The sequence below is a fragment of the Nannocystis pusilla genome (assembly GCF_020073745.1).
Classification (GTDB): domain Bacteria; phylum Myxococcota_A; class Polyangia; order Nannocystales; family Nannocystaceae; genus Nannocystis; species Nannocystis radixulma.
In genome coordinates this window covers 344,089-400,797 of the sequence record NZ_JAIRAU010000043.1, presented here as the reverse complement: position 1 = coordinate 400,797, position 56,709 = coordinate 344,089, and the positions used below count along the sequence as shown (strand labels likewise).

General features: G+C 72.4%; 47 protein-coding genes (1 of these 47 only partly in view). 21 read left to right on the top strand and 26 right to left on the bottom strand.

The window, feature by feature from the left end:
• Nucleotides 1–313 precede the first annotated feature (313 nt).
• The gene (locus K7C98_RS31090) at nt 314–1,033 is read right to left on the bottom strand and encodes a hypothetical protein (protein WP_224195433.1); all 720 of its coding nucleotides are present in this window, start codon (nt 1,031–1,033) and stop codon (nt 314–316) included.
• A gap of 443 nt (nt 1,034–1,476) precedes the next feature.
• Between K7C98_RS31090 and K7C98_RS31085 the strand changes: the two genes are divergently transcribed.
• The 4 genes from K7C98_RS31085 (at nt 1,477) to K7C98_RS31070 (ending at nt 7,077) form a co-directional block, all read left to right on the top strand.
• Nucleotides 1,477–3,093 (top strand): hypothetical protein, encoded by a 1,617-nt coding sequence (locus K7C98_RS31085; RefSeq protein WP_224195432.1) that lies wholly within the window; start codon nt 1,477–1,479, stop codon nt 3,091–3,093.
• Nucleotides 3,094–3,165: 72 nt separating this feature from the next.
• The gene (locus tag K7C98_RS31080; RefSeq protein WP_224195431.1) at nt 3,166–4,215 is read left to right on the top strand and encodes a hypothetical protein; all 1,050 of its coding nucleotides are present in this window, start codon (nt 3,166–3,168) and stop codon (nt 4,213–4,215) included.
• The gene (locus K7C98_RS31075; protein ID WP_224195430.1) at nt 4,212–6,542 is read left to right on the top strand and encodes a TonB-dependent receptor; all 2,331 of its coding nucleotides are present in this window, start codon (nt 4,212–4,214) and stop codon (nt 6,540–6,542) included. The genes K7C98_RS31080 and K7C98_RS31075 overlap by 4 nt, the downstream gene beginning before the upstream one ends.
• A gap of 157 nt (nt 6,543–6,699) precedes the next feature.
• On the top strand, nt 6,700–7,077 hold the full coding sequence (locus K7C98_RS31070; RefSeq protein WP_224195429.1) for a YidH family protein: 378 nt from the start codon (nt 6,700–6,702) through the stop codon (nt 7,075–7,077).
• Nucleotides 7,078–7,088: 11 nt separating this feature from the next.
• Here K7C98_RS31070 and K7C98_RS31065 read toward each other — a convergent pair whose 3' ends face one another.
• Nucleotides 7,089–8,684, bottom strand: coding sequence for a leucine-rich repeat domain-containing protein (locus K7C98_RS31065; RefSeq protein WP_224195428.1), 1,596 nt, complete (start codon nt 8,682–8,684; stop codon nt 7,089–7,091).
• A gap of 471 nt (nt 8,685–9,155) precedes the next feature.
• On the opposite strand from K7C98_RS31065, the gene K7C98_RS31060 reads away from it, so the two are divergent.
• Together K7C98_RS31060 and K7C98_RS31055 are read left to right on the top strand one after the other, a co-directional pair.
• Nucleotides 9,156–9,767: a hypothetical protein gene (locus tag K7C98_RS31060; RefSeq protein WP_224195427.1), complete on the top strand. Its 612-nt coding sequence runs from the start codon at nt 9,156–9,158 to the stop codon at nt 9,765–9,767.
• A 15-nt stretch (nt 9,768–9,782) separates the two neighbouring features.
• Entirely contained in the window at nt 9,783–10,487 is a 705-nt protein-coding gene (locus K7C98_RS31055) for a hypothetical protein (protein ID WP_224195426.1), read from the top strand.
• Between the two features lie 63 nt (nt 10,488–10,550).
• Here K7C98_RS31055 and ftsA read toward each other — a convergent pair whose 3' ends face one another.
• The 4 genes from ftsA to K7C98_RS31035 all read right to left on the bottom strand — a co-directional run bounded on the left by ftsA (nt 10,551) and on the right by K7C98_RS31035 (nt 14,372).
• Nucleotides 10,551–11,816: a cell division protein FtsA gene (gene ftsA / locus K7C98_RS31050; protein ID WP_224195425.1), complete on the bottom strand. Its 1,266-nt coding sequence runs from the start codon at nt 11,814–11,816 to the stop codon at nt 10,551–10,553.
• A gap of 12 nt (nt 11,817–11,828) precedes the next feature.
• Nucleotides 11,829–13,037 carry a cell division protein FtsQ/DivIB gene (locus K7C98_RS31045; RefSeq protein WP_224195424.1) on the bottom strand — a complete coding sequence of 403 codons (1,209 nt, stop codon included), beginning with the start codon at nt 13,035–13,037 and terminating at the stop codon, nt 11,829–11,831.
• Between the two features lie 197 nt (nt 13,038–13,234).
• Complete coding sequence (locus tag K7C98_RS31040; RefSeq protein WP_224195423.1) at nt 13,235–13,573, bottom strand: hypothetical protein; 339 nt, start codon at nt 13,571–13,573, stop codon at nt 13,235–13,237.
• Between the two features lie 43 nt (nt 13,574–13,616).
• The gene (locus K7C98_RS31035) at nt 13,617–14,372 is read right to left on the bottom strand and encodes an SDR family oxidoreductase (protein ID WP_224195422.1); all 756 of its coding nucleotides are present in this window, start codon (nt 14,370–14,372) and stop codon (nt 13,617–13,619) included.
• A gap of 102 nt (nt 14,373–14,474) precedes the next feature.
• Here K7C98_RS31035 and K7C98_RS31030 point away from each other — a divergent pair, with 102 nt between their 5' ends.
• On the top strand, nt 14,475–15,242 hold the full coding sequence (locus tag K7C98_RS31030) for an AraC family transcriptional regulator (RefSeq protein WP_431312844.1): 768 nt from the start codon (nt 14,475–14,477) through the stop codon (nt 15,240–15,242).
• A gap of 17 nt (nt 15,243–15,259) precedes the next feature.
• Here the strand turns inward: K7C98_RS31030 and K7C98_RS31025 are convergent, their stop codons facing one another.
• Nucleotides 15,260–15,742, bottom strand: a complete 483-nt coding sequence (locus K7C98_RS31025; RefSeq protein WP_346660315.1) for a carboxymuconolactone decarboxylase family protein — start codon at nt 15,740–15,742, stop codon at nt 15,260–15,262.
• A 219-nt stretch (nt 15,743–15,961) separates the two neighbouring features.
• Here K7C98_RS31025 and K7C98_RS31020 point away from each other — a divergent pair, with 219 nt between their 5' ends.
• Both K7C98_RS31020 and K7C98_RS31015 read left to right on the top strand, forming a co-directional pair.
• Nucleotides 15,962–16,480, top strand: coding sequence for a hypothetical protein (locus K7C98_RS31020; protein ID WP_224195419.1), 519 nt, complete (start codon nt 15,962–15,964; stop codon nt 16,478–16,480).
• A gap of 216 nt (nt 16,481–16,696) precedes the next feature.
• Nucleotides 16,697–18,157 (top strand): leucine-rich repeat domain-containing protein, encoded by a 1,461-nt coding sequence (locus tag K7C98_RS31015; RefSeq protein ID WP_224195418.1) that lies wholly within the window; start codon nt 16,697–16,699, stop codon nt 18,155–18,157.
• A 30-nt stretch (nt 18,158–18,187) separates the two neighbouring features.
• Here K7C98_RS31015 and K7C98_RS31010 read toward each other — a convergent pair whose 3' ends face one another.
• Together K7C98_RS31010 and K7C98_RS31005 are read right to left on the bottom strand one after the other, a co-directional pair.
• Nucleotides 18,188–19,027 carry a phytanoyl-CoA dioxygenase family protein gene (locus tag K7C98_RS31010; protein WP_224195417.1) on the bottom strand — a complete coding sequence of 280 codons (840 nt, stop codon included), beginning with the start codon at nt 19,025–19,027 and terminating at the stop codon, nt 18,188–18,190.
• A complete protein-coding gene (locus K7C98_RS31005; RefSeq protein WP_224195416.1) occupies nt 19,027–19,950 on the bottom strand; it encodes a LysR family transcriptional regulator in 924 nt (307 codons plus the stop codon). Before K7C98_RS31005 ends, K7C98_RS31010 begins: the two co-directional genes overlap by 1 nt.
• A gap of 83 nt (nt 19,951–20,033) precedes the next feature.
• Between K7C98_RS31005 and K7C98_RS31000 the strand changes: the two genes are divergently transcribed.
• Nucleotides 20,034–20,762, top strand: a complete 729-nt coding sequence (locus K7C98_RS31000) for an SDR family oxidoreductase (protein WP_224195415.1) — start codon at nt 20,034–20,036, stop codon at nt 20,760–20,762.
• A 186-nt stretch (nt 20,763–20,948) separates the two neighbouring features.
• On the opposite strand, the gene ftsZ is transcribed toward K7C98_RS31000, so the two are convergent.
• The 3 genes from ftsZ to K7C98_RS30985 form a co-directional block, all read right to left on the bottom strand.
• Nucleotides 20,949–22,421 carry a cell division protein FtsZ gene (ftsZ, locus tag K7C98_RS30995; protein ID WP_276572723.1) on the bottom strand — a complete coding sequence of 491 codons (1,473 nt, stop codon included), beginning with the start codon at nt 22,419–22,421 and terminating at the stop codon, nt 20,949–20,951.
• A 747-nt stretch (nt 22,422–23,168) separates the two neighbouring features.
• Nucleotides 23,169–24,029, bottom strand: a complete 861-nt coding sequence (locus K7C98_RS30990; RefSeq protein ID WP_224195414.1) for a shikimate dehydrogenase family protein — start codon at nt 24,027–24,029, stop codon at nt 23,169–23,171.
• 223 nt (nt 24,030–24,252) lie between these two features.
• Nucleotides 24,253–25,428 (bottom strand): cytochrome P450, encoded by a 1,176-nt coding sequence (locus K7C98_RS30985; protein WP_224195413.1) that lies wholly within the window; start codon nt 25,426–25,428, stop codon nt 24,253–24,255.
• Nucleotides 25,429–25,476: 48 nt separating this feature from the next.
• Here K7C98_RS30985 and K7C98_RS30980 point away from each other — a divergent pair, with 48 nt between their 5' ends.
• Complete coding sequence (locus K7C98_RS30980) at nt 25,477–26,037, top strand: TetR/AcrR family transcriptional regulator (RefSeq protein WP_224195412.1); 561 nt, start codon at nt 25,477–25,479, stop codon at nt 26,035–26,037.
• A 690-nt stretch (nt 26,038–26,727) separates the two neighbouring features.
• Here K7C98_RS30980 and K7C98_RS30975 read toward each other — a convergent pair.
• The 3 genes from K7C98_RS30975 to K7C98_RS30965 all read right to left on the bottom strand — a co-directional run bounded on the left by K7C98_RS30975 (nt 26,728) and on the right by K7C98_RS30965 (nt 30,129).
• The gene (locus K7C98_RS30975; protein WP_224195411.1) at nt 26,728–28,560 is read right to left on the bottom strand and encodes an FG-GAP-like repeat-containing protein; all 1,833 of its coding nucleotides are present in this window, start codon (nt 28,558–28,560) and stop codon (nt 26,728–26,730) included.
• Nucleotides 28,561–28,675: 115 nt separating this feature from the next.
• Nucleotides 28,676–28,882: an Rdx family protein gene (locus K7C98_RS30970; protein WP_346660318.1), complete on the bottom strand. Its 207-nt coding sequence runs from the start codon at nt 28,880–28,882 to the stop codon at nt 28,676–28,678.
• 80 nt (nt 28,883–28,962) lie between these two features.
• Nucleotides 28,963–30,129 carry a cytochrome-c peroxidase gene (locus tag K7C98_RS30965; RefSeq protein ID WP_224195409.1) on the bottom strand — a complete coding sequence of 389 codons (1,167 nt, stop codon included), beginning with the start codon at nt 30,127–30,129 and terminating at the stop codon, nt 28,963–28,965.
• A gap of 19 nt (nt 30,130–30,148) precedes the next feature.
• On the opposite strand from K7C98_RS30965, the gene K7C98_RS30960 reads away from it, so the two are divergent.
• Nucleotides 30,149–30,619: a TraR/DksA family transcriptional regulator gene (locus K7C98_RS30960; RefSeq protein WP_224195408.1), complete on the top strand. Its 471-nt coding sequence runs from the start codon at nt 30,149–30,151 to the stop codon at nt 30,617–30,619.
• An 82-nt stretch (nt 30,620–30,701) separates the two neighbouring features.
• Here K7C98_RS30960 and K7C98_RS30955 read toward each other — a convergent pair whose 3' ends face one another.
• Entirely contained in the window at nt 30,702–31,772 is a 1,071-nt protein-coding gene (locus tag K7C98_RS30955) for an alkene reductase (RefSeq protein WP_224195407.1), read from the bottom strand.
• A 114-nt stretch (nt 31,773–31,886) separates the two neighbouring features.
• On the opposite strand from K7C98_RS30955, the gene K7C98_RS30950 reads away from it, so the two are divergent.
• Nucleotides 31,887–32,201, top strand: a complete 315-nt coding sequence (locus tag K7C98_RS30950; RefSeq protein ID WP_224195406.1) for a hypothetical protein — start codon at nt 31,887–31,889, stop codon at nt 32,199–32,201.
• Nucleotides 32,202–32,310: 109 nt separating this feature from the next.
• Here the strand turns inward: K7C98_RS30950 and K7C98_RS30945 are convergent, their stop codons facing one another.
• The 5 genes from K7C98_RS30945 to K7C98_RS30925 form a co-directional block, all read right to left on the bottom strand.
• Complete coding sequence (locus K7C98_RS30945; RefSeq protein WP_224195405.1) at nt 32,311–34,104, bottom strand: DUF4215 domain-containing protein; 1,794 nt, start codon at nt 34,102–34,104, stop codon at nt 32,311–32,313.
• A gap of 56 nt (nt 34,105–34,160) precedes the next feature.
• A complete protein-coding gene (locus tag K7C98_RS30940) occupies nt 34,161–36,446 on the bottom strand; it encodes a xanthine dehydrogenase family protein molybdopterin-binding subunit (RefSeq protein WP_224195404.1) in 2,286 nt (761 codons plus the stop codon).
• The gene (locus K7C98_RS30935) at nt 36,443–36,910 is read right to left on the bottom strand and encodes a (2Fe-2S)-binding protein (RefSeq protein WP_224195403.1); all 468 of its coding nucleotides are present in this window, start codon (nt 36,908–36,910) and stop codon (nt 36,443–36,445) included. Before K7C98_RS30935 ends, K7C98_RS30940 begins: the two co-directional genes overlap by 4 nt.
• Nucleotides 36,907–37,548: an Isoquinoline 1-oxidoreductase subunit gene (locus tag K7C98_RS30930; protein WP_224195402.1), complete on the bottom strand. Its 642-nt coding sequence runs from the start codon at nt 37,546–37,548 to the stop codon at nt 36,907–36,909. Before K7C98_RS30930 ends, K7C98_RS30935 begins: the two co-directional genes overlap by 4 nt.
• 101 nt (nt 37,549–37,649) lie before the next feature.
• The gene (locus K7C98_RS30925) at nt 37,650–39,680 is read right to left on the bottom strand and encodes a M61 family metallopeptidase (RefSeq protein WP_224195401.1); all 2,031 of its coding nucleotides are present in this window, start codon (nt 39,678–39,680) and stop codon (nt 37,650–37,652) included.
• 94 nt (nt 39,681–39,774) lie between these two features.
• Between K7C98_RS30925 and K7C98_RS30920 the strand changes: the two genes are divergently transcribed.
• On the top strand, nt 39,775–42,222 hold the full coding sequence (locus K7C98_RS30920) for a hypothetical protein (protein WP_224195400.1): 2,448 nt from the start codon (nt 39,775–39,777) through the stop codon (nt 42,220–42,222).
• Nucleotides 42,223–42,574: 352 nt separating this feature from the next.
• Here K7C98_RS30920 and K7C98_RS30915 read toward each other — a convergent pair whose 3' ends face one another.
• Nucleotides 42,575–44,764 (bottom strand): class I SAM-dependent DNA methyltransferase, encoded by a 2,190-nt coding sequence (locus K7C98_RS30915; RefSeq protein WP_224195399.1) that lies wholly within the window; start codon nt 44,762–44,764, stop codon nt 42,575–42,577.
• A 543-nt stretch (nt 44,765–45,307) separates the two neighbouring features.
• Between K7C98_RS30915 and xseA the strand changes: the two genes are divergently transcribed.
• From xseA to K7C98_RS30880, 7 genes are all read left to right on the top strand, one after another.
• A complete protein-coding gene (gene xseA / locus K7C98_RS30910; RefSeq protein WP_224195398.1) occupies nt 45,308–46,657 on the top strand; it encodes an exodeoxyribonuclease VII large subunit in 1,350 nt (449 codons plus the stop codon).
• A 211-nt stretch (nt 46,658–46,868) separates the two neighbouring features.
• A complete protein-coding gene (locus K7C98_RS30905) occupies nt 46,869–48,485 on the top strand; it encodes a SulP family inorganic anion transporter (RefSeq protein WP_224195397.1) in 1,617 nt (538 codons plus the stop codon).
• A 275-nt stretch (nt 48,486–48,760) separates the two neighbouring features.
• Nucleotides 48,761–49,723, top strand: a complete 963-nt coding sequence (locus K7C98_RS30900; protein WP_224195396.1) for a penicillin-insensitive murein endopeptidase — start codon at nt 48,761–48,763, stop codon at nt 49,721–49,723.
• A 429-nt stretch (nt 49,724–50,152) separates the two neighbouring features.
• On the top strand, nt 50,153–50,932 hold the full coding sequence (locus tag K7C98_RS30895) for an SDR family NAD(P)-dependent oxidoreductase (protein WP_224195395.1): 780 nt from the start codon (nt 50,153–50,155) through the stop codon (nt 50,930–50,932).
• Between the two features lie 106 nt (nt 50,933–51,038).
• A complete protein-coding gene (locus tag K7C98_RS30890; protein ID WP_224195394.1) occupies nt 51,039–51,719 on the top strand; it encodes a hypothetical protein in 681 nt (226 codons plus the stop codon).
• Nucleotides 51,720–51,804: 85 nt separating this feature from the next.
• Nucleotides 51,805–52,587 (top strand): crotonase/enoyl-CoA hydratase family protein, encoded by a 783-nt coding sequence (locus K7C98_RS30885; protein ID WP_224195393.1) that lies wholly within the window; start codon nt 51,805–51,807, stop codon nt 52,585–52,587.
• Between the two features lie 227 nt (nt 52,588–52,814).
• On the top strand, nt 52,815–53,342 hold the full coding sequence (locus K7C98_RS30880; RefSeq protein WP_224195392.1) for a Csp1 family four helix bundle copper storage protein: 528 nt from the start codon (nt 52,815–52,817) through the stop codon (nt 53,340–53,342).
• Nucleotides 53,343–53,418: 76 nt separating this feature from the next.
• On the opposite strand, the gene K7C98_RS30875 is transcribed toward K7C98_RS30880, so the two are convergent.
• From K7C98_RS30875 to K7C98_RS30860, 4 genes are all read right to left on the bottom strand, one after another.
• The gene (locus K7C98_RS30875; protein ID WP_224195391.1) at nt 53,419–53,913 is read right to left on the bottom strand and encodes an endonuclease V; all 495 of its coding nucleotides are present in this window, start codon (nt 53,911–53,913) and stop codon (nt 53,419–53,421) included.
• 97 nt (nt 53,914–54,010) lie between these two features.
• Nucleotides 54,011–54,727, bottom strand: a complete 717-nt coding sequence (locus K7C98_RS30870; protein WP_224195390.1) for a pentapeptide repeat-containing protein — start codon at nt 54,725–54,727, stop codon at nt 54,011–54,013.
• Between the two features lie 167 nt (nt 54,728–54,894).
• The gene (locus tag K7C98_RS30865) at nt 54,895–55,926 is read right to left on the bottom strand and encodes a hypothetical protein (protein WP_224195389.1); all 1,032 of its coding nucleotides are present in this window, start codon (nt 55,924–55,926) and stop codon (nt 54,895–54,897) included.
• Nucleotides 55,927–56,106: 180 nt separating this feature from the next.
• A protein-coding gene (locus tag K7C98_RS30860) for a tetratricopeptide repeat protein (protein WP_224195388.1) crosses the window boundary here: on the bottom strand, nt 56,107–56,709 show its end. 4,221 nt of this gene lie beyond the right edge of the window; only the last 603 of its 4,824 coding nucleotides appear in the window; the start codon falls outside the window, past its right edge; its stop codon occupies nt 56,107–56,109.

Below are 56,709 nucleotides of genomic sequence, written 5' to 3'. Positions count from 1 at the left end.
CAAAGCCCGCCGCCCGCCCACCGCCCGCCCGCGCCCGCAGTGCATCGCGACCGCTCCATTGTGGCGAGCGTCGGTCGCATTCGTCCTGGCGAAATGGTCGGCGCGCAGGCGCGCTTAAACTCGGCATTCTGCAGGTGAACATCCGCACCGAAGGACCGCGCCGCCTCACACTCACGCGATTTTACGGAGCACCGGCGTCGATCCTCCCGCGGTCATTCGCAGCCACCGAGCTCGGCAGGAAGGCGACGGGGCGCATCTGCCGACCGCACATTCAAACATGGGACGAGCGCCGATTCATCGCAGGATCTTCGATTCACCCGACCTCGACGTCCACGCCCGCCGCCAGCAGCACGTCCTCGTCCGGGACCCACGGCTCCCCGGCCGCGTAGACCCCCGTCACCTCCACGTCGAGGCTCGCCGGCTTGCCGATGTCGTCGACCTCGTGGAACGTCAGCGTGCCGGTCGCGCTCTCGGCGTACTCGGGATCGTGGTCCCACCAAAAGTACGGATCGAAGCACATCTCGGGATCGTCGAGCACGAACACGTGCCGGACGCCCCATTCGGCCGGTTGCTCGACGGGCTCGTACTTCGGCGAATCGATGCCGCCGCCGTCGATCAGCGACTCGAGGATGATGCCGCGGCACAGCCCGGCCTCGCCGTCCTCCTGGATCACGCGGATCTGTCGCGGCAGGCTCTCGACCCACCACGCCCGCGTGACCGGCGGCATGGCCGTCCCGGTGCTCCCGGTCGACGTGTCGTCGGCGCCGGTCGTCGTGGTCTCACCGTCGGTCGTGGCCGGCGGCTCGTTCGTCGTCGACTCGACCTCGGAGGTCGGGGCCTCACCGCTCGCCGCCTCACCCGTCGCCGCCGTCGAGCCCGTGCCGGTCGTCGAGCCCGACGTCGAGCTCGCGCCCGCCGTCGAGCCCGTGCTCGCCTCGCCCGTCGAGCCCGTGCCGTCGGTCGCCGTGGAGCTGGCCGGAGCCTCTCCGCACGCGCTCATAACCACCAGCGCAACCACCACGAGTCGACGCATCGTGCGGTGATACCCCGCCGCATCGCGCCTCGCCAGCGGCGCGCCGTCCCCTCGCAGCGCGGCTCGCGGCACCCGATTCACGAACGCGAGCGGAGGATCGCCCGAGACCGGGCTCGTGTCCTGCGCGATGCGCCAGCCCCGCGGCGATGAATGTGATGAGGACCTGCCCCTGGGATCGCCCCCCATGAATGTCGACACCACGACGCCGCCCCGCGCGAATCGCCCGTCGCGCCCGCGCGAGCCTCCGCGTCGCGCACCCCGTCGAGCCGCGCGATCGAGGCGCGATACGGCCCCGTCGCGCGGGCGATCGCGCCCTTCGCCCGGCGCGCACAGTGCCCGCACGTCCGCGCGCCCGGGCGAGCGCGCGCACCCGTGAAACCGCCGCGCGCGCGCCCGCGCCCCCGCGGCGCCGGCAATTTGGCGTACTGTCGACTGCCGCCACCATGTCTGCTCCGAGCGCCGCCACCTCCGCCCCCGACATCCAGCGCGACGAGGACGGCCGGCGGCTGCTCGCGGCCTTGCGCGCGCGCTTCGAGGCCGCCACCGCCGGCGGCGTGCACCTGTTCAGCTCGACGGCCGACGGGCTGTACGAGCGCTTCCTCGCCGGGTTGCCGGACGGGCTGCGGCAGTGGCATCAGTGCGCGGCCTGTCGCCGGTTCGTCGATCGCCACGGCGGCCTCGTGCGCGTCGGCGACGACGGCGAGCTGGCGTCGGTCCTCTGGGATCCCGCAGCGGTGCCCGACGTCTACGTGCCGGCCGTGCGGGCCCTCGCCGAGGCCGTCACGCGCGCCCCGATCGCCGGCCTGTTCCTGTCGGAGCGCGAACTCTGGGGCCGGCCGCGCACCGGCGATTGGTGGCACCTCGCGGTCGAGCCCGCGCCCGCGCTGGTCTATCGGCCCACGCCCGTCCGCAGCGCCGCGCAGGTCGCCGCCGAGCGGCGCGTCGACCACGACGCCCTCCTGCGCGGCCTCGCCGAGTTCCCGCTCGAGCTGGTGCGGCAGGCCCACGCGCTGCTCACCACCGATCAGCTCCACCGCTCCGAGGCGTGCATCAGCGTCGCCGCCTGGTTGCTCGCGCTGCACGAGCGCCTGGCCCTCGCCGACCACTCGCGCCGGCGCGACAACCTCGTGTGGCAGGCCGTCGCCGGCGCGCCGGCCGGGTTCGCCCGCGTGCGCAGCACCATGATCGGCACCCTGCTCGAGGACCTCGCGGCCGGCCTCGCGTTCGACGTCATCAAGGCGCGCTTCGACGCCAAGATGCACCCGCTCGCCTATCAGCGCCCGAGCGCCGCCCCGAGCGCCGGCAACATCGCCCGCGCCGAGGAGATCGTCGCCAAGCTCGGCGCGGCCGGCTCGCTCGCGCGGCGGTTCGCCCGCCTCGCCGACATCGTCCCGCTGTGGTTGCCCGCCGCCGAGAAGCCGCCGCGCGAGGAGCGGGGCGTCTTCTCGCACCTGCGCGAGCGGTCCAAGGCGCCGACGCTGCACGACGTCCCGCCGGTGACGATGACGTGGGACAAGTTCGCCAGGACCATCCTGCCGAACGCCGAGGGCATCGAATTTTTGGTCCCCGACCGCAACGACTCGTACCTCGGGCTCGTCACCGCCACCAACCCGGACGCCCCGCCGATCGTGCAGTGGGACCGCGAGGGCGCGCGCAATCCGGTCACCTGGTACCTCTACGTCAACGGCTCCGCGCCGACGCGCTGGAACCTCAAGCCCAACCACTTCCACCCCGTCACCGCCGTCACCTATCAGCCGTCGATGTGGGGCGACGCCGGCAAGTTCCCGCATCACGGCCAGAAGGTCATCTTCCTGCTCAAGGGCGCGAAGGACCGCGAATACACCGGGGGCGCCGGCTTCTTCCCCTCGTTCCTCAAGAGCGAATACCACGAGATCCGCAGCACCCTCGAGGCCTATGCCAGGAGCGCCGTGATCGACGGCAAGGACGACGCCGAGGCGTGCGGGATCTGCCTGCAAAAGGGCACCACCTGGGACTACACCTTCCGCGTCGCCAGCAAGGGCGGCGTGCGCCTCGTCTACAAGCTCGACCGCTGGGACTGACGCGCGGCGCGAGAATCGCGCTTCGCCGTGCGGCTGGCAGACCGCAAGCGCCTACAGTAGGGTGAGGTCTGCATGCGCTCCCTCGCTCTCGGCGCCGCGATCCTGTGCGGCGCCGCCTGCATCCCGTTCGAGCCCTACTGGTGGATTCAGGACCCCCGGGTGCTCGGCATGCGCATGACGGTCGTCGAGCCCGGCGGTTACTCCACGCTGCTCCACGTCCCGCCGGGCCAGCAGCGGGCCACGCCGTTGCCGCTCGACACCGTCGAGCTCGAGCGGTTCGTCGTCACCCCCGAGGGCGTCGCGGTCGAGCCGCCGATCTGGCTCGCCTGTTCCAGCCCGGGCTGCTTCGACCGCTTCTACGCCGAGGGCTACTACCTCGCCGATTGCCCACAGCCGCTGCCGTTCTCCCTCCCGTGGGCGTGTCGGCTCGGCGAGGGCGAGCGCCTGCGCGTCGGCTTCGCCGGCGCCTTCACCGTCCCGCTGCATACCGGTCGAGACGACGTCCTGACGATCATGGCGATCGGCAGCCGCAGCCCCGACGTCTCGTCGGAGACCTGCCTCGAGCGCTACGCCGGCGCCCCGCACGAGGGCCTCCAGGACTGCCTCATCGCCCGCGACCTGTTCGCGCCCGGCCCGCTGTGGGCCGTCCTGCCGTTCGCCCCCGAGCTCGCCATGCTGCCGCCCGAGTTCCTCGAGCAGGCGCCCGACACCCACCCCGACATCACCGGCTTTCGCGTCACGCGTGAGCGCGGCGCGACGCGCATCGAGGCCCTCGCCATGCCCGGCGACACCGTCGCGATGGCGCCCGGCGAGAAGGTCACCGTGCTGCCGCTGTTCCTCGCCGGCCGCGAGCAGGAGTTCATCGTCCTGATCGATCCGGACGCCGACGGCCCCCTCCCGCCGGAGGCGAAGGAGCAGGCCGAGTTCGTCGAGATCAACGCGCAGATCACCGCGCTCGTCGATCAGTTCGAGAAGCCCGACGAATACCTCAGCCTCTACAACTTCAACGCCGAGATCTCGTGGGTCGTCCCCGACCACCCCGAGCCGGCGACGCTGTACGTCCAGTCCCGCGACACCCGGGCCGGCCGCGGCTTCGCGGTCCTGCACTTCGACCCCTCATGATCGCGGCGGTCCTCCTCGTCGTCCTCGCCGCCGCCGCACCGGCCGCGCAGCCCGCCGCCGCGGCGGGCGAGCGACCGGCGCGTCACGTCGTGCAGGGCACCCTGCGCAGCGCCGGCGAGCGCACCCCGATCGCCGGCGCCAAGGTCTTCGCCGTCGGTCGCCGCGGCCCCGCGTGGACGCGCGAGGCCGTGTCGGGCCCCGACGGCCGCTTCGTGCTCGCCGACCTGCCGGCGCAGGACTTCGTGCTGACGATCGTCGCCGCCGAGCACCAGCGGCTCGAGCAGGTCACCACCGCCCCGTTCTGGCGCCGGCGCAAGCCGCCGACGATCTACCTGCAACCGGCGGGTTCGGGCGGCTACCGCACGATCGTGCAGCAGGAGCGGGTCACGCGGCCGAGCCCCTTCAGCGCCCGGCTCGCGCCGGACGAGATCCAGGGCCTGCCGGGCAGCCAGGGCGACCCGCTGCGCGCGCTGCAGAACTTGCCCGGGGTCGCGCGCGCCCCCGGCGGCCTCGGCCTCCTCGTCCTGCGCGGCGCGACCCCCAATCAGTCGCAGGTGTTCTTCGGCGAGCACCCGCTGCCGCGCGCCTTCCACGTGCCCGGCCTCGCCAGCGTCGTGCAGACGGGTGTCCTTCAGGACATCCAGTACACCCCCGGCAGCTTCTCGAGCCACTACGGCAACGCCGTCGGCGGCGTCGTCAACATGACCCCGCGGGTCGGCCGGCGCGACGGCGTGCACGGCCACGCCAAGCTCGACATCACCTCCGCCGGCGCGCTCGTCGAGGGCCCGATGGGCAAGGGCTCGTTCCTGATGGCGGCCCAGCGCGGCTACCTCGACCTCGTGCTCAAGGCCCTGCCGAGCGACGTGCGCGGCGAGCAATTCATCCGCCCGCGCTACAACGACTATCAGTTGATCTTCGACCACCCGGTCGGCCAGGGCGGCACCCTCACCGCGCGGGTCCTCGGCGCCACCGACGACCTGCGCTACCCCGAGACCACCTACAGCCCCGGCTCCAACTTCACCCTGCGGGCCGGCTTTCACCGCTTCGACCTCGCCTACCGCAAGCGCCACGGCACCTGGGACTTCCTGCTCGCGCCGGCGCTCCGCATCGACCGCACGGTCTACGACAGCAGCCAGATCTACCGCCGGCGCAGCGACGCCGTCGGCCTGCTGCGCGCCGAGATGACCGCGCGCCCGTCGCGTCACTTCCAATTGACGCTCGGCCTCGACACGCAGATCGATCGCTACGCCACGCGCACCCAGCTGCGCCCGCCGCCGCAGCTCGGGGACCAGCCGCCGCAGGACCAGGCCGCGCGCGGGCTCCTCACCACCAGCGGCCTGTACCTGTCGGCGCAGCTCGGCGGCGGCCGCTTCACCCTGTTCCCCGGCGTGCGCGCCAACCTGTTCAGCAGCCCGGACAACGCCGCGTTCGCCATCGACCCGCGCATCCTGGCCCGCGTGGTCGCGCACGACCGGGTGACCCTGCAGTTCGCCGCCGGCATGTACTCGCAGGCCAGCCAGCGCAAGTACGAGCAGACGTCGGGCTTCATCTCCAACTCGCAGTCGATGGGCGGCACGACCTCGATCGCCGGCTTCAGCCCCCTCGTGCTGCCGGGCGCCCTGCGCTACCTCGACGCCCGCCTCGAGTTCGACCCGCGCGGCCGGGTCGGCGCCGCGCGGGCGGTCCAGCTCAGCGCCAGCGTGCACGTCGACATCACCGCGACCCTCGGCCTCGACGGCACGATCTTCTACCGCCGCGTGCGCGACAACCTGCCGTTCCTGGCCGAAGCCCCGGCGCTGTCCGACGTCGGCACCCAGACCTACGGCGCCGAGATGATGCTGCGCCACGACCTCACGCGCCGGCTGTTCGGCTGGGTCGCCTACACCTTCATGCGCTCGATGCTCGGCTACGCCACCCACGGCCCGGTGCGGCCCAACCTCCCGGCCGACTTCGACCAGCGGCACAACCTCGTGCTCCTGCTCGGCTACAAGCTGCCGCGGCGGTGGACCATCGCCGGCCGGTTCCGCGTCGTCACCGGCCTGCCGTACACGCCGCGGATCGGCAGCCAGCTCGAGAACGGCCAGTGGATCCGCCCGCTCGACGGCCCGACCAACAGCGCCCGCCTGCCGGTGTTCCACCAGCTCGACATCCGCATCGATCGCACCTGGGTCTATAAGCGCAGCCTGGTGTCGGCCTACCTCGACGTGCAGAACCTGTACAACCGCCAGAACCCCGAGGGCGTGCTCTACAACTACGACTATTCCGACACGCGCACGGTCGTCGGCGTCCCGATCTTGCCGGTGCTCGGGGTGCGCGTGAATTATTGATACAGCGAATGCCGGCGCAAGCCTGCTCGGCACGCCCCGGCCACGCACGAGCGCGACCGCCGCGACGGGCCCGGCGAGTCCAGCTGTGGGCTCTTTAGAGCAGCCCCGGGCGCCGCCGGACGAGCCTGCTCGCGCTGCGGCGCTAGGCTCCGGGGACATGTCCGAATCGACCGAAACGCCCGGCCTGCTGCAGGCCCGCCTCGCCAACGAGCGCACGCTGCTCGCGTGGCTGCGCACCGCCGTCGCGCTGATGGGCTTCGGCCTGATGGTCGCGCGCCTCGGCCTGTTCCTCGACACCCTGTCGCAGACCACCCACGAGCACCTGCGGGCCGCCGGCCAGTCGCGGTGGACCGGCGCGGCCCTGCTGATCACCGGCAGCGTCGTCGCCGTGATCGGCTACCACCGCGTGAACGCCTACGCCCGGCTCATCGACCCGCAGCGGCGCCCGCCGGGGGACCGCGGGCTCCACGTCACCGCCGGGCTCGTGATCCTGCTCGGCGTCAGCCTGGCGACCTTCGTCGTCGCCATGTACTGAGGCTCCGGCGGTCAGCCGCGCATGATGCACTGCTCGCAGTCGAGGACGCCGGTGCCCTCGATGTGCACAGGGATCGCGCACAGCTGCGGGACGGTCTCCATCAGCGTGAAGTCGTCGAGCGGGTTGTCGTGGACCTGGACGTTGTCGCACTCGCCGAGCCACGGGTCGTCGGCGATCGGCGCCAGCTGGGTGATGTGGTTGTTGTTGAGGTAGACGACCGTGAGCGCCTGATAGGCGCCGAGCGGGGCGAGGTCGACGATCGCGTTGTCGCTGAGCCACAGCGACTCGAGCTGCGCGGTGCCGAACTGCGGGATCGTCGTCAGGCCGGCGTCCTCCGCCTCGACGCGGAACAGGGCGGGGTGCGCGGCGAGGCTGTTCAGATCGCCGCCGAGCGGGTTCTGCGAGACCTCCAGCGAGCCGAGGGCGGACGCGCCGAGCAGCGGCGAGAGGTCGACGACGTCGTTGTCGTCGAGGTCGAGCTCGAACAACATCGGCAGCGCGAGCGGAGACACGTCGACGATGTGGTTGCGATCGAGGTTGGCGATGGCGAGCGCGCCGAGGCTCGCCAGCGGCCCGAGGTCGACGACCTGATTGTGCGTGAGGTCGAGGTGATGCAGCGCCGACATGCCGGCCAGCGGCCCGAGGTCGACGATCGCGTTGCCGTCGAGGTCGAGGTAGGTCAGCTGAGTCAGGCCCGCGAGCGGAGCGAGGTCGACGATCACGTTGCTGTCGAGGTGCAGGTCGCCCAGCTGGGTCAGACCGGCCAGCGGCCCGAGGTCGGCGCTCGCGTTGCCGTCGAGCCGGAGCGTCGTCAGGGCCGTCATCCCGGCGAGCGGCCCGAGGTCGACGATCGCGTTGCCGTCGAGGTTGAGCCAGGTCAGGTGGACGAGCGGGGCCAGCTCGCCGATGTCCCCGAGGCCGCTGTCGAACATCGACAGCGACTCGAGCGTGACGACCTGTCCGAGCCCCGAGAGGTCGGGCGCAGGCGTGTTGGCGGCGCTCAGACGCTTCAGCGGCAGGCCGGCCAGCGGCGCCAACGCGGCGACCGGGCTGCCGGTGATGTCCAGCTCCTGCAATTTCACGAGCCCGGCGAGCGGCCCGAGGTCAGTCACCGCGCTGTCTCTGAACGACAGCACGGACAGCTGCGTGAGCCCGGCGAGCGGGCCGAGGTCGGTCACCGTCGACGAGTCGAAGCCGAGGTCGACGAGGCCGGTGAAGCACTCGAGGCCCGCGAGCGTGGTGACCTTGTGAGCGCTGAGGTGGGTGAGCGACTCGGCGGCCTCGACGGGGATCGGGCCCTCGGGGATGTCGAGCATGAAGCGGACGGACGCCTCGAGCGCTGGATCGGCGAGGACGATCTCGGTGCAGGGGACGACCGGCTCTCCGGTGCTGGTGAGGCCGTCCGTGGTGTCGTCGCCGCTCGTCGAGCCGGTGGTGGTCGGCGCGCCGGTGGTGGTCGGCTCGCCAGAGGTGCCGCCGTCGCTGCTGCCCTGATCGTCGGTACCGGCATCGGTGGTCGGCTGCCCCGTGTCGCCGTTGTCGGTGTCGCTGGCAGTGTCGGGGCCGCACGCGAGGGCCAGCGCGAAGAGGAGGAGGGGACGACGCATGGGCGTTGGATCCCGCAACCCACGGCGTTTCCGTCGCGACGAGGCGCCACAAAATCACGCCGGGTCGATCACGGACCGGCCAGGAACTGGCCAAGTTCCCTCCGCGCCGCCGGCGGCGCGCCTCCGCGCGTCGCGGCGTCTACGATCGACCGACGCCGCCCGCGCCTGCGATCAAGCCTAAAAGACATGTCCCGTTGGACATGATGCTTTAAACATGCCCCTTCGGGCATGCTCTTCAGAGCATGTCTCGCATCCACGTCGGTCACGGCGTCGTGACATCGATGTGTAGGCATCCCCCCCCTGCCCGGCCGCTTGTCCCCGCGCTCATCCTCGGCGGCGGCGTCGCAGACGCCGGTCGCCACCCCCGCCTGCCTTCTCACCGTCTGATGCCCACCGAGTCGCCACGCGGCTGGACCTGGCCTCGACCCGCCGCGCGCGCCCAGGGGCCTGGAGAATGAGCCATGGAGGGACATGCACCACACCGTCGCCGTCGCGTCCCTGTTTCTCTCCCTCGCCGCGCCGCCCTCCGCAGAGAGCGCCGCGGCGGCCGTCCCGCCCGCGACGGTCGAGGATTTCGTCGCCAGCCTGCAGGCACCCGTGGCGCTCGATCGTGTCGATGTGAACGTGGCCGCCGGCGATCTCGAGATCGCCTTCGATCTGCGGGAAGTCGGTCACGTCTCCGTGGCCGTGTATACCGAGGACGAGGACGCCGGCCGCGGTCTCGTGACGGTCGGCGACGCGATCGTGGCGGAGGTCGGGTTCGTCGACGGTGCGGTCGCCTGGCAGACAAGCGACCTGTCCATCCTCACGCCTCCGCAGCTCCGTGCTGTCGCTGCGAGCATCGTCCAGGTCTGGCATGAGGATGTCGTGACGGAGGCGCTCTCCGCCGCGACAGTGGATGGCCGGGACCTCAAGTGTACGGTCGCAGGTGGTATCGCCGGCGCCACCGCAAGCATCCTCGTCAGCGGGACATGCGGCGTCATTACAAAAATGCTCAAATACTGTGGGACCGCCGGAACGGCTGCATTCTGGAAGGTTTCCGGCTACATCTCCGACAAGTGCAACGGGGCCCAGGACAAGTAATTCCAGGAGGAACCTTTGCCCTCGCACCACCTGAGCCCCCTCGACAAGCCGCTGCCGCCCCAGCCGTGGGGTTTCTTGGCGACGAACAACTTTTGGTCGCGCGCATTGCTGACGCCCATCGCCATCATCTTCTGGGCCGGAGCCGCCGTCTTCTTCACCTGTTCAAACTTCTTTGCCCTGGTGTGGTGGCAGCAGGCGCTGGGGCTCATGGTCTTCTTTTCCGTCTGGGGCGGGCTTGTGGAGCGATGGAGCCGGAAGTACCTCGCGCGCCGGCGAACGCTGCTGTTCGCGGGGCACAGCGCCGCCCTGGATGCGGCGCCTGCCGAGGCTCGAGCGGCCCCACGGGGTCCCCGTGATCTGCTCGATGAGGCGCCGCGTGAGCTCGTTCCGTCGCGGGAGGCGCGGTCAGAGTGGCCGATCGTGCCGACCGCCGAATTCTGGGACTATGCGTTTGAGCGGCTGTTCGGGCGAGCCGCGGGGGTCGCCAACCTCGCGTTCGACCTCGCAGTCATTCTGGCGCTGTCCTACCCGACCTGGACGCCGACAATTGTGGTGACCCTGGTGATGGTCGTCCTATCGATTTGGTTCGGCGTGTGGCAGCGTCGGCTCCTCTTGCAGTTCGAAGCCGGCGCTCGACCGGGCCTGGCGCTCGCCGAGTCATCCGGGTCGAGGGGCGTGCCCGAGGGGCCCGGTCGACCGAGCGCTACGTCGTCGCCGTGAATTAAGAAAATGGCATGCCCTTCAGGGCATGCCCCTTACAACATGCTCTTGCAAGCATATCCTTCAGAACATGTCGCGCATCCAGCCGACGAAGCGCTTGCCGAGGCCGGGGCGCTCGCCGCGGGGCGCCTGGACCTCGACGGGGGCCATGGGCTGGTGGGCGGCGCCGTAGAGCACGAGGCCGACGCCGGTGGAGAACTTGGGGTCCTGGATCACCTGGGCGAAGCCGCCCTCGGTGAGCGACGGCTGGCCGCGGCCGAAGGCGGCGCCGTGGACCGGCACGCCGCGGCGGACCGGCATCTGGAACACGTCCTCGACGATCTCGGTCATGCCCTCCATCTGCGAGCCGCCGCCGGTGAGAACGATGCCCGAGCCGGCCATCTCCATCATCCCGGACTTCAGCAGCTCCTCCTGGGCCATCAACAGGATCTCCTCGACGCGCGGCTCGATCACCTCGCCGAGGAAGCGGCGGGGGAAGCTCCGCGGCGGGCGCGGGCCGACGCCTGCGACCTCGACCACCGCGTCGCCCTCGATCATGCTGACGAGCGCGCAGCCGTGGCGGCGCTTGATCGCCTCGGCCTCGGCCACGCTGGTGTGGAGGCCGTGGGCGACGTCCTGGGTGATCCGGTGGCCGCCCATGACGATGACCGAGGTGAACACGTTGGTGCCCTCGGAGTAGATCGTCAGGTCGGTGGTGCCGCCGCCGATGTCGATGAGCACGACGCCGAGCTCGCGCTCGTCCTCGTGGAGCACGCTGATGGCCGAGGCGAGCGGCTGCAGCACGACCTCGACGACGTCGAGGCCGGCGCGGTTGCAACACTTGATGATGTTCTGGACGCTGGTGGTCGCGGCGGTGATGACGTGGGCGCGGGCCTCCATGCGGACGCCGCTCATCCCGATCGGGTCCTTGATCTGGCCCTGGCCGTCGATCATGTACTCGAGCGGCAGCGTGTGGATGATCTGGCGGTCGAGCGGGATGTTGACCGCCTTGGCCTGCTCGAGCACGCGGGCGACGTCGGCCTCGGTGACCTCGCGGTTGCGCATGCTGACCTGGCCGAGGCTGCTAAAGCCGCGGATGTGGCCGCCGGCGATCCCGACGAACACCGACTGGACCTCGACGGCGGCCATCTGCTCGGCCTCTTGCACGGCCTGGGCGATGCTGTTGGTGGTCGCCTCGATGTTGACCACCACGCCCTGGCGCAGGCCCTCCGACGGGCACGTGCCGACGCCGATGATGTCGACCCCGTTCTCGGTCACCTCGCCGATGATCGCCGCGACCTTGGTCGTGCCGATGTCGAGTCCGACGATCACTTCTCCGACTTCTGCCATGACGTTGGTTCCTCAGTCGTACTTCGGGATGCCCGAGGCAAATTTGTTGCCGGTGGCGGCCTTCTTCTTCTTGCCCTTGCCGGGCTTGCCCTTGGCCGGGGCCGGCGCGACGGGCCCCTGCTCCTTGGCACCTGGCGCTTCGACAATGTCCTTGGCGACAGGCTTCTGCGCCCCGGCCCCGCGGGCCAGCACCGCCGCCTCGGCGGCCGGGTCGAGGAAGCTGGCGACCACCCGCTCGGGCGTGCCGGGGGTGGCGTCGAGGTCGAGGTGGACCACCGCGAGCTGCTCGGCGCGCTCGCCGAGGGCCGCCCGCAGCGCGTCGAAGCGGGCCAGCTTGGGCGCGACGTCGCCGCGGCCGAGCCGCAGCGCCGCGCCGGTCTTGGCGGTGTACAGCGCGACCGCGCCGCCCTCGTCGACGTGGACCTCCGACAGCCGCGGCCGCGGCGTCGACTGGTACTCGTTCAGCGCCGTCAGCCCGCGGCGGATCGCCGCCTGCGCCCGCGCGTCGCCGGCCACCAGCTGCTCGCGGTCGACCCCCGTGATCACCGGCAGCTCGCCGCGCTCGCCGTCCTCGAGCCGCTTGAACGGCACCCCGTCGCGGTCGATCAGGTAGAAGTAGCCCGACAGCAGGGCCGCCGCCGCCTCGTGCTCCTCGACCTCGACGATCAGCGTGTCGGGCAGCGAGCGCTGCACGCTGGCCCGCTTGACCCACGGCTCGGCCGCGATCTTGGCCTGCAGCGCGTCGGTGTCGACGGCCAGGATGTTGGTCCCGGGCTCGAGCCCGAGCAGCGCCTGCAACCTGTCCACCGGGACATGTGGCGTCGCCTGGAACACCAGCGACTTGGCCTCGAAGCGGGCCGAGGTGGTGACGTACTGGTAGCCGCTCTGCACCGCCAGCAGCACGCCCCACGCCAGCGTCAGCGCGATCGCCAGGCGAGCCGCCAGGCTGAAGAACCGGCGCCCGCGCGCCCCGACCCGCGGCACCGCGGCGACCATCTGGCGCAGCCCGACCCGCGGCCCCTGCACCGCCGGCTTGGCGCCCGCCCGCGGGGCGTCGACGCGCCGGTTGACGCGCACGCCCTTCACCCCGGCGGCGACGGCCGGCTTGCGGGCGACCGGCGCGGGCGCGGGCACCGGTCGCGGCCGCGCCTGCTGCACCCGGCGGTTCTGCTTGCGCGCCGTCGCGGTGTTCGCGCGCGGGTTGTTGTTGAAGAGACCCATGGCGGTGAGGATCGAGCCTGGCGACTATCAGGCGCTCCCCATGTGGGCAAGAATTCGGCGCCGTGGGCCTGAACATCCGCGCAAGCCTGCGCCCTCCCCGCGACGCACGCGAGCGCCGGCGCCCGACCTGACCCGAAAGACAGGCCCTTCGCCGGCCTCGACCAGAGCCCGTCCTCACCTGTCCCTACGGCCAGGGGCTAGTAGCAGGTGACGGCCTCGCCGACCTGAAGCGTCTTCCCCGGGCAGTCGAGGTGGGCGGGGCGATCGGCGAACTTGATCCCGTCGCCACACTGCCAGTACTTCGCCTTGATGCAGCCGTCGCAGGTCACCTTGCTTGCCTCGTCGCTGCACGTCTTGCAGCACCAGGTCCCAGCGTCGGTGGCGCCGCGCGTGACGAGCCGCTCGAGCGCATCGACCAGGGCGTACAAAGCGTCGCACGCCCCCTCGGGCGCGTCGACGCAGACCGCGTCGAGAGACTCCTCCAGCTCGCCTGCAGGCGAGCCCAACATCACGGCGACGAGAGTGACACTGAGCATGCCCGAAAGGTGAGGCGATACCCCGCAGGATCAAGCGGCGACCTCACCAGGGGATCGGGCCGGCGTCGTTGGAGAACGTGCCTGTCGGTCCGTCCGGCCCGAGCAGGGCCAGCCGCACCGGCTCGCGCGCGCCCTCGACGACGCTCCGCGGTCCGCTGTGCGCGTTGAGATCGGTCGCCGTGTAGCCGGGGCACGCCGCGTTGACCTTGATCGGAGTGTTGGCGAGCTCCTGCGCGAACGCGATGGTCACCGCATTGAGCGCGCTCTTCGACGGGCCGTAGGCGACGCCGCCGACGCCGCGGAACGGATACGCGGGATCGCTGATCGAGGTCAGCGAGCCGATCCCGCTCGACACGTTGACGATCCGCCCCGCCGGCGCCGCGCGGAGCAGCGGCAGCATCGCCTGCGTCACGGCGATCACGCCGAAGACGTTGGTCTCGAACACCGCCCGGACGTCCGCCAGCGAGGCCACGCTCGGCGCTCCGCTGCGCATGATGGCGGCGAGCGAAGCGTCTCCGGCCGCTCCTCCATGGGCGATGCCGGCGTTGTTGACGAGGACGTCGAGCCGCCCGAGCTCGCGCTGGATCCACGCGACGGCCGCCGCGATCGTGGCGGCGTCGGTGACGTCGAGCACGAGCGAGCGGGCGTCGCCGGTGATCTGTTTGGCCGCGGCCTCGCCACGCGCGGAGTCGCGGGCGCCGACGAGCACCGTGTAGCCGCGCGCCGCGAGCTCCCTGGCGATCTGAAGGCCGATGCCCTTGTTGGCCCCGGTGACCAGGGCGACGGGTTTGTCATGCATGGTCCGGTGATAGCGACTGTCAGGCGCGCTGGCTTGGTGATCCTTGGCACGGAGGCGCGGCCGCCAAGAATGCCCAAGCCGCCCCGGCGCGCTCGGCCTATCATGAAGCGCGTGGCGATCCGCACCGACATCCTCGCGGTCTCCGCGCCCGGACTACGGGCGGTGCGCTGGTCCACCGACGAGCTCCATGCGGGGATGAAGGAGACCTACTCGATCGCGCGCGTCGAGGCCGGCCGCTCGGAGTGGTGGTGCGGCGGCAAGGTGTGGCGCTGCGAGCCGGGCTCGTTGCTGTTCGCGGGGCCCGGGCAGGTCCATCGCGACGTCTCGCGCGACGGCCCGAGCACGGCCCAGATCGTCTCGTTTCCGGCCTCCGCTGTCGAATGCGCGAGCGGGCAGGTCCACGTGCGCCCGCAGCTCGCCGCCGACGACGCGCGCGGCGCCGCGTTCCAGCGCCTTCACGACGCCGTCCACGCCCACGCCGATCGCCTCGAGCTGGAGGTCGCGGTCGCCGAGGCGATCGCCGCGCTCGCGTCGCTCGGCGACGCGACGTTCGAACCCACGCGACCGGTACGGCGATCGCTCGAGCTGTTGCGCGAGCGCCTCGCCGATCCCGTCACGCTCGACGATCTCGCCGCGCACGCCGGCCTCGACAAGTTCCACCTCTGCCGCGCGTTCCGTTCGCAGGTCGGCATGCCGCCGCACGCCTATTTGACGCGGCTGCGGATCTTGCGGGCGAAGCAACTGCTGGCCGCCGGGGTGAAGCCTCGCGACATCGCCCCGCAGGTCGGGCTGTACGACCAGAGCCAGCTCAATCGGCACTTCCGCCGCATCGTCGGCACGACGCCGGGTCGGTACGCGCGCGGCGTCTGACTCAGGTCGAGACCGCCTCAGCCCGCCGCCTTCAGGTCGTCCGCGGTCCAGGCGCGGCCGAGCGCGACCTGCTTCACCGCCACGTTCAGGCGGTTCCACAGGTTGATCTGCGCGATGTTCAGGACCAGGACGGCCAGTTGCTGCTCGTCGTAGTGCTTCGCCGCCTCGGCCCAGATCTCGTCGGTCACTGCGTCCGGGCGATCGCCGATCCGCGTGAGCGCCTCGGTGAGCGCGAGCGCGGCCCGCTCGGCCTCGCTGAAGAAGGGCGTGTCGCGCCAGGCCGCCACGCCGAACAGGCGCACGTCGCTCTCACCGTGCTGCTTGAGCTCGCGCGCGTGCATGTCGACGCAGACGCCGCAGCCGTTGATCTGACTGGCGCGCAGGTGCACGAGCTGGATCGTCGACGCCGGCAGCCCCTTCGTGGTCGCCTTGCCGAGGGCGTGCAGCGCCTGCAGCGCGTCGGGCACCAGGAACACGGGATTCTTCATTCGAGCTTGCATGACACGGTCTCCTTCGCCGCCGCGGCGCCTCGCCGCGGCTCGTTCATCGACCTGACGATTCAGCCCCCGGCCGTGTGACGCGGGCCGCGAAAAAAATCGCGAGGCGGGCCCGCGAGGCGGTTCAGGCCGCCGCCGAGGATCTTCGGTCCGTGTCTCCCGACCCCGCGAACCCTCGAGAATCTTGAGGATTCGGCGGCGCCGGCCTAAAACGAGGGCATCATGCCCAACTCGAAGATCTGCGCGAGCGCGCTGCTCGTCGTGCTGAACATGCACTGCACCGGGGTGCCGAGCGAACCGGAGAAGGCCGAGGCGGTGGCGACCGCCGAGACCGCCCCGGCCCTGATCCGCTGGATCGCGGCGGCCTACGAGATCCACGCGAGCGCGCTGCTCGTGGACGCGCAGCAGCTTCGCGTCGACGTCGAGGCGCCGGCCGACACCGGTCAGACCCTGGGATGGTTGTTCCCCGGCCAGGTCTCCGCGGACGCGTACGAAGACCTGGTGGCGCTGCGCGCCGCGCCCACGGACGACGCCAGGCCCACCAAGATGGTCTTGCACGGCGGTGTGGATGCGCCACGGCCGCTCGTCTATGAGGACGTTGCGCCCGGGGCGTACACGGTGTGCGCGCAGCTCAGCGCCACGAGCGATCACGCGGTCGATTGGACGTCGCTGCCGGTCCGCTGCGCGCACGTGACCGTGACCGACGAGCCCGAGAGCCGGGCCATCGTGTTACCCGGCTGAGGCCGCCGCACGCACAGCCTCAGCCGGGCGATCGCGCGCCATGGATCTCGCTTGGACCGCCGTCGCGGGGCCTTCACGCGGGATTCAAGCCGCGGCGGCCATCGCCCGCACAGGCCCAGTTCTGCCGCCAAGGCTCGCGTTCCGCGTTCCGGCCGGTTCATCGACGCCGCATGGCGGGTCGTTCTGCGCCCGCGGCGTCCGTGGCAGGGTGTAGCGATGGCAAACCGCCGCGCTCTCGTCCTCAGCACCCTCGTCGCCGCCTGCGGGCCGGACACCGGCATCGAGGCGACATCCGACTCCGGCACCTCGGGCGTATCCGGCTCGACGAGCGCCGACGACGACCCGGGCGTCACCACGACCGCGCCGACCGGCGACACGACGGACACGCCGACCTCGTCCCCGACGAGCGAGGGCACGAGCGGCGAGCCGCCGCCGCTCGCCTGCAGCGAGCTGTCGATCGCCGATCCGGGCCTGCTCGCGGCGATCCGCGACGCGCTGGCGATCCCCGAGGGACCGATCCCCGGCGAGGCCGCGGCCGCGCTGCTCTTCCTCACCTCGATGCAGCCGGTCGCCTCGCTCGCGGGCATCGAGTGCCTGACCGGCTTGCAGCGGCTGGCGCTGTACGATTCGACGGTCACCGACCTCGGCCCGCTCGCGTCGCTGCACGCGCTGGACGACCTGCAACTACGGAGCAGCGCCGTCACCGACCTCGAGCCGCTGGTCGGCCTGCCGCTCCGGAGCCTGTACGTGGGCGACGCCCCGCTCGCGGATCTCGGGCCGCTGACACAGATGCCGCAGCTGCAGTACCTCTCGCTCGTGGGCACGGCCGTCGCGGATCTGTCGCCGCTGACCGACCACCCCGGCCTGCGCGCGTTCAGCCTCGCCGACTCGACCCCGCAGAGCATCGCCCCGCTCGCATCCATCCCGGCGCTCCACAGCCTCAGCCTGGAAAATTGCGGCCTCACCTCGGTGAGCGAGCTGGCGGCCCTGCCCGACCTCGAGATCCTCGGGCTTCAGGACAACCAGCTCACCGACCTCACCGGCCTCGCCGGCATGACCAGGCTCGAGAACCTGTGGGCCGCGAACAACCAGATCGGCGACCTCTCGGCGCTGGCCGGGCTCCCTGCGCTGGCGATCGTCGAGCTCGCGAACAACCAGATCGTCGACCTGAGCCCGCTGTCCAGCGTCCCCCTGCTCAGCCGGCTGCTGGTGGGCGACAACCAGATCTCCGACCTGACGCCGCTGGCCGCGGCGACCGAGCTGCTCGCCCTGTACGTCGACGGCAACCCGCTGGCCGGGCTGCAGGGGCTCGAAGCGCACGGCCTCGGCTGGCTGAGCGCGGCCGACACCGGGCTCACGGAGCTGCCGGTCCTCGCCCCGGAGACGCTCCGCTACCTCAACCTGGCGAACAACGCCATCACCGATCTCGCGCCGATCGCCGGCCACGCCGCGCTCGAAGAAGTGCGGCTCGAGCACAACGCCATCACCGACCTCGGGCCGATCGCCGAGGCCCCGTGGCTGTCCGCGGGCTGCGTGCAGCTCGACGTGCGGGCCAACCCGCTCGATGCCATGAGCGTCGCGGTCACGCTGCCGGCGATGTGCGAGCACGAATTGACGGCGACCTGGGATCAGGGCAGCTGCGCCTGGGATCCGCGCATCTGTGAGATCCCGATCTGACACCCCGGCCCCGCGTCTTCGTCCACGCGATCAGAGCGCGAAGTCCCCCAGCCGCGGCCGCTTCAGCCAGTTGCTCTCGGCCCACGCCGCGCCCTGCTCGGCCACGTGCATCGTGAACGCGTGGCGCGACGCCGGCGAGTGGTTGGGCGCGCTGCGGTGCGGCAGGTGATCGTGGAACGCCACCACGCTGCCCGCGGGCACCTCGAGCGCGACCGCCTCGGCGAGCGACGGCCACGGCGTCGCGTCGACCGTGCGCAGCGTGCCCACGCGGGTGCGCCAGTCGACCTCGTAGCGCTCGCGCAGGGGCGTGCGGTGCCCCCCGGGCTGGACCCACAGGCAGCCGTTGTCGCGGTGCGCGTCCTCGAGGGCCACCCACAGGCCCGTCACGCAGGGCGGCGCGGTGATCAGGTACGTCGCGTCCTGATGCCAGCGGACCTCGCCGCCGATGTGCGGCTGCTTGAAGATCACCATCGTCTGCCACAGCACCGGCGCCGCGTAGCCGAGGTCGCGCAGGAGCCCTCCGAAGCACGGCCTGCGGCAGAACTCGCCGAACGCGGGCACCAGGTCGTGCAGCGCGTGGCCGATCTTGTTGATCGCCAGCCGCGGCGGGCAGCGCAGCGCGCCGGCGGCGTCGAGCGCGTCCTCCTCGAGGAAGCAGCGCACGCCCTCGGCCGAGGCGAAGAACGCGTCGTCGCGGCCGGCGTCGCGATCCTTCGTGCTGAACACCGTGCGCTCGGCCGCGGGGTCGAAGCGATCGACGATCGCCAGCGCGGCCGCCTCGATCGCCGCCAGCGCCTCGCCGGGCACCAGGCCCGGCAGCACCAGGTAGCCCTGCTCGCGGAACTCGTCGACCTGCGTCCGGCTCAGCATCACGCCCCGTCCTTGCCCGAGGATATCGTCTTGGCGGCGGCGAAGATCTGCTGGCGCAGCCACAGGTGGCCCGGGTCGTCCTGGTGGCGCTCGTGCCACACCTGGCGCACCGTGAAGCCGGGGACCGCCAGCGGCGGCGCGAGGGTCCGCAGCGCCAGGCCCGGGCCGAGGCGGCGGACCAGCCGGGCCGGCGTGGTCAGCACGAGGTCCGAGCTGGCGACGATCAGCGGCGCCGCCAAAAAGTGCGGCACGACCAGCGCGATCTGCCGCGAGAGCCCGAGCTCCGCCAGCCGCTCGTCGACCACGCTCTGGGTCCCGCCGCGCACGCTGACGAGCACGTGGCGCAGGCGCAGGTAGGTCGCCAGGTCGAGGCCGCGCCGGACCTCCGGGTGGCCCTTGCGGCACACCAGCACCATCTCCTCGGAGAACAGCGCCTGCTGCTGCAGCCCTGGGCTGTCGTCGAACACCACCCCGAGCGCGACCGTGAGCGCGCCGCTCTCGAGCGGGCCGGCGATGTCGGGCTCGAGCGGGCGGACGCGCAGCTGCACCGCGGGCGCCGCCGCCGACACGCGGGCGAGCAGCGGCGGCAGCAGCACCGCCTCGATGTAGTCGGTGCTGGCGAGGACGAACTCGCGGCGGCTCGTCTTCGGGTCGAAGCGCAGCGGGCCGCGCAGGAGCGTGCCGACGTCGCGCAGCGCCAGGCGCAGCGGCGCCAGCAATTGCTCGCCGCGCACCGTCGGGACCATGCCGCCGCGGGTGCGGACCAGCAGCTCGTCGCCGAAGGTCGCGCGCAGGCGCGCCAGCGCGTGGCTGGTCGCCGAGGGCGTCAGCCCCAGCCGCGCGCCCGCCCGCGTCACGCTGCGCTCGCCGAGCAGGGCCTCGAGCACGACCAGCAGGTTGAGGTCCACGCCCTGGAGTTGCACGCCATGCATCCTATCATGCAGAGCATGCGCTTGCTGCAACTCCGCCGCGGCCCCACCATGGCGGCCGAGGAAGTGCTACCGACATGAGCAAGCGAATCATCCTGATCACCGGGGCGAACAAGGGCATCGGCTTCGAGACCGCGCGGCAGCTGGCGCGCGAGGGCCACACCGTACTCGTCGCGGCCCGCGACGGCGCCAAGGCCGAGAAGGCGGTCGCCGAGCTCGCCCGCGAGGGCCTGCAGGCCGAGGCCGTGACCCTCGACGTCGACGACGCCGCCTCGATCGCCCGTGCCGTCGCCCAGGTCGGCGAGCGCCACGGCAAGCTCGACACCCTGATCAACAACGCCGGCGTCGCGCTCGAGGGCTGGGGCGTGCAGGCCAGCGAGACCTCGCTCGACACCTGGCGCGCGATCTTCGAAACCAACCTGTTCGGGCTGGTCGCGGTGACGCAGGCGTTCCTGCCGCTGGTGCGCAAGAGCGAGGCCGGCCGGATCGTCAACGTCAGCAGCATCCTGGGCTCGCTTACCCTCCACGCCGACCCGGCCTCGCCGATCTACGACTTCAAGTCGGCCGCGTACGACAGCTCCAAGGCGGCCGTCAATCAATACACCATCCACCTCGCCCACGAGCTGCGCGCCACCCCGATCAAGGTCAACTCGGCCCACCCCGGGTGGGTCAAGACCGACCTCGGCGGCGAGGGAGCGCCGATGGAGGTCGTCGACGGCGCCAAGACCAGCGTGTGGCTGGCCACCCTGCCCGACGACGGCCCGACCGGCGGCTTCTTCCACATGCGCGACCGCCTGCCCTGGTGAGCTGTCTCTGAACGGGACATGCGTAAAGGGACATGCCCGATCGGGCATGCCCTTTCATGCATGACGGCGGCTCGAGGCGCGACGACGGACGCGCAAAAGGGACATGTCCCTTCGGGCATGTCCCTTCGAGCGGCCTGGCGACGAGGGCGCGCTCGCCGAGCATGCCCCTCGCGCGCGCCGGCGGCCTCAGCGGATGAAGCCGTTCTCGTCGCGCCGGCGCAGGAACGCCGGGATCTCGCTCGGGTCGCTGACGGCCGGCGGCTCGACCCGCTGCGACTGCCGCACCGCGTGCTGCTGCACGTGCACCTGCTGCGGGTGCACCTGCTGCGGGTGCACCTGCTGCGGGTGCACCTGCTGCGGGTGCACCTGCTGCGGGTGCACCTGCGGGGCGCTCGGCTGGCCGATCACGCCGGAGCGGCTCATGCTCGCGGAGCTGGCCGAGGGGACAGGCGTGGGCGCGCGGTCGTGGGTGGCGATGCGCTCGACCATCGACTGCCGCAGGCTGCTGGAGCTCTGCTGCGGGTGCTGCTGCGGGTGCGGCGGCGGCTGCGGCGGGACCGCGGCGAACATCGGGTTCTGCTGCTGCACCGGCGCGGCGGCCGGCATGCCGAACGGCACCTGGACCTGCGAGCGGCGCTTGCCCGGCGGGCTCGCCATGGTCGAGCGGATGACCTGCTCGAGCTCCTCCTCGGCCGGCGCGTGGCGGTCGAAGCCGGTGGCGATGACGGTGATGCGCAGCGCGTCGCCCATGTTGTGGTCGATGACCGCGCCGAAGATGATGTTGCAGTCCTCGTGGGCGGCCTCCTGGATCAGCGAGGCGGCCTCCTCGACCTCGTGCAGCTTGAGGTCGGGCCCGGCGGTGATGTTGATCAGGATGCCCTGCGCGCCGTGGATCGTGACGTCCTCGAGCAGCGGCGAGCTGATCGCCTGCTGCGCCGCCTGCAGGGCCCGACCCTCGTCGTGGCCGATGCCCATGCCCATGAGCGCGCGGCCCTGACCGGACATGATCGTGCGCACGTCGGCGAAGTCGACGTTGATGATGCCGGGCACGGTGATGAGGTCGGACACGCCCTGGGTCGCGTGCTGCAGCACCTCGTCGGCCAGGCGGAAGCTGTCGAGCAGGCTGGTGTTCGAGCTGGTGACCTGCAGCAGGCGGTCGTTCGGGATCGTGATCAGCGTGTCGACGGCCTTCTCGAGCTTCTCGATGCCGGCGTCGGCGAACCGCAGACGCCGCTTGCCCTCGAAGCGGAACGGCTTGGTGACCACGCCGACGGTCAGCGCGCCCATCTCACGCGCGATCTGGGCGATGATCGGCGCGGCGCCCGTGCCGGTGCCGCCGCCCATGCCCGCCGTCACGAACACCATGTCGGCCCCGCGCAGCGCCTCGGCGATCTCGTCCACGCTCTCCAGCGCCGCCTCGCGCCCCTTCTCCGGGTTGGCGCCGGCCCCGAGCCCGCGAGTCACGTCCTTGCCGAGCTGGATCACGGTCTGGGCCATGCTCTTCTCGAGCGCCTGGACGTCCGTGTTCGCCGTGTAGAACTCGACGCCCTCGACCTTGTTCGTGATCATCGTATTGACGGCGTTGCCTCCGGCTCCGCCGACGCCGATGACCTTGATCTTCGCCTGTTGAACGATTTCCTCGAGTTCGAACTGCGCCATACTGCCTGCCCACTTTCCCGTCGGACCCTGGCCTGACGGTCATGTGCTTCGCTTCTCGAACTACGCACTTATCCGAGGCGATCGCTCATTGCAAAAAATTTGTGTTCTTCACGAGGCTATGTAGTCGCATGTAGGTCCGGCTCGCACCCTCGCAAAGGCCCCGCAGACGCGGCATCACCGGCGAATTCGCCGCGGTGATCGCCAAATCGGGCCTACGACGGCTCTCGCGGGGAGCCGCCGCATATGTTCAAAAGGACAGATTTTCAAGCGAGCAGGCGCGGCCGGGCCCGCCGCCCGCGAGTCCGGATCGAGGGCCTCGATCACACCGGATCGAGGCAAACCATTTTTCAGGGAGATCGGACGCCCCATCACCTCCAGGGCGCACCGAGCCGTCTGTCCTCGCGGACAGAAAAGGTGATCAGATCTTCAGGTCAGATCACAGCACCAGATCGATCGGCCATGTCCGAGAGCGCAGCAGCCGCGGCGACCATGCCCGAGGTCGATCGGCGGAGCAAATTTTCGGGGCTGAAGACCCCGGCGCCGCGTTCGCCCAGGGGCCGACGATCCACGCATGCAGATCGGGGCGCCCTTCGCCGCCAGGGCCGCCGATACGAGCGAACAGCGGCGAAACGCCCACGCCGTCGTCACCGGACCCCGCGGACAGATCGGCGATCGTGCCGCCGGCAAGCGCCCGCTGGCCCCACCAGGCCCCGGGGACAGATCTGCGATTTCGCCGCCGGCCGCGATTCATCGCAGGGCGGCCCGCATGGCGGCGACGACGTCGGGCCCGAGCGGGCGACCGAGCCACAGCTCCTCGGCGTACACGCCCTGCCACAGGAGCATCTCGAGGCCGTCCTGCACGGCAGCGCCGGCCGCCTCGGCGAGGTCGAGCAGGCCGCCCGCCGGCCGCGGATAGACGATGTCGACCACGCGCGCCCCGACCGCGAGACCGTCGACCAGCGTCGCGGCAGCGACCGGAAGCTCGCCCGGACCATGAGCCATGCCGACGGTGGTGCAATTCACGAGGAGGTCGACCGGCGCCCCGCTCCTCGCCTCGTCCCACCCGGCCGCGACGACCGGACCACCCGGCGCGAGCGCGGCCGCCAGCGCGGCCGGATCGCGGCTGACCCACCGGACATGTCCTCCGGGACCGAGGAGCTCGCCGGCGATCGCGTCGACGACGGCCCGCGACGCACCACCTGACCCAAGGACCATGGCCTCACGGACAGGCGCCGGCGAGAGCTGACGGACGGCCGCCGCGATGCCGCGCCCGTCGGTGTTGTGACCGACGACCGCGCCCTCGGCGAACACGAGCGTGTTGACCGCGCCGATCCGCTGCGCCTCCGCCCCGAGCTCGTCGCACAGCGCGAGCGCGGCCTGCTTGTGCGGCACGGTGAGGTTGACCCCGCCGAACCCCAGCGCCGCGGCGCCACGGACGGCCGCGGCCAGCCGCGCGGGGGCGACGTGGAAGGCGAGGTAGCGGTGCGGCAGCCCGAGCGCCGCGAACGCGGCCGCGTGCATCGCCGGCGAACGCGAGTGCGCGACCGGATCGCCGAACACGCCGAAGCACCGCGCCAGTCCTGGTTGCCCTCCGCTCGCCGTCGTCACGCCCGCCATCCTAGCGCCGCGACCGGGCCATTTCGAGCAGCCTCGCCGGCTCTCCGCCACGCTCGCCGGTCACATGTTCGCCCGATGGGCGCCCTCCTCGCGCCTCGCGTGTCGGAGCCCGGCGCGAGGGCTCGGTTCTCCGCCACGCTGGCCGCTTCGCTCGTCGGTCGATGTTGGCCCGACACGCTCGCGGCGCCGGCGCGGGCGCCCGCTCGCGTGGGCGTCACGCGCGGTCGCAGGTCACGACCGCGTTGCGCAGCTCGTAGCTCAGCAACATCTCCGACCAGCCGACGTCGGGCGCGCGCTCGAGGCGGACCCCGGGGACGCGGAGCAGCGCGTCGAGGAACATGCGCGTCTCGTGCAGCGCGACCAGCTTGCCGGGGCAGTGATGCGCGCCGGCGCCGAAGCTGAGGAAGGCGCCGTTGGTGTTGAGCCGCTCGGCCCGATCGGGGTCGAGCGCGTGCGGGCACGGCCCGACGGCGGCCTCGTCCCCGTGGATGGCCCGCAGGTCGAGCGCGTACTTCTCGTGGCGCGCGCCCGGCTGTTCAGGCTTGCGCCGGTACAGGAGCGAGGCGATCGGCTCGAGCCGGAGGATCTCGTTCAAGATCGCAAACTGACGCGCCTCGTCGCCCGCGAGGAAGTCGGCCCGCAGCTCCGGGCGATCGAACAGGTGCCAGGCGGCCATGACGATGAACTCGCGCGTGGTCACCATCCCGGCGGCGGCGTAGGTCATGCACTCGGTGAGGATCGCCCGCCACGAGGCCCCCCTGGCCAGGAGCTCGGAGATGAGGTCGTCCTGCGGCGCCTTGCGGCGCGCGCGGACGGCCGGGGTGACGTCGTTGAGGTAGAAGCTCAGCATCGCCTGCCCCTTCCGCAGGCCGGCGGACAGCCTGGCGAGGACGTTGAGCCGGTGGTGCCAGCCGGCCGACAACAGGAGCGCCAGCCGCCGCGCCATCCTCGGCATGTCGCTGTCGGTCAGCCCGACGATGTTGGCCGCGACCGCGACCGTGAGCTCGAAGCTGACGATGTCGAGCTGGACCCGCCCGTCGCGCCGCAGTTGACCGAGCAGCCGCGCCGTCTCCCGCTCGATGATCGCGTGGTAGCGGCTGGTGATCGCCCGCTGGGTGAAGAAGCGGGCGATGCTGGTCCGCTTGTCCCGGTGCGGCGCGCCGTCGAGGAAGAACACCGGCGCCTTGTCCGGATCGCTGGTGTCGACGAACTCCGCCCCGGCCCCGCCCTGCAGCAGCTCCTTGCTCAGCAAGATCTCCCGCGCACGCTCGTAGGCGCGGACGTGCTCGGCCCCGCTCTCGACCTTCATCCTCCGCGTGACGACGGCCGCGCTCTTGCTGTCGTTGCGGGTGGATGTAAAAGGACATTTCGCCGCAGAATCCACGCTCATCGCCGGCCCGCTCCCCGTCTCGGTTTTATGAGACACACTGTATCATAAATGGTCTCCGACGCCTCAGCAACCGACGCCCGCCAGGTGCGCACCCGCGCCAAGCTCCTGCGCGCGATGCTCACGCTGCTCGAGCAGGGGCCGTTCGAGGGCATCACGGTGCGCGCGCTCGCGGCGAAGGCGGGGGTCGGCTACGCGACCTTCTTCCGCCACTACCCCGACAAGGAGGCGCTGCTCGACGACCTCGCGGCCGACGAGATCGCGGGGCTGCTCGGCGAGGCGATGCCGCTGTTCTCGGCCGAGAACACGGGCCGCGCCTGCGTGGCGCTGTTCGAGTTCATCTCGCGGCGCAAGGCCCTGTGGCGGGCGCTGCTGACGGGCGGCGCGGCGCCGCGACTGCGCGAGCAGTTCGTCGGCCAGGCGCGCGAGCTCGCGGCGGCTTCGCCCAACACGGCGTCCGTCTGCCCGATCGACCTCCGCGTCACGTTCGCGACGTCGGCGACGATCGAGATCATCGGCTGGTGGCTGCGACAGGCCGAGGAGCTGCCGATCGCGACGATCGCGGGGATCCTCGACCGACTGGTGATCATGCCGACCATCGCGGAGCGCTAGGAGGCGGGCATTCGCGTGATCGGGGGGGCGGGGCCCCGGAAGGTCTCGAGTGGGCGGACGAGGGGCGGCGCGGCGGGTCCCGTCGCGACGCGGGTCCTTCCACGCCAGATGCTCGACGGCGATGGAAGCCGGGGCGCGTCCGAAGATTGGCTCGCCGTCTGCGCGTCAGGCGCGGAGCCCCCCGCTGCGTCCCACCGCGCCGCCCCTCGTCCGCCCGGCGGCGATCGTCTCAGGCCCCGCCTTTCGCCGCACGGAGGTTCCTCGCCGAGGCTGTCTCGAAGGACAGAAGTGCTCGCGGCGTCCCACCGCGGCGCCCGGCGGCGATCGTCTCAGGCCCCGCCGTTCGCCGCACGGAGGTTGCTCGCCGAGGCTGTCTCGAAGGACATGAACACCCTCGCGGCGTCCCACTGCGGCGCCCGGCGGCGATCGTCGCAGGCCCCGCCTTCGCCGCACGCGGAGGTTCCTCGTCGAGGCTGTCTCGAAGGACATAAGTCCCCCCGCTGCGCCCCGCCCCTCCGCCCCCCCGCTCGGAGGTTCCTCGTCGAGGCTGTCTCGAAAGACATGGCCCTGCTGCGCCCCGCCCCTCCGCCCCCGCCGCACGGAGGTTCCTCGTCGAGGCTGTCTCCCAGGACATGCTCTATAGGACAGCGTCGCGCCGGACAGCCCGACGGTCAAGGCGTGCGCGGCCGACTAGCGCGACTGCCAGTGGACCTGCCAGTGCGGCTTGCCGTCGAGCCCGGGCACCTGCCAGCTCCACGGGTCGTTGCCCGCGCCCGGCGCGGCCAGGCCGGTGACGACGAGCTCGGGGCGGGCATCGCCGTCGAGGTCGCCGGTGTGCCACAGCACCGTGCCCTGGTTCTCGGGCACCGGGTCGAGCACGCCGCGGGCCCACAGGAAGCCGCGGCCGATGAAGCCGCCGGTCGGGGTCGGCCAGCGGGTGGCGGCGACGAAGCCGGCGTCTGTCCCGAAGTACACGTCCCAGTACGGCGCGTCACCGCCGAGCGCGCCGCGCTTGTACACGCCGCCGGCGATCTCGCGGGCCTCGTTGGTGACGACGAGGTCGAGCCGGCGGTCGCCGTCGAGGTCGAGCAGCTCCCAGCCGTTGGCGTCGTAGGGGCCGCTGCTGCTGCCGGCGATGTCCTGGCCGCCGCTCGCGGCGTAGTAGCCGCGCCCGCCGGTGGCGCCGCCGGCGGCCGGCACGGCGACTGTCCGCGGGGACAGCTCGAACCCGTCGGCGCCGGCGGAATAGACGGCCCACCCCGGGGCGCCGTCGAGCGCGAGCGCGGCCGGGCCGACGGCGGCGTCGTCGAGCTGACCGGTGACGACGAGCTCGCGACGGCCGTCGCCGTCGAGGTCGAGCAGCGCCCACAGCTGATCGCCGGGCGCCGCGGCGCCGCCGGACAGGCCGGCGAAGCCGGTCTCGGCCCCGCCGCCGAGCGGCAGCGACCACAGCGCGAAGCTCGGCTCGAAGCCGCCGGGGCCGCCGCGGTGCAGCTGCCAGTGCGGGCTGCCCGGAAAGCCAGGGACGACGTGGAGCGGCGGGGCGCTGCGGCCGGTGATCACGAGGTCGCTCCAGCCGTCGCCGTCGAGGTCGAGCAGCGACCAGGCCGGGCCGTTGGCGGCCGCGGCGGCGCCGTCGACGTGGTGGAAGAACTTGCCGTCGCTGCCGGTCGGCAGCGGCCACGGCTCGGCCTGGTCGGCGAAGCCGCTGCCGTCGTTGCGGTAGACGTCCCAGCGCGGCGCGTCCGCCGGCCCGAGCGGGACCAGCGAGTCGTCGGGCGCGCGCACGCCGGTGACGACGAGGTCGGGCCGGGCGTCGCCGTCGACGTCGCGCACGGCCCACACGAGGTCGCCGTCGACCTGCGGCTCGCCGGCGCTGGCGATCAGGCCGCGACCGCCGAGCCCGACGCCGACCGGCAACGACCACGCCATCGGCCCCGCGGCGAAGCCGTCGATCCCGCCGCCCCGGTGCACCTCCCAGAACGGGCCGAGCGGGAAGCCTTTGGTGCGCGTGACGAACCCGTCGCCCGCGGGGTACGCGGCGGCCGTGCGCACGAGGTCGAGCGCGCCGTCGCCGTCGAGGTCGAGCAGCTCCCAGTCGTCGTCGCCGACGGCGGCCGCCCGCCCGCTCGGCGTGGCGTAGCCGGCACCCGCGCGCCCCCCCGCCGGCACCGCCCACGCCTCGGCCTCGCGCACGAACCCGGCCGCGGCGGAGCAGGCGCCGTCGCTGCACGCCTGTCCTTCAGGACATGGCTCGGGGGCCAGCCATGCGAGGCAGCCGTGCTCGTCGGCGGCGCAGCGGGCCACGCCGTCGCCCTCGCATGCGGCGGCGCCGTCCTCGCAGGCGTCCTCGCACAGCTTCGGCGCGTCCTCCGTGGTGTCGTCGCCCGCCTCGTCGGCCTCCGACGAACCTGCCCCTTCGGTCAGCTCGACGCCGACGTCGTCGCCGCCGACGGTCGGTTCGTAACTACACCCCACGAACAGCACGGCGACGACAGCCGAACGCGACGCGACCACGGACATGCGCTCATCATTACGGGGCGTCCTTGCGCTGCGCAAGAGCGCGCTGATCGTGTCTGTGCGTTCTTTTTACGGGCATTTTGCCGTAAATAGCCGGAATGCCGCCGAGCTTGCTGGATCAACGGCGAGGGCGGGCGAGCAGCGGCGCGATCATGTCGCCGACCTCGCCGCGCCTGGGGAAGCGACCCAGCTGATCCTTGCTGAAGATCTTGTCGCCGTCGGCGACGACGTCGAACACGCCACGATCGCCGCGGTGGACCTGGCACGTGACCCTGTCGCCGAAGCGGGCCTGCAAGTCGGCCACCAGACCGGTGGCTTGGGGCAGGTAGTTTCAGCGCACGCAGTAGTAGATGTCGATGTGCATGGCCGATGTGTAGCGCGAGTGCGACGCGTCGGCCAAGTTCGTCACTTGGCGGGGGCCGCCGCGAGCGGGCTCGTGATCCCGGGCACCGCCTGATCGCCGATCACGGCCAGCGAGCCCGGGCACTCGAGCGCGCCGAGGAACGCGACCAGGTCGTCGACCTCGGCGTCGCTGAGCCCGCGGTCGGCGTAGTTCGGGTCGAGGTCCTTGCGCTGCTTCGGCCCGCCGGCCATCGTCACCACCGCCGCGCGCAGGTCGGCGACGCTGCCGTCGTGGAAGTACGGCGCCGTCCGCGTCACGTTGCGCAGCGTCGGCGTGCGGAACTTGTACATGTCGGCCTCGGCCTTCGACGCGTCCATGCGGCCCTTGTCGGGCCCCTCGCCGGCGTCGGACAGGCCGATGCCCATGTTGTGGAAGAGGCCGTCGCTGAAGTTGTCGCCGCTGTGGCAGGTGGTGCACGCCCCCTTGCCGCGGAACAGCTCCCAGCCGCGCTGCTGGGCCTCGTTCATGCTGTTCTTGTCCCACGCCGTCGCCCCGCACAGGAGCGTGCGCTCGTAGGCCGACAGCGCCTTGGCCACGTGCTCGGGCAGCACCGGCTCGCCGTCCTGGAGCGCGAACTCGCGGGCGAACTCGGCCTTGTACTCGGGCAGCGCCCCGATCTCCGCCGCCTTGGCCGCCAGCTTGTCCTCGCCGACGCCCATGTTGCCGCCCTTCCACGCGCCGATCGCCTGCTTCTCGAGGCTGGCCGCGCGGCCGTCCCAGTACAGGCCCGCGTGATAGGCGACGTTCCAGATCGTCGGCGTGTTGCGCGGCAGCTCCTTGTCGCCGGGGCCGAGCGCCTTGGCCCGCCCGTCGGCGTTGCCGAGCTCGTTCTGGTGGCAGCTGTAGCAGCTGCGCGTGCCGTCGACGCTGAGCCGCTTGTCCATGAACAGCTTGTGCCCGAGCTCGACCTTGGCCGCGGTCATCGGGTTGTCCTCGGGGACATCCGGCGCGCGCACGCCCTGCGGCAGCTCCCACTTGTACTCCTCGGGCGCGGGGGCGGGCGCCTCGGGCGCCTTGCCCTCGGGCCTGGCCGCGACCTTGCCGTCGTCCTTGCCGCCCTTCGGCGTCGCCTCGCCGGGTTCGCCGCACGCGAGCGCGGTGCACAGCCCGCACGCGAGCGCCGTGCGGAGGTGGAGCGAGGAGCGGAGGTGGGACAGGCGCGCGTGCATGCGCCGCACCCTACACCAGATGAGTCTGGCTCCCAAGCTCGCGGCAGTCGGGCGACTCGCCGCCGCGACCGGCGTGGAGTATCCTGCCGCGGCGATGAAGCCGGACGAGCTCGGGCCGATGCGGACGCTCCTCTTGCAACGCCGCGCCGAGCTGCTCAAGGGCGGCGACGTGCCGGTGGAGTTCGAGCAGAGCGAGGTCGTCACCAGGCCCGACGAGGACGCCGCGCCGCTGGTCGAGATGACGCAGGTCATCGCCTCCAACCGCAACCGCGCCCGCACCGCCGCGCTCGCCGCGATCGACGACGCCCTCCGCCGCATGGCCGACGACCCCGAGGAGTTCGGCGTGTGCGAGGCCTGCGACGAGCCGATCGCCCAGCGCCGCCTGCTCCTCGTGCCCGAGGCCACCCTGTGCGCCACCTGCCAGCGCGAGGACGAACAGGCCAACAGCACCCGCGGCCGCAGCCGCCGCCACCTCACCGACTTCCGCTGACCGAACGGGCATGTCTGCCCAGACATGCTCGCTGGGACATGCCCTGACGGACATGCTCCGACGAACATCCGCGCGGCGCGCCTCACTCGACCGGGTAGTCGGTGTAGCCGCGCGCCCCGGGCGTGTAGAAGGTCGTGGGGTCGCCGGCGGCGAGCGACAGCCCGGCGCGCAGGCGGCTGACGAGGCGCGGGTTGGCGATGAACGGGCGGCCGAACGCGACCAGGTCGCCGCGCCCTGCCGCGAGGTCGGCCTCGGCGCGGGCCGCGTCGTACTCGCCCGACAGGATCAGCCGCCCTTTCTTAAACGCCGTACGGATCCCGGCCTGCAGGTCGGCCGGCACCACCTTGCCGCCGAAGTCGACCAGGTGGACGTACGCGATCCCGAGCTCCGACAGCTCGCGCGCGAGGTGCAGGTACACCGCGCCGAGCTCCGGGTCGGGCGCCATGGAATTAAACACCCCGTACGGCGAGATGCGGATCCCGACGCGCTTCGCCCCGATCCGCGCGGCCACCTTGCGCGCCACCTCGAGGGCGAAGCGCGCGCGGTTCTCGACGCTGCCGCCCCAGTCGTCGCGGCGCTGATTGCTGGCGGCATTCAAAAATTGATCGATGAGGTAGCCGTTGGCGCCGTGCAGCTCGACCCCGTCGAAGCCGGCCTCGCGCGCCAGCCCGGACGAGCGAGCGAAACTTTCGATCGCCTGGGCGATGTCGGCCTCGCTCATCTCCTGCGGCACCGGGAACGGCTGCGGGCCCTGCTGGTCGGTGTACATGTCGCCCTTCGCCGCGATCGCCGAGGGCCCGAGCACGCGCGCGCCGGGCGGCAGGTTGAGCGCGTGACCGATCCGCCCGGTGTGCATCAGCTGGACGAAGATCCGCCCGCCCGCCGCGTGCACCGCGTCGGTGACGCCGCGCCAGCCCTGGACCTGCTCGCCGTTGAAGAGGCCGGGGATCCGCGCATACCCGAGGCCGTCCGGCGCGGGCGCAGTGCCCTCGGTGACGATCAGCCCCGCCTCGCTGCGCTGGCCGTAGTAGGTCGCCATCAGGTCGTTGGGGACGTTGCCGAGCGCGCGGTTGCGGGTCATCGGCGCCATCACGACGCGGTTCTTCAGCTCGAGGTCGCCGAGCGTGGTCGGGGTGTAGAGAAGTTCGCCCATGCCGTCCAACGTAGTGTCGGCCGTGCTACCGAAGTAGATGCGCCGCCGGCAACACATTGTTGCTCCACCGCGGCCAATCGACGCCCGCCCCCGGATCGCCGACCATGCACGGCGATGGCACCTCGCCCGCTCGAGTCCCTCGACCAATTCATCGCCCGTCTCCGCAGCGCCGTCGCCGAAGGGGCGCAGGAGGTCCGCTTCGGCGGTCATCACTTCTCCCACGCCGTCGTCCGCGAGGACGACCGCTGGCGCGTCCGCGCGCTGGTCCTCGATCGCGCCCGCGCCGACGCCTTTTTAAAGGAGCGCGGCTACTTCATGCCCGAGAACGCCGAGGACCTCGCCGAGCCCGGCGAGCCGATCGTGTTCGAGGCGCCCGACCTCGAGGGCCTCGTCGCGCTGCTCAGGACCGCGGACTGGCCGATGTGGTGAGGCGGCGAGCCGCCCCGCGCATCGATCTCACGATCGGACATGTTCGCATGGGCATGCCCGAATAAGCATGTTCGTACGAGCATGCCCTCCAGGGCATGTCTCTCCGGCCTCACGGCGAGCGCGCCAGCGCCACGTTCTCGAGCGCCGTGGCGCCGACGGCGACCGGCGCCGACCAGCTGCCGGCGATCCGCCGGGTGTGCCGCGGCAGCTTCGTCGCGCCGTCGAGGAACACCAGCTCGAGGTCGGCCGCGCCGATGCCGGGGCTCAGCGCCGGGGCGCCGTGGATCGTGCCGCTGCCCGGCACCGCCGCGGCGGACTGCCAGACGCCCGCCTGGAACAGCGCGACGTAGAGCTGCCCGTCGTTGCCGCGGAACGCCAGCGCCGCGTCGCCGCCGGTCAGCGGCGCGAGGGCCGGCGGCGCGGAGGTCTGGGCCCCGGGCACCTCCGCGCCGGCGCCCCACAGACCGGCGTGGGTGTTGAAGCGCAGCTGCCCGCCGCCGTTGAGCGCGTGCACGGCGAGCAGCTGGTCGGTGGCGAGGGTGACGATCGCAGGCTGGCGCTCGAACGCGTTCGTCTCGCCGTCGACCGTCTCCGGCGGCGCCCACCCGCCCGTGCGCCGGCGCGAGTACAGGCGGTTGTTCAGATCGCCGGCGTGGAACAGCAGCACCGCGTCGCCCGCCAGCGTGGTCACGCTGCCCGGCCCGGGGCCGAAGCTGCCGACCATCTCGGCGGTCGGGCTCCACGCGCCGCCCGCGTAGGCCGCGTAGTAGTGCTGGAAGTCGTCGCCGTGGAAGACCGCGTGCGCACCGGCCCCGGCGGCGCTGATCGACGGGGCCGCGCGCGTCGTGTTGCTGCCGATCTGCGCCGGCACCGACCACGCCCCGTCCTGCCAGGTGACGTACTGCAGCTGGGTGTCGGCCGGGTCGCCGATCTTGGTGTAGCGGAACACGCCGACGCCGACGTCGGCGCCGGTGATCGCGAGGTCGACGCCGTCGACCGTCGGCGCGGCGATGTCGGCCAGCGTCCACGCCGCGCCGCCGAAGTGCCCGCCGAGCATCGCCCCGGCGTTGCCGCCGAGCAGCAGCACGAACTCGCACGCCGCGCAGTTCGGCCCGCCGCAGTCGACCGCGGTCTCGCCGTTGTTCTGCAGGCCGTCGCTGCAGGTCGCCGCGGTGCAGTCGTTGGCGCAGGCGTCGTCGTCGACGAGGTTGCCGTCGTCGCAGCCCTCGTTACCGGCCCACACCAGCCCGTCGCCGCAGGTCGCCGCCTTGCACGCGAGCGTGCACGCGGCGTCGTCGGCGTTGAACATGCCGTCGTCGCAGGCCTCGCCGGGCTGGAGCACGCCGTCGCCGCACTGCGGCAGCTGGCAGGCGTTGTCGCAGGCGTCGTCGTCGACGTCGTTGCCGTCGTCGCAGGCCTCGTCCGGCCCGACCACGCCGTCGCCGCAGGTGTGCAGGGTGCAGTCGTTCTGACAGTCGTCGAGGTCGTCGTCGTCGCCGTCGTCGCACTGCTCGCCCGGATCGAGCTCGCCGTCGCCGCACTGCTCGAGGTCGCCGGTGGTCGTCGAGGACGAGGTCGTGTCGCCGGTCGAGGTCGTGCCGGTGGTCGAGGTGGTCGAGGTCGTGTCGCCCGTCGAGGTCGACGTCGTGTCGCTCGTCGATGTCGTGCTCGTCGTCGTATCACTCGTGGTGGTCGAATCACCCGTCGTGCCCGTCGTCGTCGAATCAATCGTCGTCGGCGCACCGGTCGTCGGCACGCCGGTCGTGCTCGTCGTCGTGTTCCCGAACGAGGTGCTCGCCTCGTCGGTCGTGCTGTCGCTCGTGCTGCCGGTCGAGGCGGTGCCGTCGTCCGAGCAGGCGGTGACGAGGAGGGCGAGGACCAGCGCGCGCGAAGGCCGGGGCATGCGCGCAGGATAACTGCCGCGCCCGCGCCCGCGGCTGACAAACCACGGCCCGCGCCTCACACCTTCAGGGAGCGCGCGATCGGCAGCTCGCGCACGCGCTGGCCGGTCAGGGCGAAGATCGCGTTGGCCAGGGCCGGGGCGACCGGGGGCACGCCGGGCTCGCCGGCGCCGCCGGACGGGCCGTCGCTGTCGACGATGTCGAGGTGGATCGCCCGCGGCGCCTCGCCGATCCGCATCAGCCGGTAGTCGCGGAAGTTGCTCTGCACCGTCGCGCCGCCCTTCATCGTGATCTCGCCGTACAGCGCGTGGCCGAGGGCGAAGATCACCGCGCCCTCGAACTGCGAGCGCACCCGCTCGCGGTTGACCAGCGTGCCGGCGTCGAGCGAGGTCCACACCTCGTCGACCACCAGGCGACCCTCCGGATCGCGGATGACGCTGACCACCGAGGCGACGTAGGTCAGGAAGCTGCGGTGGACCGCGAGGCCGAGCGCGCGGTTCCTCTGCTCGCGGTCGGACCAGCGCGCCATGTCGGTCACCCGCTCGATCACCCGGCGGTGGCGGCCGGTGTCGATCGGGTGCTCGGCCAGCGGCTGGTCGTAGTTCGGCAGGCTCTGGACCCCGAGCTCCTCGAGGCCGACGAGCCGCGGCGGGCCGATGATCTCGAGCAGCGTCTCGCGCGGGTCGCTGCCGCGGGCGTGGGCGATCTCGGCGATGAAGCTCTGGACCGCGAACGCGTGGTAGATGTTGGCCACCGAGCGCAACCAGCCGATGCGCGTGTGGGCCCTGGCCTCGCAGTTCTCGGCCCGCACGTTGGCGATCGCCAGCGGCACGTCGAGCACGCCCTGCTGCAGCTCGCCGGGCACCGACAGCGTCGTGTCGGTGAAGGTCGAGCCGATCGGCGGGAACGCGGTGCGGTGCCGCCACGCCACCACCTTGCCGACCTCGTCGAGCCCGGCCTCGAGCCGCTGGGTGCTGACCGTGTGGTAGTAGTCGTGCTGGATGTCGTCCTCGCGCGTCCACTGCACCCGCACCGGAGAGCCGGTCGCCTTCGCCAGCAGCGCCGCCTCGACCACGTAGTCGGGCTTCGACTTGCGGCCGAAGGCGCCGCCCAGCAGCGTCACGTTCACGGTGACCTGGTCGGGGGCGATGTCCAGCGCCCTGGCGACCTCTTTGCGCGCCGCCTGCGGGTTCTGCGTCGCCGCCCACACCTCGCACTTCTGGCCGTCGAACCGCACCACCGCGACCGGCGGCTCCATCGCGGCGTGGGCCAGGTGGGGCACGTGGTAGGTCGCCTCGACCCGCTTGCTCGCGCTCCCCAGCGCCCTGACGACGTCGCCGACCTCGCGCACGACGTGCCCGGGCGCGCTCACGGCCGCGAGCAGCACCTCGCAGTACTCCGACGAGTCGTAGTCGCCGTTCGCGCCCGGCGCCCAGGTGACCTCGAGCCGGGCCCGGCCGCGCAGCGCCGACCAGGTGTCGTCGGCGACCACCGCGACCCCGCCGAGCGGCTGGAACGCGAACGGGGGCTGCGGCGCCGGCAGCGGGACCACGTGGCGCACGCCGGGCACCGCCAGCGTCTTGCTGGCGTCGTGCTGCGTCGCGCGCCCGCCCACCACCGGCGGCCGGGCGATCACCGCCGTCAACATCCCCGGCAGCCTGACGTCGGCGCCGAAGATCGCGCGGCCGGTGACGATGTCGGGGCCGTCGAGCAGCGGCAGCTCCTTGCCGACGTGCAGCAGCTCGACCCGCGGCCGCAGTAAGATGTCCTGCGGGACAGGCAGCTTCGCGGCCGCGATCGCCAGCTCGCCGAACCCGAGCGAGCGCCCCGTGGCCGGGTGGTGCACCGCGTGGTCGTGCGCCTCGCAGGTCGACGCCGGCACCCTCCAGCGCACGGCCGCCGCCGCGATCAGCATCATCCGCGCGCACGCCCCGAGCTTGCGCAGGGCGTCGTAGAAGCCGCGCACGCTGTGCGAGCCGTCGGTGTTCTGGTCGCCGTAGGCCGGGTCCCCGGGCGCCTGCACGACCTCGACGCGCCGCATGTCGGCCCCGAGCTCGTCGGCGATCAGCACCGGCAACGAGCTGCGCACGCCCTGGCCCATCTCCGCGCGCGCGCACGCGATCGTGACGCCGCCGTTGGGCGTGACGTGCACGAACAGGTTCGGCCGCAGCCCGGCGCCCTCCGCCGCGGCCTCCGCCTTGACCGCCTCGTCGACCGCGGGCGGCAGCGCCGGGCCGGCGACGCCGACCCGCGAGCCGAGCGCGAGCCCGGTCAGCGCCCCGCCGAGGCCGGCGAGGAAGGTGCGCCGCAGCAGGAGGATCGGCGGCCCGGACCTCGCCGTCATCCGCCCTTGCCCTTCTCGGCGACGGCGCGCTCGATCGCCGCGCGGATCCGCAGGTACGTCCCGCAGCGGCACAGGTTGCCCGCCATCGACGTGTCGATGTCGACCTCGGACGGCTGCGGGTTCTTCTTCAGCAGCGCCGCCGCGGTCATGATCTGGCCGGCCTGGCAGAAGCCGCACTGCGGCACCGCCAGCTCGACCCACGCCTTCTGCAGCGGGTGCGAGCCGTCGGGCGACAGGCCCTCGATCGTCACCACCGCGCGCCCGTCGGCCCGGCTCACCGGCGTCACGCACGAGCGCACCGCCTCGCCGTCGAGGTGCACCACGCACGCGCCGCACAGCGCCTGGCCGCAGCCGTACTTGGTGCCGGTGAGGCCGACGTGGTCGCGCAGCGCCCACAGCAGCGGCATGTCCGGGTCGAGCTCGAGCGCGTGCGCCTTGCCGTTGACGTGCAGGTGGATCTTCATGGCCCCTCCTCGCGCGGGCAGGCCGCGCCGAGCTCGACCCACGCGGCCATCAGCGCCCCGAACTGCGCCTGCGTGCCCGGCACGGCGACGCGCTCGTGCCCGGGCGACCAGCCCCACGCGACCAGCTCGTCGTGGGCGGCGTGCTCGACGATCTGCACCAGCGTCTTGCCGCCGTTGCGCTTGGGGTCCTTGAGCTGCTCGCACACCGCCGCCGGCGTGCGCCCGACCCACGCCATCTCGATCGGCGCGAGGTGCCACTTCGGCGCCCCCGGCACGCGCGCCAGCTCGAGGTTCTCGTCCTGATGACACCCGCCGCACTGCAGCCCCGGCACGCCCTCGTTGTCCGGCCCGCGCACCACCGGCGGGTCGTGCGGCTGGCCCTCGTCGCCCTGCAGCGGCGTGTCGCCGGCCGGGTGACAATTGACGCAGCGCGGGTGCAGCAGCACGCGCGCCGCCTCGAGGAACAGCGCCTGCGAGCGGTGGGTCGGATCGGCGATCGCCGCGAACACCTCGAGCGGCCGCAGCTCGTCCGGCTCGACCGGCGGGAGCGCGGCCTGCTGCTGCTCCGGCGTCGGCGCCTTGCGACAGGCGCCGATCACGAGCGCCGCGCCCGCGCAGATCTCGACGGCCCGTCGCATCGCCCGTCTTGTGATCGGTTTTCGCGCGCGCGCAACCGGCGTCGCCGCCGCGACGCGGTGACGGCGACGGCCACGCCGCGCTCGCGCTCAGCGGACGAGCGTCACTTCGCCGGCGCCTTGGCCGGCTTCTTCGCCGCCGGCTTCTTCGCCTTCTTCTTCTTGCCGCCGGCCGGCATCACCACGACCGAGCTGTCCTCGGGCTCGGCGCCGAGGGTCGGGTCCTGGTTGAACAGCTTCAGCGCCGCGTCGCGCAGGGTGCTGTTGCCGGCCGCCGGGGCCGGCGCGGAGTAGCCGAGCCAGGCCTGGCGCAGCACCATCTGCTCGTAGGTCGCCGCCGGGTCGAGGCTGATCTTGTAGGTCGTCGGCCCGCCGGTGCCCGGCACCGCGACGCGCTCGATGAGCCGCGAGCCGCGCTGCACCGTGAACGTGTGGCGCGAGCCGCCGGCCATCGCCTTGATCTGCCGCTTGGCCTCGGCCGTGCTCGACAGCTTGAGGCCGTCGATGGCGACGATCACGTCGCCGTTGGCCAGCCCGGCCTTGTCGCCCGCGCCGCCCTGACGCACCAGCTCGATCAGCGCGCCCTTGTCGCTCGCCTCGGTGAACACCACCTGGAGGTCGCCGCCGACCTCCGTCACCGGGTCGAGCTTGTAGCCGGCCAGGCGCAGGTGCTTGCCGTACTCGATCTCGTCGAAGCCGTGGACGTACTTGCGGAACAGCTCGCTGATCTCCGCGCCGGCGGCCCCGCCCGCGGCCACGAAGGTCTGCTCGAGCTCGGTCGGCGAGATGCCGGCGCCGGTGTTCTTCCAGCGGGCGTAGAGGTCGCGCATGACCGAGTCGAGGCTGCGCTGACCGCCGGAGATCCGGCGCAGCTCGAGGTCGAGCGCGAGGGCGATGAGCATGCCCTTGTTGTAGTAGTCGACGTAGCTGTTGCCGCCGTCGTCGGGCCTGAGCCAGGCCTCCCACGAGGCCTGCTCGACGGTCATCTGCTTGCGCCCGGGCGACTCCTGCAGGCGCCTGATCTGCTCGCCGAGCGCCTCCATCGCCTCGGCCTCGTTGGCCAGCCCGGCGCGGGCCAGGATCACCCACGCGTAGTAGCTGGTGAAGCCCTCCGAGAACCACAGCATGCTGGTGTGGACCTCGCGCTCGTAGGCGAACGGGCCGAGCACGCCGGGGCGGATGCGCTTGACGTTCCACGCGTGGAAGAACTCGTGCGCGGCGGTGTTGAGGAACTTGCGGTAGGCCGCCGGGTCGCCGAAGATCCACGGCTCGAGCCCGATCGCGGTCGAGTTGCGGTGTTCGAGGCCGCTGCGACCACCTGGCCGAAGGTGCAGGATGTACGTGTAGTCGGTGAAGGGCACGCCCTCGTCGCCGCCGAAGATCGCGTAGGTCGCGTCGGCGATCTTCGTCAGGTCGGCGGCGAGCTTCTTGTCGCTGTAGTTGCCGATGCCCTGCAGCGCGACGTGGAACTGGACCTTGCCGGCCTTGAAGTTGACGGTGTCGACCTTGCCGACGTGGACCGGCGCGTCGACCAGCATGTCGTAGTCGTTGGCCTTGAACGCCTTGCCGCCGCCGCCCGCGCGCGGCAGCGCACAGACCACCTGCGCCCCCGGCAGGCCCTCGACGCGCAGCTCGATCGGCCGGTCCTTGTGGCCGACGGCGTACGGGAACAGGTACACGCCGTTGAAGAAGCCGAACTCGTCGTCGAGGAAGGCCCCGCCGATCCCGCTGTAGCTGCCGCGGTAGACGCGGTAGCGCAGCTTGAAGGGCTGCCCGCCGTGGCTCACGCGCCAGGTGATCTCGTCGACCTTGACGACGGGGATCGGCTTGCCGCCGCTGGTCTCGGCGACCATGCCGCGCACGTTGCGGTGGGCCTCGGTGACCCGATACGCGCCCGGGTTCCAGCGCGGCAGCTGCAGGTCGGTGACCTCGCCCGGCAGGTCGGAGAAGCTGAGCTCGACCTGGAACTCGTGGCGGTGCGGGTCGTCCATCGCCACCTTGTAGACGAACGCGTCGAGCTTCTTGGCCGCGGCCTCGGTCCCGGGGGCCGCCGACGCGGTCGTCGGGTCGACCAGCAAGAGTCCGAGCGCCAGCGCCGCGGCGAACCGGCGCGTCGAAGTCAGGCGAGACAGCATGCGCCGCAGGATACTCGATGTGCCCCCCGAGGCGCCCGCGGCGACCCGCCTCGTGCCGGCGGAGCGGCAGAGAAAACGAGTACACTCCGGCGCCTTGACCCTCGCCCCACCCTCGCGCTCCAGTACGGCGTCCGCCCGCCCCGGCCCCGGCGCGCTCGCCCTGGTCAGCGGCGCCGTCGCGGCGCTGGTCCTGGTCCCCGGTCACGGCGCGCACGGCCTGTGGTCGCAAGGCGAGATCGGGGCGCTGCAGCGCGCGCAGGCGGCACTCGGCGCGGCCCTCTCGGGCCTCGAGCGCAGCCCGTGGCTGCCCGACGCCCTGCGGACGCAGGCGCTCGCGCTCACCGGCGACCCGGCCGCGATCCGCCTCCCGGGCGCGATCGCCACTTGTGCCCTCGTCGCGCTCGCCGCCGGCCTCGCCCGCGCGCTCGGCTTCTCCGCCACGGTCTCGCTGCTCGCCGGCGCGTTCGCCCTCGCGTTCCCGCTGTCGCTCACGCAGGGCCGCATCGCCGTCGGCGACCCGGTCGGCGAGCTGTGCTCCGCCGCCGCCGCCGTGCTCCTCGCCGCCGCCCTGGCCGCCGCCCGCCCGACCCGCGCCCTCGCCCTCGCCGCCACCGGCGCCCTCGCCCTCGGCCTCGCCGTCACCGCCTCCGGCCTGTGGCTCGGCGCCGCCCTCCCCCTGCTCGCCGCCGCGTTGTGGGGCCCTGCCCCATCGGACATGTCCTCCGAGACATTGTTGAAAGGGCATGCTCTCGAGGACATGTCCCAACAGCCCGACGCGCCGCCCGCCCTGACCGTCGCGCCCGCGGGGTCCGCCGGCTCCCGTCCCGCCGCAGACCTGTCCTTTCCGCCAGCCGATGCCTCATCGCCGGGCGCTGGATCCCCGCGTCCCGCCGCAGGCCTGTCCTCGCCGTCCGCCCACTCTGGTGATTCAGACCTGTCCCCGCAGCCATCCTCGCCTCCCCCCTCGCGCCTGCAGCGGCCGCTGCGGCTGGTCCTCGTCGTCGGGGCGGTGGCGGCCGCGGGCGTCGCCGGCTGGCTGGCGTACGACCAGGGGGAGGGCTACATCCCCGCGCTCGGCGCGGCCAAGGACCTCGTGCTGCGCGAGCGGCCGCACGTGCGGGGCTTCCACGCCGCGCTCGAGGACTGCGGCTACCAGCTGTTCCCGTGGCTGCCGCTGGTGCTGCTCGGCCTGCTGCAGCCGGGGCGGGCGCGCTGGCCGGCGCTGTGGTTCGCCGTCGGGCTCGCGCTCGCCAGCGCCTCCTCCCTGTTATACGGCCCGCGCGCGGTCCCGCTGACCGTCCCGGCCGCCGTCCTCGCCGCGGCGGCGTTCGCCCGCCTCACCTCCGCGCGCACCCCCGCGGCGGCGCGGCGGCTGGCCCTCGTGCTCGCCCTCGCCGGCTGCTGGATCTTCGCCAAGGACGCCCGCCGCACCCCGAGCCGCGTCGGCGCCGCGCTCGTGCCCGCGCGGGGCGAGCACAACTACCCCGCCGCCGAGCTCGGCGCCGCCGACCTGCTGGCCGGCCTCGCCGGCGGGGCCGCGCTCGCCCTCCTGCTCGCGGCCATGTTCTCCGCGCCAGGTCCCGGAGGACAGGGTGCATCGAACATGTCCCGAAAGCTCTTCCAGCTGCGGGCCCGCCTGCCCGCCTGGCTGCCGGCCGCGGTGGTCGTGGCCTGCCTCGGCCGCCAGGCGTGGAGCTACGGCCGCGTGCTGCTGCCGCACACCAGCGAGCAGTACTCGCTGCTGCGCCCGCTGTCGCGCTGGGCCGAGTGGTCGGCCGCGGGCGCGCTGCCGGCCGCGCTCGGCGTGCACCGGGTCAGCGACCCCGGCCTCGACCTCTACGGCCCGCCGGCCGAGGCCCGCGTCCCGCTGACCACGCGCGACGCGCTCGCCACCCTGCTGCGCCAGCCGGCCCCGGCGGCCGCGCTGGTGCGCGCCAGCGAGCTCGCGGCGCTGCACCAGACCGCGCGCGCCGGCAAGTTCCCGCTGTACGTGCTCGACGCCAGCAACCGCGACGTCCTGCTGGTCGCCAACACCCTCCCGCCCGGCGCCGCCGACATGAACCCGATCGGCCGGGTCCTGTTCGACGAGCCGCCGGCGCTGGCCCACCAGACGCTGCTGCGCTTCGACGAGTACGTCGAGGTCATCGCCTGGGAGTGGGACGAGCCGATCGTGCGCGGCCGCGACGTCGAGCTGCGCGTGGTCCTGCGCGCGCTCAAGCCGATGCCGAGCGGCAGCAAGATCACCGTCCGCCTGCAGCAGGGCCGGCTGTCGCGCGTCAACCCGCTGCCCCACGACCTCGTCGAGAACCTCTACCCCCCGCAGTACTGGCGCGCCGGCGACTACCTCCTGCACCGCTTCCGCGTCCACGTGCCCACGCTCGAGATCGTGCCCGGCCCGCACGAGGTCGTGATCGGCATGCGCCGCACCGAGAGCGCCAATTATAAGATCACCGTCCCCGAGGGCGAGACCGGCGAGCACGGCGTGCGCGTGTTCACCGGCGCCCACGAGTTCGCCGTCGTCGGCGAGGTCCAGGTCTGGTGAGCCGCCTGTCCTCCGGGACATGAGACATGTCCCCGAGGCCACGCTCCCCCGGCGCCTGCCCGTGGGACGGGTGACCTGTCCCTTAGGACATACGCTCGCCACTCGCCTCCGGCAGGCCCGATATGTCCCGAGGGCCATATTCTCACCGCTCGCCCCAGCGTACCTCGCTGTCCCTCTGACGCCCTGACCGCAGCGCACGTGACCTGTCCCCGAGGCCATGCTATCGACATGTCCTGATGGCCATGTTCTCACCGCTCGCCCCAGCGCTCCTCGCTGTCCTCGGACGCCTGCCCCGCCGGGCATGTCACATGTCCCAATGGCCATGCGCTCGCCGTCTCCCTGTCCCTCAGGGTCAGATCGCCCGCAGCCGCCGGACCGCCCCGGCCTGCTCCTCCGCCGCGCGGCGGTGGTTCAGCGCCAGCAGGGCCGTCAGCACCGCGCCCTCCGGCCCGTCGCCCGCGAGCGCGTACGCGGCCGCCACCGCCTCGTCGATCGCCGCGTGCACCGCCCGCAGCGCCGGAGGCGGCGCGTTGTACATCGCGGTCACCGTCCAGCCGGCGGCCGCCAGCGCGCGGCGGCAGGCGTCGAGCTGCTCGCCGAGCGCGGCGATGTCCGCGCGCGCCGGCGCCTCGCAGTCGGGGAACGGGAACGTCTCGAAGCACACGCTCTTGTTGTAGCGCGGGCGGTCGGCCAGCGTGCCTCCGTTCGCGCGCGCCCACAGCCCGTGGATCCGCGACGACAGCACCGCCAGGTGAAACGCGTCGGCCAGCCCGATCGCCAGCAGCGGGTGCTCGGGCACCACCGCCCCGTCGACGAACACGAACACCCGGTGCTTGGCCGTCTCGGGCGTGACGATGTAGCGAGGCAACCCCGCGATCGCCCGCCGCGTCGCCGGCATCGTCTCCGCGAACTGCCACCAGCGCTCGCGCCGGCCGGCGCGGACGTTGGCCAGCCGTTCGGGGCGCACCGCCGCGACCAGCCGCTCGAACGCCGCCGGCGCCGCGTCCCGGGCCGCCGCCTCCGACAGCCCGGTGAAGTCGATCACCGCCGCCCCGCGCGGCCGCTGCAGCACGTCGCTGCCGTTCACGATCGGTCGCACGTGGCCCGCGTCGCGCCCGTCGAGCTCGCCCGGTCGCACCAGGAACCCGCGCCCCCCGAGCATCACGCCCGCGCCGGCCAGGCCCGCGTTCGCCTGCAGCCGACGCGCGCGCGCCAGATCGACCCCCACGCGCAGGTCGGCGAAGATCGGCCCGTGCTCGACCGCCTCGCCGCCGCCGGGGAGCACGCGGACCGATCGACCCACCCCGCGCCCGGCCTCGGCCACCGTCATGGCGATCCGCACCGCCGCCCCGCGCGGCCCGTCGACCCACGGGTGATCGGCGACCGCCCACACGAGGTGGATCGGCCGCTCGGCGTGCGCGAGGAACCCCTCGACCACCCGGCGGTTGTAGATCTGCGTCACGCTGTTGGTCGTCACCAGCCCGAAGCGCCGCAGCTGCCCGGCCTGCAGCAGCGTCGCCGCGCGGTGCCACCAATACATCACCAGGTCCGCGCTCTCGGGCACCGCCGAATCATGGCATGCTCGAATTCGCGCTACATACGATTCGCCGAGGCTGGCGCGCAGCCGCGACTTGCCGAGGAACGGCGGATTGCCGACCACGAACGTCGCCGCCGGCCACGGCGTCAGCAAGGCGTCGCCGTGGACGATCGTCGCCCGCTCCGCGCTCGCGGCCGCGGACCGGCCGCGGATCGCCGCGATCCACAGCACCAGCCGCGCCACCTCGCAGGTCCACGCGCTGCGGTCGACGCCGATCGACTGCGCCAGGCTCACCGCCGGCGCCACGACCTCGCCGGTGGCCGCGAGCAACCATCGCGCCGCATCGTCCGCCAGCCGCCGCAGCGCCTCGTGGGCCACGATCAGGAAGTTGCCCGCGCCGCACGCCGGGTCGAGCACGCGCACGCTCGCCAGCTCGGCGAGGAAGCCGCGCACCACCCGGCTCGCCGCCGCCGCCTCGCCGCGCTCGCGGTGCGCCTGCGCCTCGCCGCGGGCCCGCGCCCAGTCGGCGCGCAGCGGCTCCTCGACCACCAGCCCGACCAGGCGCTCGACGTACGCCCGCGGCGTGAAGTGAGCCCCGAGCTGGCGCCGCTCGCCCGGGTTCAGCGCCTCCAGCAGCAGGTCGCCGAAGATCACCGGATCGACCTCGTCCCAGCGCGCCTGCGTCAGCGCGTGCAGCCCGGCCAGCTCGACGCGTTCGAGCGCCAGCGCCGGCGTGGCCGACAGCGCCGCCGCCTCGCCCGTCCACGTCAGCGTCGCCCACAGCTCGGTCAGCCCGGGCGCGAACCGCTCCGGCGCCGCGAGCGAGCGGCTCACCGCCGCCGCCATCCCGCCGCGCGGCGCCAGCTCGAGCGTCTCGGCGATCGACGTGAAGGTGCAACGAATCAGGAACCGCGCCACCGCCTCCGCCGCGCCGGTGCGCCGGCGCAGCCGCGCCGCCAGCGACGACAATCCGGCCGCGACGGCGCGCGTGGTCTCGACCGACATCTCCGGCTCACACCATAGCGCATTCGTCCCACCGCTCGCGCCTCGGCCGCCAGTCCGCCCGCAGCCGCGACGAATCGATGTTCACCGCGCAGCATCGGGGCCGGCGCGATCCGCCTGGCCCCATGACGAACCGGCGGTCCTCCGAGCGGCGCGCCGGCGAATACATGACCGAACGACCCTGTGATTCCCGTCGCCGACATGTCCCGAAGGACATATTTTATGTGGCGCTCGATGCATGTCCTCACAATCAGGTCTCCGTACGTCGAGCATGAACTGCCGCGATTTCGCGTGATCGCTCCAAATTAAACCACCTCGCTTCCGCCGACCGCTCCGACGCCGTCGTGTCCACGCCGACCGCCCGACGACCCGCTCACCGGCCGTCGATGCGGGCGACACGACGAGGTGCCCGCACGTGCCCCGACGGCCCCCGCGGGGCTGCGGCTCTCTGCCAGACCAGCCCGGCCTACGCCCCTTCGACGGCGGCGTCGAACGCCGCACCTGACGCCGCCCGCGCGGGCGCGGCTCTGCTAGCCTCGTCCGCGCATGGCCACCGTCGCCCCGCACGTCTTCGCCGTCAGCGAACTCGTCAACCGCGCCCACCGCAGCATCGAGCAGCAGTTCCCGCCGCTGTGGGTCGAGGGCGAGATCACCAACCTGCGGCTCGTCAACAGCGGCCACGCCTACTTCACGCTGCGCGACAGCCACGCGATCTTGCCGGTGGCGATGTGGCGCAGCGCGCTGTCGCGGCTGCGCCACCGCCTCGCCGACGGCCAGAGCTTCCGCGTCTACGGCCGCCTCGGGATCTACGCCGCGCAGGGCAAGTTCCAGCTGTACGCCGAGCGCGCCGAGCCGGCCGGCCTCGGCGCGCGCATGCAACACTTCGAGCAGCTCAAGGCCAAGCTGGCCGCCGAGGGCCTGTTCGCGCGCGAGCGCAAGCGACCGATCCCCGCCTGGCCGCGCACCGTCGGCGTCGTCACCTCCGCCAGCGGCGCCGCGATCCACGACATCCTCAAGGTCGCGCGCCGGCGCTGTCCGGTCCGGATCCTCCTCTCGCCGGCCGCGGTGCAGGGCGACGACGCCGCCTTCAGCCTCGTGCGCGCGCTGCAGCGGCTGCAGCGGCGGCCCGGCGTCGACGTGATCATCCTCGGCCGCGGCGGCGGTGCGAGCGAAGATCTGTGGGCCTTCAACGACGAGGGCCTCGCGCGGGCCGTCGCCGCCTGTCCCGTGCCCGTCGTGTCCGCCGTCGGGCACGAGGTCGACATCACGATCTGCGACTTCGTCGCCGACCTGCGGGCCGCCACGCCGTCGCACGCCGCCGAGCTCGTGGTGCCCGACCGCGACGGCTACCTCGCGCGCCTCGGCCACGTCGAGCGCCGCCTCGTCCTCGCCACCAAGCGGCGCGTCCTCGACGAGCGCGGCCGGCTCGAGCTGCTCTCGCGTCGGCTCGCGGCCGTCGGCCACCGCCTCGCTCTCGGCCCGCGGCGCCGCCTCGACGCCCTGCTCGCGCGCCTCGGCCAGCAGCACCCGCGGGCCCGCCTGGCCCGCGACCGCCGACTGCTCGCCGCCTTGCACGCCCGCCTGCTCGCCCAGCACCCGCGTCACCGGCTCGACCGCGCCCGTCGCCGGCTCCTCGCCGCCGAGCTCGCGCTGCGTGAGCGCGCGCGGGTGCTGGCACAACCCGCGCGCCTCCGCCTCGCCCGCGCGGCCGCGGCGCTGCACGCTCTCAGCCCGCTCGCGGTGCTGCAGCGCGGCTTCGCCGTCGTCAGCAGCGAGGCTGGGGTCATCACCGACGCGGCCCAGGTCGCCGCCGGTGACGCCGTGCGGGTGGAGCTCGCGCGCGGGGCCTTCGCGGCGCGCGTCACCGCCGTGGACCCGGTGAAGGTACCTTCATGATGAAGCGCGGTTCATCGCTGATTGCCCGCCAGCGCCGTCCTGCTTGCGAATTGCTCGGCGCCGATCGGCCGGCACGATGAATCCTGACGCCGTACTCTTGAACCGCGCTTCTCCTCTCGACTAGGCTGGGCCGGAGTTCCCGTCATGAACGGCGTCTCTCGCCGTCTGGTTCATGGGACATGTCTCCAAGGGCAGCACTCGAGGTCTCGCAATGAGCAACCGCAACGTCCCCGCCGACGGGCTCGCCGGCCTGCGTCAGAACCTGCAGTCGGACCTGGTGGCCGGCTTTCTCGTCTTCTTGATCGCGCTCCCGCTGTCGCTGGGGATCTCGATGGCCAGCGGGTTCCCGCCGGTCGCGGGGATCTTCAGCGCGATCATCGGCGGTCTGATCGTCACCCTGTTCATGGGCGCGCGGGTCACGATCAAGGGGCCGGCCGCCGGCCTCATCGTCATCGCGCTCGGCTGCATCGAGGAGCTGAGCCGCGGCGCCACCCCCCTCCTCGGCTACCAGTACGCGCTGGCCGTGATCGTCGCCGCCGGCGTCGTCCAGATCGTGTTCGGCCTGGTCCGCGCCGGCGTCCTGGCCGACTTCTTCCCGACGGCCGCGGTGCACGGCATGTTGGCCGCGATCGGCATCATCATCGCATCCAAGCAGCTGCACGTCATGGTCGGCATCGACCCGACGGCGAAGAGCCCGGTCGGACAGATCCTCGAGCTGCCGCAGCGCTTCGTCGACAACAACCCCGAGATCGCGCTGATCGGCCTGCTCAGCCTCGCCATCCTCGTCATCATGCCGCGGCTGCGGCACCCGCTGGTGCGCAAGATCCCCGCGCCGCTGGTCGTCCTGCTGCTGAGCATCCCGCTCGGCATCTACTTCGACCTCGACCACGCCCACAACTACCGCTTCGCCGGCCACGAGTACCACCTCGAGCCGACCATGTTGGTCAACCGGCTCGACAACCTGCTCGGGATGATCACGTTCCCCGACTTCTCGATGCTGGCCAGCTGGACCTCGCTCAAGTGGATCATCGCATTCGCGCTGGTCGGCAGCATCGAGTCGGTCGCCAGCGCCAAGGCGGTCGACACCCTCGATCCCTACAAGCGCAAGTCCGACTTCAACCGCGACCTCCTGGCCGTCGGCGTCGGCAACGCCGCGTCGGGCATGATCGGCGGCCTGCCGATGATCTCGGAGATCGTGCGTTCGTCGGCCAACATCAACAACGGCGCCAGGACCCGCTGGGCCAACTTCTTCCACGGCGTCTTCCTGCTCGGCTTCGTCGTCCTCGCGCCCGGGCTCATCCACATGATCCCCAAGGCAGCGCTGGCGGCGATGCTGGTGTTCACCGGCTTCCGGCTGGCGCACCCGCGCGAGTTCATCCACACCGCCCAGGTCGGCAAGGACCAGCTGCTGGTCTTCCTCGTCACCATCGGCGTCACCGTCGGCGAGGACCTGCTGCTCGGCATCTTCGCCGGCATCCTCACCAAGCTGGTGCTGCACATCGTCCGCGGCGCCCCGATCAGCGCGCTGTTCAAGCCCGACCTCGAGGTCCGCGACGAGGGCACCAACGCCACCCGCATCGTCGCGCGCAAGGCCGCGATCTTCAGCAACTACATCGGCCTCAAGCGCGCCATCGATCGCGTGCCCGCGCCGCGCCATATCGTCGTCGATCTGCAGAACACTCGCCTCGTCGACCACACGGTGATGGAGCGCCTGCACGAGCTCGCGCGCGACCTGGAACACGAGGGACGCGAACTGACAGTCGTGGGTCTCGAAGGCCACAAGCCCGTGTCGGGCAATACGCTCGCTGCGCGCACGCGTCCCGCCTGAACTCGAGTTCGCTGATCGGTGTATGCGCCGTTCACCGAAAACTTGACCTGCATCTCGCCGAGGGGTTGCGCCCCCCGCTGCTTCCTCCATAGACTGCCAACTCCCCGCAGCAGCCTCTGCGGGGGTATGCAGGGAGACCATCGATGCGTGATGCGGTGACTCAGCTCTCTCCACGGCCCCTGGCGCGGCGCTTGACGCTGTTTGCCGCCATGGGCGCGGGCCTCGCTCTGGTGACTTGCGTCGCTGTCCCCGCGAAGGAGACTCAGCCGTCACCGATGCAATCGGTGCTCGCCGCGGGGGCCGATCTCCCCGGGTCGTCGCTCGCGCCGGCGCGCGCGCCGGCCGACGATATTCCGGTCGCGGTACCGGTCGTGGCGTCGGCCGCGGACGAGCCGTCGGGGTCCCAGGCCCCCGTGGTCGCCGGCGATCCGTCCGAGATCGAGGACACACCGGTCGCGGAGGCCGAGCGGCTGCACGAGGTGTTCTGGACCGCGCACGACAACCTCTCGCTCGACGCGCTGGCGATCGCGTGGGGTATCAAGGCCGCGCAGCTCGGCGAGCTCAACCCCGACCTCGACCGCGGCGCCCCGGTCCCCGAGGGCACCAGGCTGCTCGTCTACCGCCACGACCCCGAGCACCCGCCGATGTCGATCGGCTCGCCCAACCGCGGCAAGCTGCGCAACGGCATGCCCCTGCCCGAAGGGCCAGGTTGGCGCCTGCGCACCCACCGGCCGCGCACCTACGGCACCACGAACACCATCCACGCGCTGGTCGATGCCTTCGAGGACTTCGGCGAGCGCTACCCCGACGGCCCGAAGATCCGCGTCGGCGAGCTCGCGCGGCGCACCGGCGGCCGCGTCCCGCCGCACCGCTCGCACCGGACCGGCCGCGACATCGACATCGGCTACATCTTCCGCGGCATCGACGACGGCGAGCACCGCTGGAAGTACATGAACGTCCGCAACTTCGACGCCGAGAAGAACTGGGCGCTGGTCCAGGAGCTGCTCGAGACCGGCGAGGTCCAGACGATCTACATCGCCAAGAAGCTGCAGAAGCTGCTGCACAAGGAGGCCAAGAAGCACCTCCCGCCGGAGCAGCTGGCCGCGCTGTTCGAGTACCCGAGGACGCCCGAGAGCCCGCACGCCACGATCCAGCACTGGCGCGGCCACTCGAACCACATGCACGTCCGCTTCCAGTGCGAGGAAGGCAACCGCCGCTGCCGCGCCCGCAGCAAGTGAGTCCCTAAAAAAGGACATGTCCCGAGGAGCAGCCGGCGCTCGCCGGACTGCTCCTCGCTGCGTCTGGCGCAAGTCTCCGAGTCCTGCAAGAGCTCCTGCGGCTTCGAGTGCGTCGCCGGCCTCGCCCGGGAGGACGCCCACGCCTGGCTCGACGCCCGCGGCTCCGACGAGCGCTACCCCTGCCGCGAAGCTGCCGTCGACTTCGTCACCGATCGGCCCGGACCTGTGGTTCACCGCCCGCGGCCACGACGACCCACGCGCTTCTGCCGAGCCGCGTCGGATGTCCCGAAGGACATGGTTGGCGAGCCCAGTTCATGCATTGGAGGCAGTGTCCTAAATTTAGCTCCGCAACGAAAGCTCCTGCGCGCCCGACCTCACGCCCCGGCGGCTTGCCCGCCCGACCCCGCATGGCGGACGCTGCTGGGCGTCATGTCCGGGAAGCCCATCATCGACCTCAGCGACAGGGTAGCGATCGTCACCGGCTCGAGCCGCGGGATCGGGCGGGCGATCGCCGAGCATCTCGCCCGCGCCGGCGCGCGGGTCGTCATCTCGAGCCGCAAGCCGACCCCGTGCGACGAGGTGGCCGAGGCGATCCGCGGCGCCGGCGGGCAGGCGATCGCGGTCCCGTGCAACATCTCCGACAGGGCCCAGGTCGACGGGCTCGTCGACCGCACCCTGGCCGAGTGGGGCAAGGTCGACATCCTCGTCTGCAACGCCGCCACCAACCCCTACTTCGGCGGGCTCGACGGCCTCGCCGACGACGTGTTCCACAAGATCATGCACAACAACGTGCTGTCCAACCTGTGGCTGGCCAAGCGCGTCGCCCCCGGCATGATCGAGCGGCGCGACGGCGCGATCCTCATGATCTCGAGCATCGGCGGCCTGCGCGGCGACCCGCTGATCGGCGCCTACAACATGTCCAAGGCCGCCGACATGCAGCTCGTGCGCAGCCTCGCCGTCGAGTACGGCCCGCACAACGTCCGCGTCAACGCGATCGCCCCCGGCCTGGTCAAGACCGACTTCGCCCGCGCCTTGTGGCAGAACCCCGACCTCAAGGAGATGGTCGAGCGCCGCACCCCGCTCGGCCGGATCGGCGAGCCCGACGACATCGCCCCGCTCGCCGCCCTGCTGTGCTCCCCCGCCGGCTCCTTCATCACCGGCCAGGTCCTCGTCGCCGACGGCGGCGTCACCATCGCCGCCGCCTGGTAGCGCCGCCGACCATCACATGTCCCAAGAGCCATGAGGATCTCCGGCCGCTATCCCGGGTGAGGGGTATCAGCTCGGCCCGGCCGCGCTCGCTGCCGACGGCGGGATCGTGACTGGCGGATTCGTCGGAGCGTGGGAGCTCGAAAGCGAGGAGGCCGTGCTGATGGCGCTATCGGCCGACGGCGTACCGGCGTGGGATATTCGTCTCGATCACAACCAGGTCCTGGCCGTGGCGGTCGATCCGGCCGGGACCAACTTCGTGCTCGCGCTCGATCGCGACATCGAAGGTGGCGATGTCTACCTCGTGGCGGTGGAGTCGACCGGACTCGTCCGGTGGGACATGCCCGTCGGCTCCAACACGGGCTTCGCCATGATGGGCGCGCTGACGCCGTTCGCTGTCATACCTGACGGCCAGGGCGGGGCGTATACCCTCGGGCAAAACCATCACCTGCAGACGCAGGACAAGCCGGTGTTCGACGAGAGGCTATTGGCGCGATATCATCCCACCGGCGAACGCGCCTGGGAAGCCCGCTCCGGCGTGACCGACGTGATTGACGGCGGTGGGCTGGTCGTCGTCTCGGATGAATGGCTGGTCTCGGCGGTCGATGGGGGAAGCGGCACATCCGTCGCGGTCCATCGAATCGACGGCAGTCTGCTATGCGAGCGGTCGATACCGGATCGAAGGGTTCGCGCGGTGGTCGCCAGAGCGCCCAGCGAGGTGGTCTTGACGGGGCAGGCCACGAGCGACAGGTCGGCCTGGTTTGCAAGATACCGCGTGGCGCCGGAGTAGGCTCTCCGCGGATCTCGAGCACCGACCGCTCGCGCGGCATCACGTCACTCGCCGCCGCCAGGTCGCTGGTCTATCCTCGCCGGGCATGTCCGTCCGAACCGAGCGCAGCGGCCCCGTGACCACCGTCATCCTCGCCCGACCCGAGCGGCGCAACGCGGTCGACGGGCCGACCGCGGCCGCGCTCGAGCGGGCCTTTCGCGACTTCGACGCCGACCCTGACGCGCGCGTCGCCGTGCTGTGGGGCGAGGGCGGGCATTTCTGCGGCGGCGCCGACCTCAAGGCGCTCGCCGCCGGCGACGCCACCAACCGGCTCCACCTCGACGCCACGGCCGACGCGCTCGGCCGGCCGGCGCCCATGGGACCCACGCGGCTCTTGCTGCGCAAGCCGGTGATCGCGGCCGTCAGCGGTTACGCGGTCGCCGGCGGCCTCGAGCTCGCCTTGTGGTGCGACCTGCGGATCGCCGACGAGGACGCCGTGTTCGGCGTGTTCTGCCGCCGCTTCGGCGTCCCGCTGATCGACGGCGGCACCGTGCGGCTGCCGCGGATCGTCGGCATGGGTCGCGCGCTCGACCTCATCCTCACCGGCCGCCCCGTCGACGCCGCCGAGGCCCTGGCGATGGGCCTCGTCAACCGCGTCGTCGCGCCCGGCCAGGCCCGCGCCGCCGCTGAGGCGCTCGCCGCCGAGCTGGCCGCGTTCCCCCAGGAGTGCATGCAGGTCGATCGCCGCTCCGCGCACCTCCAGTGGGACCTGTCCCTCGAGGAAGCCCTGCTCGCCGAGGCCCACGGCGGCGCCGGCGTGATCGCCCGCGAGTCCGTCGCCGGCGCCCGCCGCTTCGCCGCCGGCGCCGGCCGCCACGGCGCGCAGTGACATGTCTTGAAGACCAGGTGCTTGCGATCCGGATGGCACCCCGCCGGCTATCGCGTGACATGTCCGTTCGGACATCCTCGATCCACACCGCTCCGGCCTCCGCCGCCTCGACGCCTCGTCGACGCGCGCGACGGGCCGACGAGAACAGGGTTCCAGCGCCCGGCGTCATCCCCCTGAGCCGCCCGCGTTGCCGCGACCGCGCGATCGCCCATATAGTCGAGACCGCCATGCAACGCCGCGAATTCGTCCTCGGGTCTCCTGCCGTCCTCGCCACCACCGCCTGCAGCGGCTCGACCGACGAGCTGCCGCCGGCGCCGGAGAAGTCGCCCGGCAAGTCCACGAGCCCGCCCGCCGCCAGGCCGCCCGCGCCCGGCTCGACCACGCCGATCGTCGACCCGCACGCCGGCCACGCCGGCCACCACGCCAGCGACGACACCACGCTCGCGGTCGCGGCCGAATGCCTCAAGACCGGCGAGGTCTGCATGCAGCACTGCTTCATGCTCCTGGGCCAGGGCGACACCAGCATGGCGGCCTGCGCTCGCTCGGCCTACGAGATGCTCGCGGTGACCCGGGCGCTGCTGGCCCTCGCCGCCGGGCCCTCGGAGCAGCTCGTCGCCCAGGCCCGGGTCGCCCTCGCCGCGGGCGAGCGTTGCGAGGCCGAGTGTCGCAAGCACGAGGGCAAGCACGCCGCCTGTAAGGCCTGCGCCGAGTCGTGCAAGGCGGCCATCACCCGCTACCGCGCCCTCGTCGGCTGAGGCATGGGAGCGGATCGCCGCCCCGAAGCGCTCGGCGCATTGGCGCGAAATTCACGGTGATGCCATGGACGCCGTCTCACCCGCGGCGGCACAGCTGATCGACCAGCCGCAGCAGCGTCGGCACGCGGTGCGGTCCGTGCATCCCCGCCACCAGCGTCGCGGCCGCCTCGCCCGGCATGCCGATGGCGGTGACGAACAGCGGCCGGCGGCTGTCGCCACGCAGCACCTCGTGCGCCGGCGCGCCGCGGAACGGGTTCTTGGCCACCCCGACGACCGGCACCGCCTCCCCGAGCGCCCGGTGCAGGTGGGCTCCCAGCCCCGGCCGGCCCTCCCCGAGCCACACGTGACCGTCGACCACGACCGTCGTCGGCCGCGCCGCGCAGCGCGCCAGGGCCGCCAGCAGGCACGGCAGCTCGCGCAGGTAGAACGCCCCCGGCGCGTACTCGGCCGCCGCCGGGCTCGTCACCGTATAGCTCTCGAGGACATGTTCGTCCGACCATGTCTCGAAGACCACGCAAGCGGTCACCGCCGCCTCGGCGCGGTAGTCGACGTCGAGCGCCGCGATCGCCACGCCCCGTCCATACCAGCTCGGCCCGGCGCGCGCGAGGGGCGACCATGAGGACGGTGGCGAACACGCCCCGCCCGGGGACCGCGCCCCTCGCCGACCCTCAGACCGCGTCGTGTCGCCGGGCGTACAGCCGCGCCAGCACGAGCGCCCGCTCGGGCGCCGGGAGGCCTTCGAACAGCGCCTCGTCGACGATCTCGCCGCAGGTCGAGCCGGCGACGAAATCGACCACCGCCAGCAGCCGCCCGTGGCTCGTCGCGGACAGCTCGGGCTTCAGCTCGTCCGCCACTTTACGGAACGCCGCCGGGAACGCGACGAAATTCGTCGGCGAGTCAGGCAGCCGCAGGTCGAGGCCGGGGCCGTCGATGAGCCGCGAATCGACGATCGTCGACCGACTCAGATCGACGAGCGCGGCGGTGACCTCGATGAAGTTCACGGTGCGCAGCGCGCCGGCGACGGTCACCTCGCTCAAGGCACAGCGGCGGAAGTTGGTCCGCACGAACACGCTCCGGGTGAACGTCACGCCCTGGAACGTGCAATCGACGAACTCGGCGCTCTCGACGGCGCAATCGTCGAACGAGCAGCCGCGGAACGTGCACCTGCTGAAGGCGGCGTGGTGACGCTTCCCGACCGACGTCCGCTGGAAGGCGCAGTCGGTGAAGCTCGCCCGCGCGGCGTTGATCCCGTCGAATTCGCAGCCCAGGAACACGCAGCCGCGGAAGCTCGGCCTGGTCCAGAACGAGCCCACCAGCGGCGAATTGAAGTCGACACGCTCGAACTTCAGGCGCGAGTTGTCGCGGAGCGGCCACACGGACCGCACGTCGAGACCGACACCCGCAATGCAGGCGTACCCCTCGCGGTCCCGTGACGCCGCGGCGATCGCCCTGGCGAATTGCTGCGTATCCATCCGAGCTCGGCGCGGGAAATGGTGGCAGCCGACGGGAGCCGCGTCAATCGGCGAGCCATACCCTCATCGTGCCCGCCGGTTCACGGCGGCGCGCGCGAGGGGTCGACCACGTGCACCCGCCGGCTGACCAGGTGCTCCCCCTTTTTAAAGCCGCGGATCCGGTAGACCGAGCGCACCTTCGGATGGGCGGCCCAGGCCTGGAATTGCCCGCCCTGCTGCAGGATGTACTCGAACCCCGCCGGGCGGCCGGGCAGCGTGCGCAACACCTGGCCGCCCGCCAGCGGCAGCCCCTGCACGTTCGCGCGGAACTCGGGCGTGTACAAAAAGTACTGCTCGATGTTCGACAGGTAGAGCAGCCCCACGCGCAGCCCGGCCGCTCGCAGCGCCTCGCCGACCGCGGCGACCGTGCCCGTTCGGGTGAAGTCGCCGCGCAGCGCGACCACCCGGCCCGCGCGCACCAACCTGGCCACCCGGGCATAGAGCGTCGCGTCGGACAGCAGCCACGCCCGCCCCTGCGCCGCCATGTGGCGCTCGAGCTCGGCGAATCGGCGGGCCACCGCCGGCCGCGCCGCCATGAAGATCTCGCGCAGCTCCGCCCCGCCGGCCGCCTCGACCAGCGCGCGCGCCTCCGCCTCGCCGGCCGGCGTCCACAGCCGCGAGAACTCGGCCGGGCTCGCGGCCGCGGTGAAGAACGCGGCGTAGATCCGGTGCAGCGCCACGATCGCCGGATCGAGATCGATCAACACCAGCGCCCGCGCGTCGGCCCAGGCGGCGAGGATGTAGCCCGGGTCGGCCGCGACGGCGACGACCACCTCGCCGAGCCCGCTCACCGCGTCGGCGACGAGGTCGAGGTCGCGCTCGTTGGAGGCGAAGTAGTGGAGCCCGTTCGTCAGCGGCCCGGTCTCGACGTCGGCCGCGAGCGCCCGCGCGGCGGCGACGAAGCCGTCGACCGCGCCCGACTCGGCCCGCGAGGGCGCGACGGGCTCATCGCGCTCGACCGCGCCCGACTCGGCCCGCGAGGACGCGACGTAGCCGTCGACCGCGCTCCGCTCGGCGTTCGCGGACAGAGGCAGCAGCGCGAGGACGAACAGACCCGTCAGGAGGCGGCGCACGCCCCCTCTACGCCGCACACCCAACGCCTCATTCCCGGCCGCCGGGGCGCAGTTCGCCCCACGTCGTCCCGCGCGACGCGCGACCCTTAAACATGCCCTTCAGAACATGTCCGATGAGGCATTTCTATTAACACATGTCTGATTCGACATGCCTTTAAAAGGCATCCGTCTCCGCCCGGCTCACGAGGCCGCCAGCGCCGCCCGGGTCGCCGCGGCCAGGCTTCGGGCCAGGTCGGCGCGCAGGCGTTCGACCAGGCGCACCTCGAAGGCGCGCAGCCGGCACTGCTCGCTGAACTGCGTCAATCGATCGACCTCGGCCTGCGGCTGGCCCTCGCGGCGGGCCAGCAGCGCGCGGCTGCGGTGGAGCAGCCAGTGGTTGAGTGGGTCGCCGTCGGCCAGCGCAGGCAGGGAGGAGCGCACCTCCTCGACCGGCGCGTGCGGGGCCGCGTCGAACGCCAGCCACAGGCGGTGGCGCAGCGTCTGGTGCCGCGGCAGCCGCTCGACCGCCAGCGAGCTGACCGCGTGCGCCTCCTCGGTGATCCCGAGCGTGCGCAGCACCGTGACGATGTGCATGTACACCCACGGCTCGAGGTCGTCGCGGCCGGCCCAGCCTGCGAACCACTTGCGGGCCTGACCGAACCAGCCGCGGCGCAGCAGGGCGAACCCGACCGAGCCCCACAGGCGGCCGTCGACCACCAGGGCCGCGCGGTCGCGGGCGATGAACAGCCACAGCGCCAGCGTCGAGCCCTCCGCGGCCAGGCGCTCGACGTGGCCGGCCGTCGC

Excerpts from the sequence above, each read along its gene's own strand:
- K7C98_RS31090 (WP_224195433.1), bottom strand. The coding sequence starts at position 1,033 with ATGCGTCGACTCGTGGTGGTTGCGCTGGTGGTTATGAGCGCGTGCGGA.
- K7C98_RS31085 (WP_224195432.1), top strand. The coding sequence starts at position 1,477 with ATGTCTGCTCCGAGCGCCGCCACCTCCGCCCCCGACATCCAGCGCGAC.
- K7C98_RS31080 (WP_224195431.1), top strand. The coding sequence starts at position 3,166 with ATGCGCTCCCTCGCTCTCGGCGCCGCGATCCTGTGCGGCGCCGCCTGC.
- K7C98_RS31075 (WP_224195430.1), top strand. The coding sequence starts at position 4,212 with ATGATCGCGGCGGTCCTCCTCGTCGTCCTCGCCGCCGCCGCACCGGCC.
- K7C98_RS31070 (WP_224195429.1), top strand. The coding sequence starts at position 6,700 with ATGTCCGAATCGACCGAAACGCCCGGCCTGCTGCAGGCCCGCCTCGCC.
- K7C98_RS31065 (WP_224195428.1), bottom strand. The coding sequence starts at position 8,684 with ATGCGTCGTCCCCTCCTCCTCTTCGCGCTGGCCCTCGCGTGCGGCCCC.
- K7C98_RS31060 (WP_224195427.1), top strand. The coding sequence starts at position 9,156 with ATGCACCACACCGTCGCCGTCGCGTCCCTGTTTCTCTCCCTCGCCGCG.
- ftsA (WP_224195425.1), bottom strand. The coding sequence starts at position 11,816 with ATGGCAGAAGTCGGAGAAGTGATCGTCGGACTCGACATCGGCACGACC.
- K7C98_RS31045 (WP_224195424.1), bottom strand. The coding sequence starts at position 13,037 with ATGGGTCTCTTCAACAACAACCCGCGCGCGAACACCGCGACGGCGCGC.
- K7C98_RS31040 (WP_224195423.1), bottom strand. The coding sequence starts at position 13,573 with ATGCTCAGTGTCACTCTCGTCGCCGTGATGTTGGGCTCGCCTGCAGGC.
- K7C98_RS31035 (WP_224195422.1), bottom strand. The coding sequence starts at position 14,372 with ATGCATGACAAACCCGTCGCCCTGGTCACCGGGGCCAACAAGGGCATC.
- K7C98_RS31030 (WP_431312844.1), top strand. The coding sequence starts at position 14,475 with ATGAAGCGCGTGGCGATCCGCACCGACATCCTCGCGGTCTCCGCGCCC.
- K7C98_RS31025 (WP_346660315.1), bottom strand. The coding sequence starts at position 15,742 with ATGCAAGCTCGAATGAAGAATCCCGTGTTCCTGGTGCCCGACGCGCTG.
- K7C98_RS31020 (WP_224195419.1), top strand. The coding sequence starts at position 15,962 with ATGCCCAACTCGAAGATCTGCGCGAGCGCGCTGCTCGTCGTGCTGAAC.
- K7C98_RS31015 (WP_224195418.1), top strand. The coding sequence starts at position 16,697 with ATGGCAAACCGCCGCGCTCTCGTCCTCAGCACCCTCGTCGCCGCCTGC.
- K7C98_RS31010 (WP_224195417.1), bottom strand. The coding sequence starts at position 19,027 with ATGCTGAGCCGGACGCAGGTCGACGAGTTCCGCGAGCAGGGCTACCTG.
- K7C98_RS31000 (WP_224195415.1), top strand. The coding sequence starts at position 20,034 with ATGAGCAAGCGAATCATCCTGATCACCGGGGCGAACAAGGGCATCGGC.
- ftsZ (WP_276572723.1), bottom strand. The coding sequence starts at position 22,421 with ATGGCGCAGTTCGAACTCGAGGAAATCGTTCAACAGGCGAAGATCAAG.
- K7C98_RS30985 (WP_224195413.1), bottom strand. The coding sequence starts at position 25,428 with ATGAGCGTGGATTCTGCGGCGAAATGTCCTTTTACATCCACCCGCAAC.
- K7C98_RS30980 (WP_224195412.1), top strand. The coding sequence starts at position 25,477 with ATGGTCTCCGACGCCTCAGCAACCGACGCCCGCCAGGTGCGCACCCGC.
- K7C98_RS30975 (WP_224195411.1), bottom strand. The coding sequence starts at position 28,560 with ATGTCCGTGGTCGCGTCGCGTTCGGCTGTCGTCGCCGTGCTGTTCGTG.
- K7C98_RS30965 (WP_224195409.1), bottom strand. The coding sequence starts at position 30,129 with ATGCACGCGCGCCTGTCCCACCTCCGCTCCTCGCTCCACCTCCGCACG.
- K7C98_RS30960 (WP_224195408.1), top strand. The coding sequence starts at position 30,149 with ATGAGTCTGGCTCCCAAGCTCGCGGCAGTCGGGCGACTCGCCGCCGCG.
- K7C98_RS30955 (WP_224195407.1), bottom strand. The coding sequence starts at position 31,772 with ATGGGCGAACTTCTCTACACCCCGACCACGCTCGGCGACCTCGAGCTG.
- K7C98_RS30950 (WP_224195406.1), top strand. The coding sequence starts at position 31,887 with ATGGCACCTCGCCCGCTCGAGTCCCTCGACCAATTCATCGCCCGTCTC.
- K7C98_RS30945 (WP_224195405.1), bottom strand. The coding sequence starts at position 34,104 with ATGCCCCGGCCTTCGCGCGCGCTGGTCCTCGCCCTCCTCGTCACCGCC.
- K7C98_RS30940 (WP_224195404.1), bottom strand. The coding sequence starts at position 36,446 with ATGACGGCGAGGTCCGGGCCGCCGATCCTCCTGCTGCGGCGCACCTTC.
- K7C98_RS30935 (WP_224195403.1), bottom strand. The coding sequence starts at position 36,910 with ATGAAGATCCACCTGCACGTCAACGGCAAGGCGCACGCGCTCGAGCTC.
- K7C98_RS30930 (WP_224195402.1), bottom strand. The coding sequence starts at position 37,548 with ATGCGACGGGCCGTCGAGATCTGCGCGGGCGCGGCGCTCGTGATCGGC.
- K7C98_RS30925 (WP_224195401.1), bottom strand. The coding sequence starts at position 39,680 with ATGCTGTCTCGCCTGACTTCGACGCGCCGGTTCGCCGCGGCGCTGGCG.
- K7C98_RS30915 (WP_224195399.1), bottom strand. The coding sequence starts at position 44,764 with ATGTCGGTCGAGACCACGCGCGCCGTCGCGGCCGGATTGTCGTCGCTG.
- xseA (WP_224195398.1), top strand. The coding sequence starts at position 45,308 with ATGGCCACCGTCGCCCCGCACGTCTTCGCCGTCAGCGAACTCGTCAAC.
- K7C98_RS30905 (WP_224195397.1), top strand. The coding sequence starts at position 46,869 with ATGAGCAACCGCAACGTCCCCGCCGACGGGCTCGCCGGCCTGCGTCAG.
- K7C98_RS30900 (WP_224195396.1), top strand. The coding sequence starts at position 48,761 with ATGCAATCGGTGCTCGCCGCGGGGGCCGATCTCCCCGGGTCGTCGCTC.
- K7C98_RS30895 (WP_224195395.1), top strand. The coding sequence starts at position 50,153 with ATGTCCGGGAAGCCCATCATCGACCTCAGCGACAGGGTAGCGATCGTC.
- K7C98_RS30885 (WP_224195393.1), top strand. The coding sequence starts at position 51,805 with ATGTCCGTCCGAACCGAGCGCAGCGGCCCCGTGACCACCGTCATCCTC.
- K7C98_RS30880 (WP_224195392.1), top strand. The coding sequence starts at position 52,815 with ATGCAACGCCGCGAATTCGTCCTCGGGTCTCCTGCCGTCCTCGCCACC.